Genomic DNA, 56407 nt, shown 5'->3' on the forward strand with positions numbered 1-56407 from the left:
GTCAGCTTCGCCGACTTCCTGGAGAAGCTGCTGACCGCCGAGATGGATGCACGAGGCGAACGAACTCGCCAGACGCTGTTGAAGATGGCCACGCTACCGGCGGTCAAAACGCTGGAACAATACGACTTCGGCTTTGCCTCCGGCGCGCCCCGCGCGCAGCTTCAGGAGCTGGCAACTCTTGCCTTCATCGAACGTGCTGAGAATGTAGTTCTGCTCGGCCCGAGCGGCGTCGGCAAGAGCCACCTGGCAACAGGCCTGGCCTATCGAGCGGCCATGGCCAGCATCAAGACGCGCTTTATCACGGCGGCCGACCTGATGCTTCAACTGAGCGCTGCGCACCGCCAAGGGCGGCTCAAGGAGTATTTCAATCGAGCGGTGCTGGGGCCGCGTTTGCTGGTGATCGACGAAATAGGCTACTTACCGTTCGGACGTGAGGAAGCCAATCTGTTCTTCAACGTGGTCGCCAAGCGCTACGAACGAGGCAGCATGATCCTGACCAGCAATCTGCCGTTCACCCAGTGGGCGTCTACCTTCGCTGACGATCAGACGCTGACCGCGGCCATGCTCGACCGGCTGTTGCACCACGCCCACATCGTGCAGATCTCAGGCGAAAGCTATCGACTGAAAGACAAACGAAAGGCTGGGAATACACCCAGCTAATCAGCCACTCCAGGGGGTCAATTTTACTTCGGCGATTCAGAGGCAAAGGGGGTCACTTTTCAGTCGGCGTTGACACATAACAAGCGGTTCAAGTCGTTCGCTTCGCTCACTGGGACGGGCTAAGCCCGCCCCTTAACCAAACGTTATACATCACTCACAACATGGAGGTTTTCATGAAAATCAGACTGGCCAGCACAATAGCACTTACCCTCGCCATCAGCGCCTGCAGTGATAACAACGAAAGCACAATTGGAATTTATAAGCACAATGTAGCGTTAACAGGAACCGAAATAATCTCCGAAGTAAAGAAGGATGGCGATACATACATATTCGTTGGTGACGCAATCAAAAATAAGAATGTAATAGCATTATCAAAAACCCCGGACGGGCTTTCATATAACAATATCCCACTAAAAGTCTCCGAGGATGGAAATACACTTTATTTCGGAAAAATAACCGGTACGCGAGTTGATGCAAACTATCTTTCCGAACGCATAACCACTATCGAAAACAACAAAAAAATCTGCGCTGAATTACAGGCCGAGGTCGACAAAAATGAGAAAACAATGCCAAAAGAACAGTGGAATGATTACAACAAATTATTGAAAACCAAAACGCCTGATGGTTGTCATATCATTGGCGCAGGCATGCGCTGGTAACGTATAACAATTGGTTCAAATCGCTCGCTTCGCTCACTGGGACGGGCTAAAGCCCGCCCCTTAACCAAACGTTATGTGCCCAAGGCTTCGTTTAGAACATAGGCTTCAAAAATATGAAAGCAATAAACCGGGGTCAAATAAACCGGGGTCAGATGAAAATTAAATTCAACGGTGATCAGCAATCAGCACTATGGAATTTCATCCCTCACAGCTAATGTCTGATCACCTGTAGATCCCTAGACCTTGCCAGTGTTCAGCCTTGTCAGGATATCAGACGGTGCTATATATAAAATGGTCTTGCCATCTTTTGTGCTGAAAAACAGTTTCATTTCAGTCAGCTTTTCCAGGTGTGTTCTTGCTGTGTTAACCGAGACTGAATAAGCGCTTGAAACCGCTTTTGAACTAAACACACGTCCTGGCTCCTTAACTGCCTTTTTGATCAAATCTTTCTGGATAAAATTCAGCTTGTTTCCCCAAGCAGTTTTTTCCAGGGTTTCTGATATTTTCTTGAATTCATCTGCTTTTTTATCGAGATAACGCTTTAGTTCATCAAAAGCCCTGGTGATAATCTCAAGTTGATAGTAGATAAAGTAGGTTAGATCGTTATCATCCTTCTCCGTGTACATAAACGAAAGGCCATAGTCTTTTGGTTTTTCTTTAAGCAATTTGCTTATTGATACATACTTAAACAAATGGTATTCACTCCTTAGCATGAACCAATAGAAAACAGCCCTCGCTGTTCTTCCATTCCCATCACGAAAAGGGTGTTCATAGCCCAGCATAAAGTGAAGAATTATCGCCTTGATCACAGGGTGAATAAAGTCGCTTCCATTAAGACCTGTGTGCTCCGTATTCGCGAAAGTACAGAGTGCCTGTATCCGATCAACTATCAGGCTGAAATCAGGGGGCTGGTGGGCAATATTACCATCTCCATCCTCAATATAAATATCATTATCTATTCTGAACTGGCCTGGGATCACGTTGTTCTCCGTGGTCCCTGATGTGGCAATGCGATGAAACTCTAGAATAACGTCAGTTGTCAATGTGCTACTTTTGTGTTGTTCGGCATACTTTAGCAGAAGATAGTTATTAAGGATCATCCTTTCATCTTCATTAACAGGCTCGCGCTCCTCTTCGAGCATTTTCTTCGCAACTTCTCTGGTTGTTGATGCGCCTTCGAGTTGGGCGCTGGTAATGGCTTCTTCCATGATTAGCGAAGAAACCAGAAACTTGTTCTGCAAGTTATCGCTCGCGACCGAATCAGCAATTGCGCCAACATTACCGCCGGCAATTTTGACCAGTTGGTAAAGCATGGCTTCCATAGAGTGTGGAGTGCAATATTGAAAGGGCTGACCAGCCTCATCGGTCAGAGTTAGGCGTTTGTATTGCGACATTCTCTTGAATTTGATGGCCTTCCAGATTGACGCGGCCTGGTCCTTGGGCAATCTCCACTTCAGTTGACTCCAATGCAGGTACCGGCCTTGACTGTCAGTCACATCGCAGATTTTCAACAGGGGGGCGATGACCTGGAAATCATCAGGAAGGTCCAGCAAGGGTGCTTTTTCTACTCTTGACTTAGCCATCTATCATATCTTCCAGCTTCTATTTGATTGGCTAAAATATGCCTCAGTGAAAAATAAAACGCAAATTCTAGGTTTTGCGTTTTGCGGCGCATGTGCGGTGCCCTTGGTCATCACCACTGCCGCCTCTTTTAGTTGGCAAGCGAGTGGTCTGGGAGGGCTGGACTTGCTGGCAGCATGGGAGGCGTGGCAAGTAGGGCTGGGGTTGGCAAATTACCGACTGCAGCTTTCCGCAACAGCTTCCCGCAACAACCTCCTGCTTGACGCAGCAGTACTTTGGCGCAAGGCTTGCCGGGCGTAATCTACAACAATTCATTCTGCAAGGAATTCACCATGTTCAGTCATGTCATGCTCGGTGCCAACGATATCCAGGCGTCCAAGGCGTTTTACGATGCGGCGCTGGGCGCTATCGGTATCAAGCCGGGGGTTATCGATCCCAAGGGGCGTCTTTTCTACTTCACCAAGACCGGCACCTTTGCCCTGACCAAACCGCTGAATGGCGAGCCGGCCTCCTGTGGCAATGGCAGCACCATCGGTTTTGCAGTGGACAGCCCGGAGCAGGCGGATGCCTGGCATGCGGCCGGGCTGGCGAATGGCGGCACGGCCTGCGAGGACCCGCCGGGTGTGCGTGAGGGTGGCGGCATGAAGCTGTATCTGGCCTATCTGCGTGATCCGGCCGGCAACAAGATCTGCGCGATGATGCGCATGCCCTGAGTGGTGATAAGCCGCAGGCTGCCTGGTTCGCTACGGCCTGCGGTCTTGCGATGACGGGGTGGGGGGCTTCCAATGGGCAGGTTGTTCTGGCATGGCGATCAGCGGTTTCCACTAACAGGCTGCTGCGAACTGACGAATCCTGAACCAGACTCCCTTCAGGCAATTGCCAGCCAGTTCAGCTGATCAGTCACGGTGACAGGTATGTTTTTCCGTTGTCCGGCATGTCATGCCAAAAGCATTTTTTTTCGACCCTGTTTCTGCATGTCTGGGGCGCCAAGGAGCATGCCCGCTCCAATCGTTTCGAGTGCACCCGCTGCCATCGCCTGCTGGGCAGTTTTTATTCGCCGGTGCCGTTCTTTCTGCTTGGTGCGCTGGCGCAATTGTTCGTTTTGCAGAGTGGCGGCGTGCGCGATCTGTGGATCGGCGGGCTGCTGTTTGCGTTGCTGGCGCTGTTCTGGTTTCCCATCCGTGAGCGGCCCGAGCGCGAGCAGGATTCGGTGTTTGCGGCGGTGCGGCGTTTCCGTGATCCGATCGATCAAGGGGTTTTCTATATCGAGAGCCGTCTGCTGTCGGTTGCTGCCGGTTTGCTGGTTGCCCGGCTTGCGCTGCTGCTGGTCAACCAGTGGCTGCCCGGTGCCCAGGCGCATGCCGGCGGGTTGATTTTTTTGTTGCCGGTGGGCGTTGCCGGGCTGCTGGCGGCCTTCGCCTTTTCCGCGCTGATCTACCGGGTCGGGCGCAGCAATGGCCGGTTGCGTGTGGCGCTGGATGTTGCGCTGCTGGCGTCGGTGCTACTGCAGGTTGGTGCATTGTGATCCCCGCAGGCCGGCGGACTCGCCAGCACTGATACCCCGCCAATCACCCCGCCGATGATTGCCCCGCGCTGTTGGCAACTGCCCGGCGCCTGCCTATGCTGGATCATCACCGAGACACAAGACCCGCAGAGGGCTTTGCATGCCTGTATCCCTGCCCGATGGCCTGATTGTGGTGGCCAAGGCCGATTGTCCGACCTGCCGGCTGGTCGAGCCGCTGCTGGCTGAACTGGCCGGGGCCGGCCCGTTGACCGTATATGTGCAGGATTCCGCCGACTACGCGGCGAGCCTGCCCGGCACCCTGTATGACCGGACCCTGGAACACTCCTATCGCCTCGGCATCGAGTTTGTGCCGACGCTGATCCGCGTGCGCGATGGTCAGGAGGTCGAACGTACCTATGGCTGGCACCGTGATGACTGGCGGGCGCTGAGTGGCGTGGCGGCGCTGGGTGAGGGACTGCCGCTGATGCGTCCCGGCTGTGGTTCCAAGACCCTGGAGCCGGGTATTGCCGAGCGGCTGGAGCTGGCCTTTGGTGACCTGCGCCTGCAGTCGCGGGAGATTGATGTGGGTGACGCCGAGGATGCCATCGAGGCCTGCTATGAGCGCGGCTGGAGTGATGGCCTGCCGGTGGTGCCGCCGACCCCAGTGCGGGTGCTGCGCATGCTCAAGGGCACCAGCCGTGCGCCGGATGAGGTGATCGGCCTGATGCCGCCGGATCTGGTGCCCTGCACGGTGGAGAAGGTCGCGGTGAACGCGGTGATGGCCGGCTGCAAGCCGGAATACATGCCGGTGCTGCTGGCGGCGCTGGAGGCTTCGCTGACCGATGCCTTCGGCCTGCACGGGCTGATCTGCACCACCATGTTCGGCAGCCCGCTGATTATCGTCAACGGCCCGGTGGCCAAGGCCATCGGCATGAATTCCGGGGTCAATGCGCTGGGCCAGGGCAACCGTGCCAACGCCACCATCGGCCGCGCCCTGCAACTGATCATCCGCAATGTCGGCGGCGGTCGCCCCGGCGAGATCGACCGCGCCACCCTGGGCAATCCCGGCAAGTACAGTTTCTGCTTTGCCGAGGCCGAGGACTCCGACTGGCTGCCGCTGGCCCAGGAACGCGGCATCGAGGCCGGGCGCTCGGCGGTGACGCTGTTCCCCGGCGAGGGCGTGCAGGGCATTGTCGACCAGAAGTCGCGTGATCCCGAGTCGCTGGCGCGTTCCTTTGCCCTGTCGCTGCGCACGGTTGACCATGCCAAGCTGGCGCTGGCCGGCGATGCCGTGCTGGTGGTGTCGCCGGAGCATGCGCGGGTGTTTATCGAGGCCGGCTGGTCCAAGCAGCGCCTGCGCGAGGAGCTGGAACGCCTGCTGCTGGCGCCGGGGGCCGAGCTGGTGGCCGGCGCCGGTGGCATTGCCGAGGGCATTCCGGCACAGTTTCGCGATATGCAGATTCCCAAGTTTCGTCCCGGCGGATTGCTGATTGTGCGGGCCGGCGGCAGCGCCGGTCTGTTTTCCGCCATCATTGCCGGCTGGGCCGCTTCCGGTGCAGTCGGTTCTTCTCCGGTAACACGCGAGGTACTCACATGAACGGGCATATCCTGCTCGATCCCACCGCCGAGCTGGCCCCGGCACAGCGCCCGAGACTGGCGCGCCCGGTCAGCCTGCAGGGCAAGGTGGTCGGGCTGCTGGACATCTCCAAGCCGCGCGGCAATGTCTTCCTCGATCAGATCGAGGTGCAGCTGGCGGCGATGGGCATCGAGGTCAGGCGTTACAGCAAGCCGACCTTCACGCGCATTGCGCCAACCCCGCTGAAGCAGCAGATTGCCGCCGAGGTGGATCTGCTGGTGGAAGGTCTGGCCGACTGAGGATCGTGCACGTCGTGCTGTATGCATGACATAGCCGATCTGGAGTCGCGCCGGATTCCGGGCGTGGGGGTTGCTTCCAGTGAATTTGTCGATGCCGCTGCCTTGCAGGCCAGGGCGCTGGGCTTTGATCCGGCGATGGTGTTTGTGCCGCATCCGATCCAGGACCGCACCGATGACGAGATGCGTGCCCTGGCCGATGCCGCGCTGTCCGAGATCCTGCGCCTGTTGCGCGCCGGGGAGGGCGACGGCAATTGAGTCGCCGTGCGGCGGGGGGTGGGCATGATCCCCGCCGCGCCAACTGCGGACAATCGGCCACCCTCGGTGGACCGCGCGCTCGGCTGGCCGGCCATGCAGGCGCTGGTCGCCAGCCATGGCCGGGCGCTGGTGCTGGACTGCCTGCGCGAAGCGCTGGATGACTGGCGCGCCGGCCAGCTGGCGGACGCCCCGGCACTGCTGCTGGCGGTGCAGCAGCGCATCGAACGGCGGCTGGCGCCGTCACTCACCCCGGTTTTCAACATGACCGGCACCGTGCTGCACACCAACCTGGGGCGTGCGCCGCTGCCGCCCGAGGCGATTGCCGCCATTGCGGCGGTGGCCGCCGGGGCCAGCAATCTGGAATACGACCTGCAGGACGCCGCCCGTGGCGACCGCGACAGCCACGTTGAGGCGTGGATCTGCCGGCTGACCGGGGCCGAGGCGGCCACCGTGGTCAACAACAATGCCGCGGCGGTGCTGCTGGTGCTGAATGCGCTGGCGGCGCGCCGCGAGGTGCTGGTGTCGCGCGGCGAGCTGATCGAGATCGGCGGCTCGTTCCGCCTGCCGGACATCATGGCCCGCGCCGGCTGCAAGCTGCGCGAGGTCGGCACCACCAACCGTACCCATCCGCGCGACTACGCCGAGGCCATCGGGCCGCGCACCGCGCTGCTGCTCAAGGCGCACACCAGCAACTATCAGGTGCAGGGCTTTACCAGCAGCCTTGATGAGGCGCAGCTGGTAGAGATTGCCCGTGCCCATCATCTGCCGGTGGTGGTTGATCTGGGCAGTGGTTCGCTGATTGACATGCAGGCCCTCGGGCTGCCGGCCGAGCCGGTGGTGCGCGAGGTGCTGGCCGCCGGGGTGGATGTGGTGACCTTCAGCGGCGACAAGCTGCTCGGCGGGCCGCAGGCCGGGATCATTGCCGGGTCTGCCGAGCTGATCGGCAAAATCCGCAGGAGTCCGCTGAAGCGCGCGCTGCGTTGCGACAAGCTGACCCTGGCCGCGCTGGAGGCGGTGCTGCGGCTGTATGCCGACCCGCAGACACTGGTGCAGCGGGTGCCGACCCTGCGCCTGCTGACCCGCCGCCAGGAACAGATTCGCCAGGGCGCCGAAGCCCTGCTGCCGGCACTGCAAGCCTGGGCCGGCGAGGACTTTGTGGTGGATCTGTGCGAGGTGCACAGCCAGATCGGCTCCGGCTCGCTGCCGCTGGAGACCCTGCCCAGCGCCGCCCTGCGCCTGCGCAGTCGCAACGGCAACCGGCGCAGCCGTAGCCGCGAGCTGCGGCAACTGGCCGAGCGCCTGCGCGGCCTGCCGTATCCGGTGATCGGGCGGATTGCCGAGGACAGCCTGCTGCTCGATTGTCGCTGCGTGGAGGACACCCGCCTGCTCGCCGAACAATGGCAGGTGCCGCAGTGATTATTGCCAGCGCCGGGCATGTCGACCACGGCAAGACCAGCCTGATCCGCGCGCTGACCGGTGTCGATACCGACCGGCTGGCCGAGGAAAAGCGCCGGGGCATGAGTATCGAGCTGGGCTTTGCCTGGCTGGACAATGGCGAGCACGAGCCGCTGGGCTTTGTCGACGTGCCGGGGCATGAGCGCTTTATCGGCACCATGCTGGCCGGGGTCGCGGCAGTCGATATGGCGCTGCTGGTGGTGGCCGCCGACGCCGGCCCCATGCCGCAAACCCTGGAGCACCTGAGTATCCTTCGGCTGCTTGGCGTGCAGCGCCTGTTGCTGGTGCTGAGTCGCTGTGATCTGGTCGAACCGGCGCGCCAGCAGCAGCTCGGTGAGGAACTGGCCGAGTGGCTGGAACAGCAGGGCTGGCCGGCTGTGCCGCAGTTTGCCGTATCCAGTGTCAGCGGTGCCGGGATTGATGCGCTGCGCCAGTACCTGCTCGACTGTGCCAGTAACCACCAGCGCCCGCCGAGCCAGGGGCCGGCCCGGCTGCTGGTCGATCGGCGCTTCAGCATTGCCGGTGCCGGCTGCGTGGTCACCGGCAGCTTGCACAGCGGGCGTCTGCAGGTTGGGCAAAACCTGCTGTGCGGCCAGCGCAGCCTGCGCGTGCGTGGCTTGCAGATGGCCGGGCGCGAGGCGGCGGTGGTCGAGGCCGGGCAGCGCTGTGCGGTCAATCTGGCCGGCGACTTGCGTGATGATCAGCCGCGCCGTGGCGACTGGCTGGGCAGCCTGCCGCAAGCGTTCAGCAACCGGCTGGATGTGGCGCTGCACAGCCTGCCGGACAGTCGCTGGCACCGGGGTGTGCTGCAGCTGCATCTTGGCGCTGCGGTGCATCCGGCACGGCTGGTGCTGCTGGAGGAGGGCCAGCCGGTGCTGGCGCAGTTGCTGCTGGAGCAGCCGCTGCATGCGCTGCATGGCGACCGCTTCATCATCCGTGACCCGGCGGCCAACCGCACCCTTGGCGGTGGCCGGGTGCTTGATCCGCAGGGTCAGCAGCGCGGGCGCAGCAAGGCGCCGCGCCTGCAGCTGCTGCGTGCCTGGGCGCAGGCCGACAGCCCGCAGCAGGCACTGCTGGCAGCGCTGCAACAGGGCCCGCTGGAGCTGCACGGCTTTGCCGAACGCTTCAACCTGACGCTGGCCGAGCTGCAGCAGTGGCTGGCCAGCGACGCGGCACTGGACGGGCAGGACGCGCCGGTGTTGCTGCAGGCCGGCAAGCACAGCTGGGCGCTGCACTGCCATCAGGCAGAGGCGATCTGGCAGGTATTGCAGCAGCATCTTCAGGCCTGGCACGCGGCGCACCCGGAGCGTCTGGGGCCGGGTGAGGGCGAGCTGGGTCTGGCCGGCACCCTGCACCTGCCGTTGTCACTCTGGCGCGCCCTGCTGCGCCACTGGCTGGACCAGGGCCGGCTGGGCCGGCAGGCCTGGGCCTGGCATCTGCCGCAGCACCAGCCGCAATTGCAGGCAGCCGACCAGCAGCTGCTGGAGCGCCTGCGGCCTTTGCTGCTGGAAGGGGGATTACGGCCGCCGATTGTTGGGGAGCTGAGTCAGCTGCTGGGTATCGAGCTGGCTGAACTGAAACTGTTCCTGCAGCGCATGCAGCGTGCCGGCCAGCTGATCGCCGTGGCGCCAAACCGCTATTACCTGCCGCAGCAGGTCGATGGGCTGGTGGCGCTGGCCCGGCAACTGGTGGCAGACTCCGCCAGCGGTAGCTTCAACGCCGCCGAGTTCCGCGACGCCTCCGGTATCGGCCGCAACCTGACCATTCAGGTACTTGAATACCTGGATCGTGCCGGGGTTACCCGGTTTCTGCGCGAACAGCGTTTTCTGGCGGGCGGCTAGCCGACTGCCAACCCGTTATGGAAGGACATCGTCCCCGGTGGGGCGCCCGGACTTCAACTCCGGTGAGATGCGCAGAGCGCGTCTGGTGGGTTCGACTCCCATGTCCTTCCGCCACTTCAGCCAACCAGCCCCCACAACAGCCCCAGCGCCAGGCTGAGCAGCATCAGCGCGATGCCGGCGTCGAACAGTTGCCAGGAGCGCGGGGTGCGCAGCAGGCGGGCCAGGGTCGGCGCGGCGCCGGTCAGGCTGCCGAACCAGACCGCCGAGGCTAGGCAGGCGCCCAGTGCATACAGCAGAGGGCTGCTTTGTCGGGCGCCGACGCTGCCGAGCAATACCACGGTATCCAGATACACATGCGGGTTGAGCAGGGTGATTGCCAGGGTGGCAGCAGCCAGTGCGGCGGCGCTGCCATAGACCGCCGATTCACCGGCCTGCAGCCGCGAGTTGCCGCGCCAGGCGCGCCAGGCCGACTGGCTGCCAAGCCACAGCAGCATAGCGACACCGCCCAGCGTCAGTACCGGCACCAGTTGCGGCAGGCGGCCTTGCAGGGCATCCAGGGCGAAAATGCCGAGCAGGATCAGCAGGCAGTCGCAGCCAATGCAGATGCCGGCCAGCAGCAGACGGTGCTGGCCGCGCATGCTGTGGCTGAGTACCCAGGCATTCTGCGCGCCGATCGCGGCGATCAGGCTGATGCCCAGACCAAAGCCACTGAAAAACGAAACCATGCAACTCTCTCCCCTGGTGATGCTGGTCATTCTGCCGGGGGCTGGCTACATTAATCCAACAAATGATTCTTGCTATGGATTAGTAAATCTTATGTTGGATTATCCCCTGTTGCAGGCCATGGCGGCGGTGGTCGAGACCGGCAGTTTCGAGCGCGCGGCGCAGCGGCTGTGCATTACCCAGTCGGCGGTCAGCCAGCGCATCAAGCAGCTGGAGAGCCGCCTGGGGCAGCCGGTGCTGTTGCGCAGCAGTCCGCCGCAGCCGACCGCGCTGGGCCGGCGCCTGCACAATCACCTGCGCCAGGTGCAGCAGATGGAGCAAAGCATTGGCCTGGGCGAGCCGCAGGAGCAGTTGACCCTGCGCATCACGGTGAATGCCGACTCGCTGGCGACCTGGCTGCCGGCGGCGCTGGCCATGCCGGACTGGCCGCAGGTGCGCTACGACATCAGCGTCGAGGATCAGGCGGTGGGCCTGCGGCGCATGAAGCACGGTGAGGTGATGGCCTGCCTGTGTGCCAGTGCCGAGCCGGTGAATGGCGGACGCGCGCAGTATCTGGGGCTGCTGCGTTACCGGGCGCTGGCCAGTCCGGATTTCCTGCAGCGTTATCGCCAGCCGCAGCGCCCGGACTGGCTGGCGCAGGCACCCTGTCTGGTGTTCAACCGGGACGACCGCCTGCAGCACGATTACCTGCGCCAGCATCAGGCCGCCGAGCCACGGCATACCCACGGCTGTCCCGGCTCGGAGGGTTTCTTGCGCTGTGCCATCGAGGGCATTGGCTGGGGCCTGCTGCCGGAGTTGCAGGCCCGCGAGGCGCTGGCCGCCGGTCTGCTCTGCGAGGTGTTGCCGGACACCCCGGTGGATGTGCCGCTTTACTGGCATTACTGGCGCGCGGAAAGCCCGATCCTCGCCGCCCTGCGCAATTCGGTGGTGCAGGTGGCCGCGCGCTGGCTGGTGTGAGCGGTTGGAAATCAGTCAGTGTTCCCCATCCGCAATACAGTTTTACCGCCCGCCGGATGACTCATGGTGGTCGAGTGACTACACTGGGGGCCGTTGTTCACCCCGATGGAGAATCTCATGATCAAGTCCCGTGCCGCCGTGGCCTTTGGCCCCAATCAACCGCTGCAGGTCGTCGAGGTGGATGTGGCGCCACCCAAGGCCGGTGAGGTGCTGGTGCGTATTGTTGCCAGCGGCGTCTGCCATACCGATGCCTACACCCTGTCCGGGCAGGACAGCGAGGGGGTGTTTCCGTGCATTCTCGGGCATGAGGGTGGCGGGATTGTCGAGGCGGTGGGTGAGGGCGTGACCTCGGTGAAGGTCGGCGACCATGTGATTCCGCTGTATACCGCCGAGTGCCGCGAGTGCAAGTTCTGCAAGTCCGGCAAGACCAACCTGTGCAGTTCGGTGCGCGCCACCCAGGGCAAGGGCCTGATGCCCGATGGCACCAGCCGGTTCAGCTATCAGGGTCAGCCGGTGTATCACTACATGGGCTGCTCGACCTTCTCCGAATACACGGTGCTGCCGGAGGTCTCGGTGGCGGTGATTCCCAGGGAAGCGCCGCTGGAAAAGGTTTGCCTGCTGGGTTGCGGTGTGACCACCGGGATCGGTGCGGTGCTGAATACCGCCAAGGTCGAGGCCGGTGCCACGGTGGCAATCTTTGGCCTGGGCGGTATCGGCCTGGCGGCGGTGATCGGCGCGAAAATGGCCGGTGCCAGCCGGATCATTGCAGTGGATATCAATCCGTCCAAGTTCGCCATTGCCGGCGAGCTGGGGGCGACCGATTTTGTCAATCCGAAGGAGCACGACAAGCCGATTCAGGAGGTGATTGTCGAGATGACCGATGGCGGGGTGGATTACAGCTTCGAGTGCGTCGGCAACGTGCAGTTGATGCGCGCGGCACTGGAGTGCTGTCACAAGGGCTGGGGCGAGTCGACCATCATCGGTGTGGCGCCGGCCGGGGCGGAGATCAGTACCCGGCCATTCCAGCTGGTGACCGGGCGGGTCTGGCGCGGCAGTGCCTTCGGTGGCGTCAAGGGCCGTACCGAGCTGCCGACCTATGTCGAGAAGTCGCAGCGCGGCGAGATTCCGCTGGATACCTTTATCACCCACACCATGGGGCTGGAGCGGATCAATGAGGCCTTCGAGCTGATGGAGCAGGGCAAGAGCATCCGCACGGTGATTCATTTCCAGGAGTGAGCCATGGCTGCCATCGAACAGATCGCCGCCAACCGCAGCTTTGGCGGTTGGCACCGGCGCTACCGGCACACCTCGGCGGTGCTCGGCTGCGACATGCAGTTTGCCGTGTATCTGCCGCCGCAGGTCGAGCAGGGCGAGCGGCTGCCGGTGCTCTACTGGCTGTCCGGGCTGACCTGCACCGACGAGAACTTTATGCAGAAGGCCGGCGCACAGCGCCTGGCCGCCGAGCTGGGACTGGTGATTGTGGCGCCGGATACCAGCCCGCGCGGTGCCGGGGTGCCGGATGACCCGGACGGCGCCTGGGACTTCGGGCTCGGCGCCGGTTTCTATGTGAATGCCACACAGCAGCCCTGGGCTGCGCATTACCGCATGTACGACTATGTCGTCAGCGAGCTGCCGGCGCTGGTCGAGGCGAATTTCCCGGTGACGGCCCAGCGCAGCATCAGTGGTCACTCGATGGGCGGCCATGGGGCGCTGGTCTGCGCCCTGAAGAACCCGGGCCGCTACCAGTCAGTGTCGGCCTTTGCGCCGATCAGCAACCCGAGCAATTGCCCCTGGGGGCAGAAGGCGCTGGGCAATTACCTGGGGCCGGAGCGCGACAGCTGGAAAGCCTGGGATACCTGCGAGCTGCTGGCGCAGGCCAGCGAACGTCTGCCGCTGCTGGTCGATCAGGGCGAGGATGACAGCTTCCTTGCCGAGCAGCTGCAACCCGAGGCGCTGCAGGCGGCCGCCGAACGGGTCGGGCATCCGCTGACCCTGCGCCGGCAGCCGGGCTACGACCACAGCTATTATTTTATCGCCAGCTTTATCGACGACCATCTGCGTCACCATGCACGGGCACTCGGGCGGCCGGGCTGAGGCCAGCCTGCCAGGCTTCCTATCGCCGCACTATCTGCGGTGAATAACTTGCCCGTGCGGAGATTGCGGCCCATAATCGCCGCATGAATAGCGGCGATTACAACTACATCTGGCAGGCCAGTGAGTGGCCGAACTGGCGCTTCGACCTGGCGGAACTGGCCGGGCCGCTGGCCGAGGTCAGTCGTGCCCAGGGGCTGTTGATGGGGCGTCTGGCTGACGTTGGCGTGGCCCTGCGTGATCAGGCGAGCCTGGCGGCGCTGACCGAGGATGTGGTCAAGACCAGCGAAATCGAGGGCGAGCAGCTCAATGTTGAATCCGTTCGCTCGTCCATTGCACGCCGGCTGGGCGTGGATATAGGTGCGCTGGCGCCGGTCGACCGGCATGTCGAGGGTGTGGTTGAAATGGTGCTGGACGCCACCGCCAACTGCCGCGCAGAGCTAACCCGGGAGCGTCTGTTCGGCTGGCATGCTGCGCTGTTCCCCACTGGCTACTCCGGGCTCTCAAGGATCAGGGTCGGCGGCTGGCGCGACGATGCCCGTGGACCGATGCAGGTGGTGTCCGGTCCCATCGGTCGTCAGCGGGTGCATTTCGAGGCGCCGCCGGCCGAGCGACTGGAGTCGGAAATCGGCCGTTTCCTTGACTGGCTGAATGGGGCAGCCAACCAGCCGCCACTGATCAAGGCCGGCCTCGGCCACCTGTGGTTGGTTACCCTGCACCCGTTCGACGATGGCAATGGCCGTATCGCGCGGGCCATCGGTGATTTGCTGCTGGCCCGCGCGGATGACAGCCCGCAGCGCTTCTACAGTTTATCGGCACAGATCCAGCGTGAGCGCAGGGCCTATTACGACATCCTGGAGCGCACCCAGCAGCAGTCGATGGACGTCACCGAGTGGCTGGTCTGGTTCCTCGACACCTTGCATCGCGCAGTTGATCAGGCGCAGCTTACCCTTGACAGGGTGCTGGCCAGATCGCGGTTCTGGCAGCGCTGGGCGAGCATGCCGCTCAACGAGCGTCAGCTGAAGTTGCTGAACCGGCTGCTCGATGGCTTTGAAGGCAAACTGACCAGCAGCAAATGGGCCGCTATCGCCAAGTGCTCGCCGGATACGGCGCTGCGCGATATCAACGATCTGCTGGCGCGGGGTGTACTGCGCAAATCGGATGCAGGCGGGCGCAGCACCAGCTATGTACTGGTTGAGTAAACGACTGCTGCCACTCAACACATCGCGGTCGTTTCCCGCAGTGTGCGACGCAGCGCCTCGTAGCTCCCAACATAGTCCAGGGTTCCGTTTCGTTTGATGAAGGTTTGCGGCAGGCTGCGTACTGGCTGGCCGACCTTTGCCTGCAGCTCCTCAACGCTGATGTCCTGCCCTACGCTGAGGTACTGGAATTCGATGGATTGCATTTGGCACAGCAGCTTGCTCTTGTTGCAATCGGTGCAGTTGTCTTTGCCGTAGATGATGACTTCCATGGGGTCTCCTGGTGCTGGATGGATGTAGGGAATAAAGAGGGTCAGAAGTCGACGTCAAATACCTGGTTTTCGTCGGTGCGGCGCATCACGCCGACCTTGTAGGCGGCGATGTCCTGCTCCTGCGGCGAGGCTTGGGTCTTGGAGATGTTGAGCCACTTCTCCATGAACTTGAGCGGGTTGTGCGCCGGTAGCGAGTATTTTTCCGTGCTCAGCCCAAACAGCTGGTAGACATCCTTGGCGCAGTACAGCGTCCAGGCCGAGAGGCGGTCGGCATTCATGCCGACCAGCTCGCGGCCTTCGGAAAACAGGTAATCGATCCAGCGCAGTTCGCTGTCCACCACTTCTTCAAGCATGGCTTCAATCTGGCTGCGGCATTGGGCGAACGCCGTCTGGCCACGCTCGCTGGCCAACTCATTCTTCAGCACGGCCCGGTCGAGCTCTACGTGGATTTCCAGCTCGTCCTGGGCAATCTTCTGGATGGCCTTGCCGATGGGCTGGAACAGGCCGGTGTCGCAGATGGCGAAGGTAACGGCGAAGCTTGCCATGAACTGGATGCGCTCCATGCACAGCAGGGCGACGATGGTCATGAATACCGCGTTGTAGGTGGTCTGGTCGTTGGGTAGCTGGCCGATGGCGTATTTGTGCGATGCCTCGTAACCGGCAGCAAAGGCCTTGGCCACTTCGGAAAGGCGATCATGTGCTTCCTGTACGCGCAGGATTTCATCGAGGATGACACCGGGGTCATCGAAGGAGTTACGCACGATTTCGGAATAGGTGGCGGCGTGCACCACTTCGTTGTCCGAGATGCGCTGCCAGGCAGCCCACAATTCGCTGGAGGTGATGAAGGGAGCCAGTACCGGTGCGATGGCGCGCGAGGCGACCGAGTCGGCCTCCCACTGCCAGGCCAGCGTCTTGATCATCATGTCGTAGGTGGCGCGTGGGCAGGTCTTGAAATCTGCATTACAGCTGGAATAGTCAAACTCGTTCTCGTCCCAGTCGAGTGATTTTTGTGCCTTGTAGAGCGACCAGATCTCGGGGTAATGGCGATTCACGGTATCGAACAAACCAGGGCGCTGGCCCAGCAGCAGCAAGGGTTTCTGGTAGTCGGTCTTGGCGTAATTGAAAACGCTATCGGTCATGATTTGGTTCCTTGAAGTCAAAGTGTGCAGGCGGCGCAGTCGCTGTCCTGGGTGTCGGTGTCAGCCATCAGCGATGTGCTGGTTTCAGCTGCCGCTGCAGCCTGGCGGATATCGGCCACGGCCTGCATGCCGTTGGACGTTTTCTGGTTCATGTAGTACTTGGACTTCAGTCCCAGCTTGACGCGGTAGAGGTAATCCTCGATCAGCTCGCTGGAAGCAATCGACGCATCGCCGATGACGCGGCGGTAGAAGTCGGCGGAAATGCCCTGGTCGGTCCATTTCTGCATGATCGCGTAGAGTTCCGTCATGTCCCTGGTCGGAATGTCCCAGGCACTTTGGTAGTGCCCGGCCAGCGTGTCGCCCTCCGGGGCTGCCCAGTAGTTCACGCGCTGGTTGTCGGTCTTGATCAGCGTGAGTTCGCGCACCGGATAGAGGCCGTTGGTGGTACCCGACGCATTCGCCGAGGTCTCGGTGGGCATGTGTGCGACCAGCACTGAATTGCGGATGCCGCCGTTGGCCTTGATCTCGGCACGCAGCGCCTCCCAGTCATAGCGCAAGCTGAAGGGGGCGATCCGGTCGACGTGCGAATTGCAGGTATCAAGTGGCAGCCAGCCTTCGGGCCAGCGTGTCTTGTGCATCCAGGGCGCGTTACCCAGCTCCTTGCCAAGTGTCAGGCTGGCGCGCAGCAGGTGGTAGTAGTGGCGTTCGGCGACCTCATGGATGAACTGCTTGCCGGCTTCATCGGTATAGCGCTTGCCGTTCTTCGCCATCAGATGCGCCAGACCGAGGATGCCCACGCCAGCGTTCAAGCGCTTGCGCGAAGTCACGCCGACCTGCGGCAACTCGTAGTGTGCCAGGTGGATACACTTGTCGATCATCAACAAGGCGTAGTAAGCCACTTCGGCGTACTGTTCCTCGCTCTCGATATTGGAGACGACGATGCCGGCCAGATTGCACGTCGCCACCTCGGGCGCGCTGCGGCGCAGGATGGCTTCGATCGGCAAGCCCTGCACGCTGTCACCCGGCTGCAAGTCATCCGGCCAGACCGGGCCTCGCTGGGTTTCCACCGGCGTCTTGCCGGGGATTTCGCGCCGCGTGCCGTCGATGAATTGCACCTCGACGAAGGAAATGTCGTCTTCTGCGTACAACTCGCTTATGTGGTTGTAGGGACCTGTCGGCAGAGCGATTTCGGCGCAGAGATTGGATGAAAAAATCGTATCCTTGAACGGCGTATGGCGGTTCATCTCGCTGATGTTGTGCTCATACACGCGGCCGGTTTCGTTCCATTCGTTGCTGGCGGTGATAAGCAGTTCGCGCGCGCGCACCCAGGTCTTGGGGAAGCTCTCATCAGCGGCATAGCGCTGGTAGATTTCCTCGAATTTTTCCTCGTCGCCGCTATACAGCGCAGCATACAGATCGGGCGCGGTATGGCAGTTGAACAGGAAAATGTCTTCGTTCCTCGCTACCTTGCGAGCGAAGAACCGGTTGCCGCCCCAGGAGTAATCCATGCCGCGAATTTTTCTGTCTTCGGTGGACATGGGGTTCTTCAATCGCAGCAGCGTGTCCACTTCAGGATCGAAGATGGGAAAGTAGGTGGTGCAGGCGCCGCCGCGACCGTTCTGCAGGTTGGATTTCACCTCCGCCACTAGCGCGCGGTAGTAGGGCAGCTTGCCCTGGTGGCGGATTACGCCGCCGCGCACCGGATCATTTACCGAGCGTGTTGCCAGATGCGCGCCGATGCCGGCACTCATGTAGGTCATGGTATTGGCGATGTGGTTGCCTACGGCGATCGAGCGCGCATTGTCGGCCACGGTGTACAGGCAGCAACTGGCGTAGCCGCGCAGCGGCGTGCCGAGATTGACATGGTTGGGTGTCGGCGCATTGATGCGATTCTTCGACAGGTGCTCGTAAAATCGCTGCACGTCGCGCATGCGGCGTTCGCGCGGCTGATCCACGGACAGCGCCATGGCCATGCGCATGTAAATGAATTGTGGTGACTCGTAGTACTGGCCTTGCACCCGGTCGGCAATGGCGTACTTGGTCAGATGCGTATGCAACTGGTAGTGCGCATACTCGAAGTCGCGTTCATGATTGATCCACTCCTGGATTACCGCGTATTCGGACTCGGAGTAGTCCAGCACCTCCATCAGGCCCAGCGCCTGCAGCTTGCGGTGCAAGGCCAGCACTGTGGGGCGTTGATTGCGGTAGAGGTCTTTGCGAATCAGCGTGGCGTAGAGCCGCCCTGCCATGCGGTTGTACGACCAGGTATCAAAGTTCAGGCAGGTACGTATGAGTTGCTGCTGCAGTTCTCGCGAGGTGGCCGTGGAGGACATGCTCGAGACGGTTTCCAGCACCGCCGAAGGCCAGTCCACCGCATCGCCAAGAGACTCGGCGGCCCATTGACCCCACTGGTTGAGTTTGAACGGCGTGAAGGGTTCGCAGTGTCCATCGCGTTTGATTATGGTTTCCAGCATGAATGTGAGTTCCGGAACAAAGCTGCCAGGACCGGACGTGCCTGCAGCTATTGCCAATACACCTGCTCCCTCGCGCAGGGCCTTGCAGTGGACTCACACGACAAACGCACGCAACCGGACGCGGCGCCCGGTTTACGGCGTGCTTTTCCCGCGAAAGCACTCACCTGCATCCGGGCGATCAGTTGACGCTGATCAGCCACCAGATGTGTCGGCAGGTCTTCGGACTTTGCGGACATGGGCCTGAAGTTCAGACCCTCCTACACTGCTCCACTTCCCAGGCCATGGCGGCCCAGTGTGATTCGAGCATTTCGTTTCCGCTTACCGCTGCGGGGCAGTTCCGGACTTTCACCGGATTCCCTCTTACGACTTACCGACTAGGGGTAAGTACCGACGGGCACACTATACAGTGTTTTTTGGCTACCAGAAGTACTACCTGTAGTATTTGTGAGCCCGGCAGTCCAATTGAGCGCCGCACGGGCACTTCATGCCCTCAATCGGCTCATTACGCAGGCCTTCGCCCGACATAGACAGTTTTTCGACACTGAAAAGAAAAACCCTTGAAAACATCAATGTTTTCAAGGGTTTGTTTGGTGGAGCCGGGGGGATTTGAACCCCCGTCCGCCAGTCCGCCGCTATCGGTTCTACATGCTTAGCCATCTCTACTTAGTTAACTCCGCGCCGCCCGAGTGGCAGGGTGCTTGGAGCGAGCTGCATGAGTTTTAGCCGTTACGTCTGCAGCGAACTTGGCGGCGATCCTGTTCTATATGACAGCCAGATCTTCGGGTTTACAGGCATCCCCTAGAGGCTGCTAGCCGGCTTAAGCGGCTAGGGCGTAGTTGTCGTCGTTGGCAACTATAAAGATGTGGCAGCGGATTTACGAGAACTGTCACCTACTCGGCATGCCCCTCAAGTTTTGTAACCGTCGTCGAATCCAAATCGGCCCCAAATCTTGCTGGTTCAATCGTGAGACCGCATTCTACGTCAGAGGTTCCCGGCTGGCCAGTTGCTTTGACGTTTAACGACTCACGCTACCTTTATGTGGGATGTTTACTGGCATTTCAAGGCCGATTTACTGCTGATGCTGAATAAAAACGCAGCACGCCGTCGTCGATCGGGCTGTTGCGCATGATGCGCCGGTCCTGCAGGTAGTTCTGGTAGACCTGCCAGGGAATCCGGTCGCCCTGTTTTGGCAGCAGCCCGCTGGCCCGCTGCACATAGCCAGAGGTAAAGCTGAGGAAGGGTTGCTCGCTGACCTCGGAGTCGCGTTCGGCGACCGCTATGGCCATGCCGGTCTGGTCCATGTGTTTCAGCAGCCGGCAGACATAGTCGGCGGTCAGGTCGGCCTTCAGGGTCCAGGACGAGTTGACGTAGCCGAAGGCCATGGCGCAGTTGGGAATGTCGCTGAGCATCATGCCCTTGTAGGCCATGGTCTGCGCCGGTTCGACAGCCTTGCCGTCGACCCCTAGCCGGATATCGCCGAAGGCGTTCAGTTGCAGACCGGTGGCGACCACGATGATGTCGGCTGGCAGTGAAGCGCCACTGGCCAGCCGGATGCCGTCGCTGGTGATCCGGTCGATCTGGTCGGTGACCACGCTGGCGCGGCCTTCGCGGATATCCTTGAACAGGTCGCCATCCGGCGCCACGCAGATGCGCTGGTCCCAGGGCTGGTATGCCGGGCTGAAGTGGGCCGGGTTGATGTCGGGGCCGAGTTCGCTGGCGGCCATTTCGATCAGGCGTTTTCTGAACAGGCCGGGGCGTCGGCGGGCCAGCCGGTAATAGAAGATGCCGGTCAGGATGTTTTTCCAGCGCACCAGGCTGAAGGCGGTGGCGCCACTGCCGATCACCACTACGCGCTTGTCGCGGTAATCCAGTGCTTCGGGCCAGAACTGCGGGTGCACTATCGGGCCGTTGAAGCCTTCCTCGCCGGGGAAGTGCGGGCGGTAGGCCTGGTCGTAGCTGTAGTAGCCGCTGCACAGGTAAAGAAAGCGGCTGCGCAGCTGGTAGCGTGCGGGTTGGCCCTGACTGTCGCGGTGACTGATTTCAAGGGTCCAGCAGGCCTCGCTGCTTGACCAGTCGGCGCGTTCGACCCGTTGGCCAAAGCGGATCTGTTCGCGCAGCTGGTGCTCGTCGGCGGCTTCATTGATATAGGTGCGAATGTCCGGGCCGTCGGCTATCGACTTGTCGTTGGCCCAGGGTTTGAAGTCGTAGCTGAGGGTGTACATGTCCGAGTCGGAGCGGATGCCGGGGTAGCGGAACAGGTCCCAGGTGCCGCCAATCGCATCGCGCGCCTCGATGATCAGAAACTGCTTGTCCGGGCACTGCTGGCGCAGGCGGCAGGCGGCACCAATGCCGGACAGGCCGGCGCCGACGATCAGGACATCCAGGGGCTGTTCGGCATGCGGTTGGGCTGCGCTCATCGGCTGTTCTCGTTGTTGTTGGCCTGTTGCTTCAGCACGCTAGGACGTTGTCGCCGGCTTGGCAAGTGTCATCAGCCGGGTTGATGGGGCGGGTATGCGACAAAAAAATACCCCGCAGAGCGGGGTACAGGTTCATTGCTTGCATTGACCAAACCAGAAAGGGGACTGGTGGAGCTGACCAGTCTGTAAGTTCTGACTGGCGGTCCTATCGATTAGTTCAGCGGCACAGCAAAAAAAGGTGAATCAGCGGTTGCGCTCGCGCACCACGCGCTGTTTTTCACGCTCCCAGTCACGTTCCTTGAGGGTTTCGCGCTTGTCGAAGTCCTTTTTGCCCTTGACCAGGGCAATCTCGCATTTGACCAGGTGTTTTTTCCAGTAGAGCGCCAGCGGTACGCAGCTGTAGCCTTTCTGCTGCACGGCGCTGATCAGCTTGTCCAGTTCGCGGGCCTTGAGCAACAGCTTGCGGGTGCGGATCGGGTCGGCCACCACATGGGTGCTGGCGCTCAGCAGCGGGCTGATTTGTGCGCCGAACAGAAAGGCTTCGCCGTCCTTGAAGACGATATAGCTGTCGACCAGCTGGGCCTTGCCGGCACGCAGGCTTTTCACTTCCCAGCCGGTCAGCGACACGCCGGCCTCGAAGCGTTCCTCGATGAAATAGTCGTGTTTGGCCTTCTTGTTCAGCGCTATGGTGCCGCCGCTGGCCTGTGCGTTCTTTTGCTTGCTCATAGGCGGCGCATTATAGGCGCTTGTGCGGCGTCCGGCTATCGGTCCGACCTTGTCCTGCCGGTATGGAATCCGCACAATGCCCTCCTTTTTTCTTCTGGACGGTGAAACAGCATGGCCAATGACAGTGTTTCCATTCACGGTATCTGGGCCAGTCGCTGGATTTTTATACTGGCGGCGACTGGCTCGGCGGTCGGGCTGGGTAATATCTGGAAATTCCCCTATATGGCCGGTGTTTATGGGGGCGGCGCCTTTGTGCTGGTCTACCTGATATGCATTGCGATGATAGGCGTGCCGATCATGCTGGCAGAGACCGTGATAGGTCGTAGAGGACGGCAGAGCCCGGTAAATGCCATGCGCAGCCTGGCGCTGCAATCGGGTGCTTCTCCGCGCTGGTCGCTGGCGGCACTGATGGGTATGGTCACCGGCCTGCTGATTCTGTCGTTTTACAGTGTGGTGGCCGGCTGGTCGCTGGATTACATCATCGGCATGGGGCGAGGCGAATTTGCCGGAATTGATGGTGCCGGGGCTGGCGCACGTTTTGGCGCGCTGACCGCCGACCCATGGCGTCTTACCTTGTGGCATTCACTGTTTCTGCTGGTGACGGCCTTTATCATTGCCCGCGGTGTGGTTGCCGGGCTGGAGCGCAGCCTGCGCATCATGATGCCGATGCTGTTTGTGTTGCTGTTGGTGCTGCTGGGGTATTCGCTGACTACCGGGCATTTTGGTGACGGACTGAAGTTCCTGTTCCATTTTGATCTGGCCGAAGTGCCGGACGGTATTCTGGCTGCAATGGGGCATGCATTTTTTACCCTGAGCGTCGGTGTGGGTTCGATCATGGTGTTTGGTGCCTACATGCCGAAGAAGTCCTCGATCGGGGCTACGGTAATGACCGTGGGACTTCTCGATACCGTGGTGGCGCTGACCGCTGGCATGGCGCTGTTTCCTATTGTCTTTGCCGCAGGACTTGAGCCTGGCGGTGGGCCGGGATTGATGTTCGTCACCCTGCCGATTGCCTTTGGCAATATCGCTCTGGGTCAGCTATTCGGTTTGTTGTTCTTTATTCTGGTGGCGGTTGCCGCCTGGAGTTCGGCCATTTCCATGCTCGAGCCCGCAGTGGCCTACTGGGTTGAGCGCAGTGGTCGCAGCCGGGCTCTGGTTACCGGCGTTATTGCGGCACTGTGTTGGGTGGTCGGTATGGGTACGGTGCTGTCATTCAATGTGTTGGCCGACGCGCGGTTCTTTGTCAGCGACGCAGATGGCTGGCATCTTTTCCGCTGGACCACCGAGGGCGGCAAGACCCTGTTCGACAGCATCGATTATCTGACCAGCCGCATCATGCTGCCGCTGGGCGGGTTGTTGTTTGCGGTCTTTGCCGGCTGGGTGATGGGGCGTGACGTGGTGCGCGCCGAATTGTCCCTGCGGCATCCCTGGATGTTTCCGGTAATATATTGGCTGTTACGTGTGGTGGCGCCGGTGGGCGTGACCATTGTGTTTGTTGCCGAGCTGCTCAAGTGATTGCCGTATGACCCATATCCAGCGTTCCGCCTTGTTGCCCTATACAGCCCAGCGCTTGTTCGATCTGGTCAACCGTGTCGAGCATTATCCGCAGTTTCTTCCCTGGTGCTCTTCAGCGCAGGTGCTTGACGAAACCGAGCAGGAAATGCGAGCGCAGTTGACTGTGGCCAAGGCGGGGGTAAGCCAGTCATTTGTCACTCGCAATCAGCTGATACCCGGTCAGCGCATCGAAATGCGTCTGGAGCAGGGCCCCTTTACCGAGTTGCATGGTATCTGGGAGTTTCGTGCACTTGGCGAACATGCCTGCAAGATCAGTCTGGATCTGCACTTCAATTACGCTGGGCCGGTGGTCAAGGCTACGCTGGGGCCATTGTTCAATCAGGCTGCCAACAGCATGGTCGAGGCGTTCTGCCAACGCGCCAAGGAGATATATGGTGGCTGAGCACAGCATTGTGGTGGAGGTGGCCTACGCGCTGCCTGATAAGCAACGCATCATCGCCGTCGCGGTGCCGCAGGGCACCAGCATGCTTGAGGCGGCCAGGTTGTCGGGGATAGTCAACGAGTTTCCGGGGCTGGATCTGGATGCCAGTTCGATGGGGATTTTTGGCAAGTCGGTGGCGAAGCCGGCGGAGCGGGTTCTTCAGGCGGGTGAGCGGGTGGAAATTTACCGGCCTCTGCTGGCCGATCCGAAGGAAGTGCGCAAGCAGCGTGCCGCCAGAGCAAAGGCAGAGGAACAGGCCGGCTGAATGGTCAGTCGGCCCTTGATCTGGTCAGTTGTCGCCAGTTTGCAGCGGCGCACCAAGGTCTACCGGAAAGCTCTCGCTGGATGAAGAGGCGGGGAGCTGGCCACCCATGATGGCTTCATCGCGACTGGTACCGGGCACGAAGTCACCACTCAGGCCGGCAAGACGGTCATTCTCGAAGAACAACGAAATGCGCTCCTGGGTGCGTGTACTGTGTCCGGCCTGCAGGCTGTACAGGTAGTCCCAGCGATTCGGGTGCAGTGTGTCCTGAATAAGCGGGCTACCCATGATAAAGCGTACCTGGCGGGTGGTCATGCCGGGCCGCAACTGGTCAACCATGTCCTGGGTAATCACGTTGCCCTGTTGTACGTCGATCTTGTAGACGCCGGGAAAGCCGCAGCCGCCCAGCGACAGGGCCGCAGTGCAAAGGATAGCGAGAATGATTCGGTTCGGGCTTTTTACTGTCACGTGGTATCATCCACAGTCGTGTTAGGGCTGAATGGCCCTGAATCATACCCGACAGATCCCGCCCTGCGAAGCGCTGAACGAGAAACTGCCCATGCTTGAAAATCAGGAACTCCGCAAAGTTGGCCTCAAGGTCACCCTGCCACGGGTGAAGATACTGCAGATGCTCGACAACTCCGAAGAGCGTCACATGAGTGCCGAGGATGTCTACAAGGCATTGATGGAGGCCGGTGACGATGTTGGTCTGGCTACCGTGTATCGGGTGCTGACCCAGTTCGAGCAGGCCGGTCTGGTTGTAAGGCACAACTTTGATGGCGGTCATGCGGTTTTCGAGCTGGCGGATGGTGATCATCACGACCATATGGTCTGCGTCGATTCCGGTGAGGTTATCGAGTTCTTTGATCCGGAGATCGAGCGCCGCCAGCGGGAAATCGTCAAGGAGCATGGCTTCGAGCTGGTTGACCACAACCTGGTGCTTTACGTGAAGAAAAAGGGCTCCTGAGCCCGGTTGGCCGAACCGTCATTCCCGCTTTCGCGGGGATGACATGGATCAGGGACGAGTACTGGCTCTGCGCTCAGGCGCTGACAGCCAGCAGCTTGCGGGCGTGCGCCAGTGATTCCTCGGTCAGGTCGATGCCGCCAAGCATGCGTGCCACTTCCTTGATCCGGCCATCGGTGTCGAGTTTGTCTATACAGGTACGCGTGCTGTTCTTATCTTGCTCCTTGCGCACGAACAGGTGCTGATGCCCCTGTGCAGCAACCTGCGGCAGGTGGGTCACGGTGATTACCTGGCCGCGATTGCCCAGGCGCCGCAGCAGTTGCCCGACAATCTCGGCGGTGGGGCCGCCGATACCTACATCCACTTCATCGAACACCAGGCTGGGTACCCGTGAGGTCTGTGCGGTAATTACCTGGATGCCCAGGCTGATACGTGACAATTCGCCACCGGACGCCACCTTGGCCAAGGGTTTGGCGGGTTGGCCGGGGTTGGCGCTGACCATGAATTCCACGGACTCCAGGCCCTGCGGCGGATGGTTATCGGCAGCCAGTTCCTGCAGGCTGATTTCGATGCGCCCGCCGGGCATGCCGAGACGCTGGATTTCCTCGGTGACCGCCGCCGCCAGGCGTGCGGCGGCCTCGCTGCGAATGCCGGACAGCTGCTGAGCTAACTGTTGGTAGTGCTGACGGTAGGCGGCCAGTTCCTCGCCAAGGCGTTCAATATCGGCATCCTGCTGTTGCAGGCTGTCGAGTTCGTCGAGCATCTGCTGTTGCAGGGCGGCTAGCTGTTGCGGTTGTATCCGGTGCTTGCGCGCCAGTTCGTAAATGCTGCCGAGACGTTCCTCGACCTGCTGCTGGCGTTGTGGGTCGGCCTCGAAGTGGTCGAGGTAACGACTCAGCTCGCCAACTGCTTCCTCTACCTGGATTTGCGCACTGGCCAGCAGGGCATGGGCCTCACCAAGGTGGCGGCTGTGTTCCGCCAGTGCGGTGAGTCGGCCGAGGCTGGCGTTGAGCGCCTGCAGTACGCTGCCGCTGTCGCTTTCGCGGCACAGGTCGATGACCTGCTGGCAGTTGTGCACTATCTGTTCGGCATTTGCCAGTTGTCGCTGTTCGGACTCCAGACTGTCCAGCTCACCGTCCTGCAGGGCCAGGTTGTCCAGCTCTTCCAGCTGGTAGCTGAGCAGTTGCTGGCGCGCCTGTTGCTCGTCACCCAGGGTGCTGGCGCGTTGCAGGGCCTGTTCGGTCTGCCGGCAGCGTTGCGCGGCCAGTTGCACCTGGCGGGCCAATTCCACCGCACCGGCGTATTCATCCAGCAGGCGGCGGTGGGTATCGGTTTTCAGCAGCGACTGGTGTTCATGCTGGCTGTGGATGTCGATCAGTAGTTCGCCCAAGGCCTTGAGGTCCTGCTGCGGGCAAGGGCTGCCATTGATGTAGCCGCGCGAGCGTCCCTCTGCGGTGATTACCCGGCGCAGGATCACCTGCTGCTGGTCAGTATCAAGATCGCGCTCGGCAAGCCATTGCTGCGCTTCCGGGATCTGCCGTACATCGAAGGTGGCAAGAATGTCCGCCTTGTCTGCGCCGGGGCGTACGGCGCCGCTGTCGGCACGGTCACCCAGGGTCAGCGCCAGGGCATCCAGCATGATTGATTTGCCGGCGCCGGTTTCACCGCTGATGACTGTCATGCCGCTGCTCAACTCGATATCCAGATGGTCGACGATGGCGTAATTGTTGACCGCAAGGTGTATCAGCATGGCCAGCTCCCGGTAGGCTTTGTCTGGCTTTTTATACAGTAGTTGCAGGTTGTCGACAAGTCCGCTCGACAAACCCTTGAAGCTGTCCGCATCGTCCCCATATACAGCCGCATTGCTGCGGGTTATGTCCGCAGATCGGTGGATTGACAGGTTTTTACAGGAGCACAGCATGACCGACGAGATGAACAGCGATCAGCAGCCTGAAGGGCTGGACGCTGCCACACACACGCCCGAGCTGGACCGCATTGCCGAGCTGGAGGCGCAGTTGGACGAGGCGCGTAATCAAGCGCTGCGTGCCGCCGCCGAGATGCAGAATGTGCGTCGGCGTGCCGAGCAGGATGTGGAGAAGGCGCACAAGTTTGCCCTGGAGCGTTTTGCCGGTGACCTGTTGCCGGTCCTCGACAGTCTGGAGCGCGGTATCGAGTTGTCGAATCCGAACGATCCAGCCCTGCGTTCGATGCACGAAGGCATGGAGCTGACCCTGAAAATGTTCCTCGATACCCTGTCGCGCTTTAGTGTGGCTGAAGTGAGTCCGCACGGTGAGCCCTTCAACCCGGAGCTGCATCAGGCAATGGCCATGGAGGAGAACCCGGCTTGTGAGCCGAACACCGTGCTTAAGGTGTTCCAGAAAGGTTACACGCTCAGTGGTCGGCTGTTACGCCCGGCCATGGTGGTGGTCAGCAAGGCGCCCAGCGCGCCGGCACCCCACATTGACGAGCAGGCTTGAAATTGTTTTGAACGCCCCCATTCAGTGGGCATGACAGATTGAACCCGGCCGCCGGGCGCGGCACTCAGCTTCGGAGAGAACACAGATGGGCAAGATTATCGGTATCGACCTGGGAACCACCAACTCCTGCGTCGCCATCATGGAAAACGGCACTGCCAAGGTGATCGAGAACGCCGAAGGCGGTCGCACCACGCCGTCAATCGTGGCTTTCACCAACGACGGTGAAACCCTGGTTGGCCAGTCGGCCAAGCGCCAGTCGGTGACCAACCCGCACAACACCCTGTTTGCGGTGAAGCGTCTGATCGGTCGTCGTTTCGACGAGGATGTGGTGCAGAAGGACATCAAGCTGGTGCCCTACAAGATTCTCAAGGCCGACAATGGCGATGCCTGGGTCGAAGCCCGTGGCGAGAAGATGGCGCCGCCGCAGATCAGCGCCGAAGTGCTGAAGAAGATGAAGAAAACTGCCGAAGACTACCTCGGCGAGCCGGTTACCGAAGCCGTAATCACTGTGCCGGCCTACTTCAACGACAGTCAGCGCCAGGCGACCAAGGATGCCGGCCGGATTGCCGGTCTGGAAGTCAAGCGCATCATCAACGAGCCGACCGCTGCGGCACTGGCCTACGGCATGGACAAGGCGCGTGGCGACTCGACCATCGTGGTCTATGACCTGGGTGGCGGTACCTTCGACGTGTCGGTGATCGAGATTGCCGAAGTGGATGGCGAGCACCAGTTCGAGGTGTTGGCGACCAACGGTGACACCTTCCTCGGCGGTGAAGATTTCGACATGCGCCTGATCGACTATCTGGCCGATGAGTTCAAGAAGGAAAACGGCGTTGATCTGCACAATGATCCGCTGGCCCTGCAGCGCCTGAAAGAGGCTGCCGAGAAGGCCAAGATCGAGCTGTCTTCGAGCACCCAGACCGATGTCAACCTGCCGTACATCACTGCAGACGCCTCGGGTCCCAAGCACCTGAACGTCAAGGTGACCCGTGCCAAGCTGGAGTCGCTGGTCGAGGATCTGGTCAAGCGCAGTCTGGAGCCGTGCCGCGTAGCCATGAAGGATGCCGGTCTGGACGTGTCGGCGATCAATGAAGTGATTCTGGTCGGTGGCCAGACCCGCATGCCGATGGTGCAGAAGGCGGTTACCGAGTTCTTCGGCAAGGAGCCGCGCAAGGACGTCAACCCGGACGAGGCAGTTGCCGTGGGCGCCGCCATCCAGGGTGCGGTACTGGCCGGTGACGTGAAGGACGTGCTGCTGCTCGACGTGACCCCGCTGTCGCTGGGTATCGAGACCATGGGCGGTGTGATGACTGCACTGATCGAGAAGAACACCACCATTCCGACCAAAAAGTCGCAGGTGTTCTCCACTGCCGATGACAACCAGACAGCCGTTACCATTCACGTGCTGCAGGGTGAGCGCAAGCAGGCCGGGCAGAACAAGTCGCTGGGTCGCTTCGATCTGGCCGATATTCCGCCGGCGCCGCGCGGTGTGCCGCAGATCGAGGTTAGCTTCGATATCGACGCCAACGGTATCCTTAATGTGTCCGCCAAGGACAAGGCTACCGGCAAGCAGCAGTCGATCGTGATCAAGGCCTCTTCCGGTCTGAGCGACGAGGAAATCGAAAAGATGGTGCGTGATGCCGAGGCGAATGCCGAGGAAGATCGCAAGTTCGAGGAGCTGGCGACTGCGCGTAATCAGGGTGACCAGCTGGTGCATGCCACCCGCAAGACCCTGAAGGAAGCAGGTGACAAGGCGACTGATGCCGAGAAGTCTGCCATCGAGGCCGCCTTGAGCGACCTTGAAGTGGCCATCAAGGGTGACAGCAAGGACGATATCGAGGCGAAAATCAACGCCCTGTCCGAGGCGTCGGCACCGCTGGTGCAGAAGATGTACGCCGAGCAGGCGCAGGCTGCCCAGCCGGGTGAGGCGCAAGCGGATGCTGGTAGCGACGGCGCGGATGATGTTGTCGATGCCGAGTTTGAAGAGGTCAAGGACAACAAGTAAGGTCCCGGCCGCCTGGCGGCCCTGAAGCATGCAGCACGGCAACGCGGGACTGGCTCCCGCGTTGCCGTTTGTGCTGCCCGAGCGTGGCAGAGGAATGATGAACGATGGCCAAGCGTGACTATTACGAGGTTCTGGGTGTCGAGCGCGGTGCCAGCGAAGCCGAGCTGAAGAAGGCCTATCGGCGGCTGGCAATGAAGTTCCACCCGGACCGCAATCCCGACGACAAGGAAGCCGAGGAAAAATTCAAGGAGGCCAACGAGGCCTACGAAGTGCTCACCGACGCGCAGAAGCGTGCGGCCTATGACCAGTATGGGCATGCCGGTGTCGACCCGAACATGGGCGGCGGTGCCGGTGGTTTTGGTGGCGGCGCCAACTTCTCGGATATTTTCGGTGATGTGTTCGGCGATATCTTTGGCGGCGCAGCCGGTGGCCGTGGGCGTTCCAGTGCCCAGCGCGGCAGCGACCTGCGCTACACCCTGGAATTGGATCTGGAGGAGGCGGTACGCGGCTCCAGCCAGACCATCCGGGTGCCGACACTGGTCGAGTGCAAGACCTGCAGTGGCAGTGGTGCCAAAAAGGGCACCAGCCCGGTCACCTGTACTACCTGTGGCGGACACGGTCAGGTGCGCATGCAGCAGGGTTTCTTCTCGGTGCAGCAGACCTGTCCGCGCTGCCATGGCAGCGGCAAGATGATCACCGACCCCTGTGGCGACTGCCGTGGCCATGGGCGCGTCGAGGAGCAGAAAACCCTGTCGGTTAAAATCCCGGCCGGGGTCGATACCGGTGACCGCATCCGCCTGGCGGGTGAGGGCGAGGCGGGTGTCAATGGTGGTCCGGCCGGCGATCTGTACGTGGTGGTCTCGGTACGCGAGCACAAGATCTTCCAGCGCGATGGCAAGAACCTGTACTGTGAGGTGCCGATCAGCTTTACCGATGCGGCACTCGGCGGCGAGCTGGAAGTGCCGACCCTGGATGGCCGGGTCAAGCTGAAGATCCCCGAGGGGGCGCAGACCGGCAAGCTGTTCCGCCTGCGTGGCAAGGGTGTGACGCCGGTACGCGGTGGTGCGCCGGGTGATTTGCTGTGCCGCGTGGTGGTGGAGACGCCAGTCAACCTGACCAAGCGTCAGCGCGAACTGCTCGAGGAGTTGCGTGGCACCCTGGAGGCCGAGGGCAGCAATCAGTCGCCACGGGCCAAGAGCTGGTTCGAGGGTGTAAAGAACTTCTTTGAAGACATGAAATTCTGAGCGGAGCGAAGATGAGACGGATAGCGGTTATTGGCGCAGCCGGTCGCATGGGCAAGGCGCTGATCGAGGCCATTGGCCAGACCGAAGGGGCGCAGTTGAGCGCCGCCATCGAGCGTCCGCAAAGCAGTCTGGTGGGTGCCGATGCCGGCGAGCTGGCTGGGGTCGGTCGCCTTGGTGTGGTGATTGCCGGCAGTCTGGAGCAGGTGCTGGGCGATTTCGATGTGCTGATCGATTTCACCCACCCCAGCAGCACGCTGGTCAACCTGCAGTTGTGCCGCGTCCATGGCAAGGCCATGGTGATTGGTACTACCGGTTTCAGTGAGGCGGAAAAGGCACAGATCGCCGACGCCGCGCGGGATATTCCGGTTGTGCTGGCGGCCAACTTCAGTGTTGGCGTCAACCTGTGCCTGAAGCTGCTGGATATGGCGGCGCGGGTCATGGGTGAGGATGCCGATATCGAGATTATCGAGGCGCATCACCGGCACAAGGTGGACGCCCCATCCGGTACTGCGCTGCGCATGGGGGAGGTGGTGGCCGAAGCGCTGGGGCGTGATCTGCGCAAGGTGGCGGTATATGGTCGTGAGGGCCAGACTGGCGCTCGCGAGCGCGACACCATCGGCTTCGCTACCGTGCGTGCCGGCGATGTGGTGGGGGATCACACCGTGCTGTTTGCCACCGAGGGCGAGCGGGTGGAGATTACTCACAAGGCTTCCAGTCGTCTGACCTTTGCTCGCGGCGCAGTGCGTTCGGCGCTGTGGTTGCAGGGCCATGACAGCGGCCTGTTCGATATGCAGGACGTGCTGGGTTTGCGTTGACCGGTGCGATCTGGACCCACAAAAAAACCGGCCAGGCCGGTTTTTTTGTGGGTCAGGTTTGTCAGCCTTGGGCCAGACTCGACACTCTGACTTGTTCGCGTGACAGTTCGTCAAGGATGCGGGTGTTGCGCTGCAGGTAGAAGGCCGCCATTGAGGGTACCCAGTCTTCGTAGTACTTCAGCAGACGCGGACGAATAAAGTCGTATTGCTTGTCCAGGCGCTCGAGCCGGGCCTGAAGATCCGGGAACAGCTTGCGCAGTTCGCCGGCTCGTTCTGTGATGCGGTTGTCGAGCATGGTGAACATTCCATCCTCGTTGTCCATAAAGTAGACGCCAACCGAGCTGAACATGTTGTTCTGGTACAGCAGCAGAATCTGGCTGATTTCCAGGCTCTGGGCATGCAGGGTCAGTAGTTCGGCAGGAGCTCCTTCGGTCATTCCTGCATACTCGCTCTCAGCCATGCGATCCAGTTGGCCATGGATCTGCATGATGCGGTTGACGGTAGACAGATTGAAGTGGGCTTCTTCTTCAGGCTGGCCTTCCAGTTCGCGGATGGTCAGCTGCAAATTGGCCTTGAGCGCGGACAGTTCGGCGGGCATGCCCAGTGTGCGCAGGGCGGCATCCATATTGGACAGCGCTTCGTTGTAGCGGATCCGGTTTTCTGGCTCGCGAATCTTTTCGTAAAGGTTGTTGTCGATCAGCAGGTAGGTGGCAGCGGTATAGCCCTGGCTGCGGAATTCGTGCATGGCCTGCAGTCGCTGCAGGTCAACGGCCTGCGCAACCAGTGGGGCGAAGCAGAAAAGTGCCAGCAGTATCAGGCGTGAAAGCTGTAGAGCCATGTTCGTTTCCCCAATCCTTAGCGTTTCTTGTTGTTTTGGCATCGCTGCCATGTGCGCCGGCAAGGCTGTTCTGTGCGCATGGTCGACGCCATGAGGCGTTGTACCACAGATGAAGATGTGATGAAACACGCAGGTCGGGGGGTACGTCTGACCGCAGACGCGTTGGTGCTGGAAATTTCTTGCGTTGATCGGTAGACTATCGAGCTGATCTGTCTATCCAGCGCGTAATTGACAATGCCTTGCAGCGGGATGTGGTGCCTGACACCCCATTCCCGCTTTTGTGCAGCCCGAGTTTTGTCAGCAGCGCCAGCACAATCGGAGGTTTTCTTGTCCAAGCCAGCTCTTCTAGTCCTCGCCGACGGCAGCGTGTTTCGCGGTGAGGCCATCGGTGCCGACGGCCATAGCGTCGGCGAGGTCGTGTTCAATACGGCCATGACCGGTTATCAGGAAATACTTACCGACCCCTCTTATTCCCGCCAGATCGTCACCCTGACCTACCCGCACATCGGCAACACCGGCGTCACCCCCGAGGATGTCGAGTCGGATCGCGTGCATGCCGCCGGTCTGGTGATTCGCGATCTGCCCTTGCTGGCCAGTAGCTGGCGTTTCAAGCAGACCCTGCCGGAGTACCTGAAGGACAATGGGGTGGTGGCGATTGCCGGTATCGATACCCGTCGGCTGACCCGCATCCTGCGTGAAAAGGGTTCGCAGAACGGCTGCATCATGGCCGGTGATGACCTCAGCGAGGAGCGTGCGCTTGAGCTGGCGCGCAGCTTCCCCGGACTGAAGGGCATGGATCTGGCCAGGGAGGTTACAGTCAAGGCACCCTATAAATGGCGCTCCAGCGTCTGGGAGCTGGCCAGTGACAGCCATCCGGAACGCACGGCTGCCGAGCTGCCCTACCATGTGGTGGCCTATGACTACGGGGTAAAGACCAACATCCTGCGCATGCTGGTGGCGCGCGGTTGTCGCCTGACTGTGGTGCCGGCACAGACCCCGGCCAGCGAGGTGCTGGCGCTGAACCCGGACGGTGTGTTCCTGTCCAACGGCCCTGGTGATCCGGAGCCTTGTGACTACGCGATTACGGCCATCCGCGAGATCCTCGACACCGCTATCCCGGTGTTTGGTATCTGCCTGGGCCATCAGTTGCTGGCGCTGGCCTCCGGGGCGAAGACGGTGAAGATGGGCCATGGCCACCACGGCGCCAACCACCCGGTTCAGGATCTGGACAGCGGGGTGGTGATGATCACCAGTCAGAACCATGGCTTTGCCGTGGATGAGGACAGCCTGCCGGACTGCCTGCGCGCTACCCACAAGTCGCTGTTCGACGGCACCCTGCAGGGTATTGAACGCACCGACAAACAGGCTTTCAGCTTCCAGGGTCACCCCGAAGCCAGTCCCGGCCCGCACGATGTTGCGCCGCTGTTCGACCGTTTCATCGAGGCCATGGCCACGCGCCGCTGAGCATCCAAGGATTTGTAGACGACCATGCCAAAACGTACAGACATTCAAAGCATTCTGATCCTCGGCGCCGGCCCCATCGTTATCGGCCAGGCCTGCGAGTTTGACTATTCCGGTGCCCAGGCCTGCAAGGCGCTGAAGGAAGAGGGGTTCCGGGTGATTCTGGTGAACTCCAACCCGGCCACCATCATGACCGACCCGGCGATGGCCGATGCCACCTACATCGAGCCGATCAAATGGCAGACGGTGGAGAAGATTATCGAGAAGGAGCGCCCGGATGCGGTGCTGCCGACCATGGGCGGGCAGACCGCGCTGAACTGCGCGCTGGATCTGGAAAAGCACGGCGTCCTGGAAAAGTACGGCGTCGAGATGATCGGTGCCAACGCCGACACCATCGACAAGGCCGAGGATCGCTCGCGCTTTGACAAGGCGATGAAGTCCATCGGCCTTGAGTGTCCGCGCTCGGGTATCGCGCACAACATGGAAGAGGCCTACGGTGTACTGGATCAGCTCGGCTTCCCCTGCATCATCCGCCCGTCCTTCACCATGGGTGGCACTGGTGGCGGTATCGCCTACAACCGTGAAGAGTTCGAGGAAATCTGCAACCGCGGTCTGGACCTGTCGCCGACCAAGGAGCTGCTGATCGACGAGTCGCTGATCGGCTGGAAGGAATACGAGATGGAGGTGGTCCGTGACAAGAAGGACAACTGCATCATCGTCTGCTCGATCGAGAACTTCGATCCGATGGGCGTGCACACCGGTGACTCGATCACCGTGGCGCCGGCACAGACCCTGACCGACAAGGAATACCAGATCATGCGTAACGCCTCGCTGGCGGTACTGCGTGAGATCGGTGTGGAAACCGGCGGCTCCAACGTGCAGTTCGGCATCTGCCCGGATACCGGGCGCATGGTGGTGATCGAGATGAACCCGCGGGTATCGCGTTCCTCGGCGCTGGCCTCCAAGGCCACTGGCTTCCCGATTGCCAAGATCGCTGCCAAGCTGGCGGTCGGCTATACCCTCGACGAACTGCAGAACGACATCACCGGCGGCCGCACGCCGGCCTCCTTCGAGCCGGCGATCGACTACGTGGTGACCAAGATCCCGCGTTTCGCCTTCGAGAAGTTCCCCAATGCCGATGCCCGCCTGACCACCCAGATGAAGTCGGTGGGCGAGGTGATGGCCATCGGGCGTACCTTCCAGGAATCCATGCACAAGGCCCTGCGTGGTCTGGAAGTGGGTGTTTGCGGTCTGGATCCCAAGGTTGATCCGGCCAACAGCGAGGCGCGTACCGAGGTGGTGCGAGAGCTGACGGTGCCGGGTGCCGAGCGTATCTGGTTTGTCGCCGATGCCTTCCGAATCGGCATGAGCCGTGATGAAGTCTTTGCCCTGACCAAGATCGACCCCTGGTTCCTGGTGCAGATCGAGGATCTGGTGAGTGAGGAAGAGCAGGTCAAGAGCCTGGGTCTGGCCGATCTGGATCAGGCGCTGATGTTCCGCCTGAAGCGCAAGGGTTTCTCCGATGCGCGTCTGGCCGAACTGCTGGCAGTGACTGAAAAGAGCCTGCGCAGCCACCGGCAGAAACTCAAGATACACCCGGTATACAAGCGGGTAGATACCTGCGCCGCCGAGTTTGCCACCGATACGGCCTATATGTACTCGACCTATGAGGAAGAGTGCGAGGCCAATCCCAGCGGCCGCGAGAAGATCATGGTGCTGGGTGGTGGCCCGAACCGCATCGGCCAGGGTATTGAATTCGACTACTGCTGTGTACACGCGGCACTGGCGATGCGCGAAGACGGTTATGAAACCATTATGGTCAATTGCAACCCGGAAACCGTTTCCACCGACTACGACACCTCCGATCGTCTGTATTTCGAGCCGGTAACTTTGGAAGACGTGCTGGAGATTGTCCGCGTCGAACAGCCCAAGGGTGTGATCGTGCAGTATGGCGGCCAAACCCCGCTGAAGCTGGCGCGGGCGCTGGAAGAGGCCGGGGTGCCGATCATCGGTACCAGTCCCGAGGCGATTGACCGTGCCGAGGACCGTGAGCGTTTCCAGCAGATGGTTGAGCGACTGAATCTGCTGCAGCCGCCGAATGCCACCGCGCGCAGCGAGGATCAGGCCATCGCCCTGTCGAAGACCATTGGTTATCCGCTGGTGGTGCGCCCGTCCTATGTACTCGGTGGCCGGGCCATGGAGATCGTCTACCAGGAAGACGAGCTGCGCCGTTACATGCGTGAGGCGGTCAAGGTGTCCAACGACAGCCCGGTACTGCTCGATCACTTCCTCAATTGCGCCATCGAGGTGGATATCGACGCGGTGTCCGATGGCACCGACGTGGTGATCGGCGCGATCATGCAGCACATCGAGCAGGCCGGCGTGCACTCGGGTGACTCGGCCTGCTCGTTGCCACCCTATTCGCTGCCGGCGGTAATCCAGGACCAGATCCGCGAGCAGGTGCGCAAGATGGCGCTGGAGCTCGGCGTGGTCGGTCTGATGAACGTACAGATGGCGGTGCAGGGCGAAACCATCTATGTCATCGAAGTGAACCCGCGCGCCTCGCGGACTGTGCCCTTCGTATCCAAGTGCATCGGTCAGTCGCTGGCGAAGATCGCCGCCCGGGTGATGGCCGGCAAAACCCTCAAGGAGCTGGGCTTTACCGAGGAAGTGGTGCCGCCGTATTTCAGCGTCAAGGAGGCGGTGTTCCCGTTCGCCAAGTTCCCCGGCGTCGATCCGATCCTTGGCCCGGAGATGAAATCCACCGGTGAGGTGATGGGCGTTGGCGACAGCTTTGCCGAGGCCTTTGCCAAGTCGCAGGTGGGCGCCAACGAGATACTGCCGAACGGCGGCTGTGCCTTCCTCAGTGTGCGTGAGGATGACAAGCCGCATGCTGCCGAGCTGGCCCGCCAGCTGGTCGAGCTGGGCTTCGAGGTGGTCGCTACCAGCGGTACTGCAGCGGTTATCGAGGCGGCCGGCATAGCCGTGCGCCGGGTCAACAAGGTAACCGAGGGGCGTCCGCATATCGTCGACATGATCAAGAACGATCAGGTCAGCCTGGTGATCAACACCACCGAAGGCCGCCAGTCGATTGCCGACTCCTATTCGATCCGTCGCAGTGCGCTGCAGCACAAAGTCTATTCGACCACCACCCTGGCCGGTGGCCAGGCGGTGTGCATGGCACTGAAATTCGGCCCGGAGAAGACAGTACGTCGCCTCCAGGATCTGCACGCAGGTATCTGAGATGAAGTATCCAATGACCAAACAGGGCGCCGAAGCCCTGGAAGTAGAGCTGAAGCACCTGAAAAGTGTGGTACGCCCGCAGCTTAGCCAGTCAATTGCCGAGGCGCGTGAGCTGGGTGACCTGAAGGAGAACGCTGAATACCATGCGGCGCGTGAGCAGCAGGGCATGGTCGAGGCGCGGATCAGGGATATCGAAGGTCGCCTGGGTAACGCCCAGGTGATCGACGTGACCAGCATTCCGGCCACCGGCAAGGTGATTTTCGGCACCACAGTGACCATCGCCAACGTGGATACCGACGAGGAAGTGGTGTACCAGATCGTTGGTGAAGACGAGGCTGATATCAAGCAGGGCAAACTGTCGGTTACTTCACCGATTGCCCGTGCGCTGATCGGCAAGCACGAGGGCGATGTCGCTGCGGTGCAGACTCCGAGCGGTGTGGTCGAGTATGAAGTTGTCGAGGTACAACACCTGTGACCACGGCCGGCAGCAATCTGCGCGGAGGGCGAATCGCCTGGCAACTGGCGCAGACCCTGTGGGTCGGTGGTGTCTGGGTATTGCACTTCGTGTTGCTGCCGGCGCTGGAGCGTTTCGGGCTGGCGCCCTTGCTGATCGAGGAGATCGGCAGCTTCATGTATCCGCTACTGGTGGGTTTTGCGGCTGTTTGTGCGCTGTTGCAGGGGCTGGTACTGCTGAGTGCGCTAGGCCGGCGCTGGTGGCAGGATCTGCGTGGGCAGTTGCTGGTGCTGGTGCTGGTCAGTGCCGGCTCGTTCTTTCTGGCCGGGTTCTGGAAGGACGGCCTGTACTGGCAGATGTTCTGCTTTCTGGTGCTGGCTTTTGCCGGTCTGGTGCTGGTGCTGCAGCCGCGCCCGGATGAGCGCGGCAACTGAGTCGCTTCAGAGGGTTTTGAAGCGGATCAGGTTGGACAGCTGCGGATTGGGCTGCTTGCTGCGACGCAGCAGGATCGCCATCTTGCCGATCACCTGCACCAATTCGGCGCCGCTGGCCTGGCAAATCTGGGTGATCAATGCCTGCTTGGCGTCGCGGTCGGCAACGCTGAGGCGGATCTTGATCAGTTCGTGATCGTTCAGCGCACGCTCCAGTTCCGCCAGCACGCCTTCACTGGCGCCCTGTTCACTGACGATGACCACCGGCTTGAGATGATGGCCGATGCGCTTAAGGTCTTTCTTCTGTGCCGAGCTGAGCGCCATAATGTTTCTGCTGCTTTCCCATGAATGAGTGAAAGTGCCAAGTATAACCGGCGGAGCGATCCGCTGCATGAGGTATTCCGTGGCTCGATCCAAGACCAGCAAGGGCTGGCTGAAAGAACATTTCGACGACCCCTACGTCAAGAAGGCGCAAAAGGACGGTTACCGTTCGCGTGCCAGCTACAAGCTGCTGGAGATCCAGGAGAAGGATCGCCTGCTACGGCCCGGTATGACCGTGCTGGATCTGGGGGCGGCGCCGGGCGGCTGGTCGCAGGTGGCCAGTCGGGTGCTGGGCGAAAAGGGGCGGTTGATCGCTTCCGATATATTGCCAATGGACAGCATTCCGGATGTGACCTTTATTCAGGGTGATTTCACCGAGGATCAGGTGTTCGAGGAGATCCTCAAGGCTATTGGCGATCAGCCGGTAGACCTTGTGATTTCCGATATGGCCCCCAATATGAGTGGTACGCCAGCGGTTGACCAGCCGCGCGCCATGTACCTGTGCGAGCTGGCACTGGATATGGCGACACGAGTGCTGCGCCCTGGTGGTGATTTTCTGATCAAGGTGTTTCATGGCGAAGGCTTTGACGATTATTACCGGCAGATCCGTGAGCAGTTCGACAAACTGCTGACCCGCAAACCCGGTGCCTCGCGTGACCGCTCGCGGGAAACCTATCTGCTGGCGCGCGGCTTCAAGGGCGAGCGTCCGCAGGACTGAATACACAGGGCGTTACACAGGCCTTTCTGCCGGACGGTGGCGAACTGGTGTAAGGTAGGCCTGTCTCAGTATGGATAGAATCATGAACGTGCGTGCCCCGGCGGCGTGACAAGAGGGTTGTGAATTGAACGACATGGCGAAGAACCTCATTCTGTGGTTAATCATTGCTGCGGTATTGGTGGCAGTGATGAACAACTTCAGCAGCACGCCCGAAGCGCGTGCGCTGAACTACACGGAATTTCTTGAACTGGTCAAGGATCGCCAGGTCGAGCGGGTAACCGTGGATGGCTTCATCATCAACGGCAAGCGCCGCGACGGCAGCGAGTTCAAGACAGTGCGTCCGGCAATCCAGGACAGCGGCCTGATTGGTGACCTGCTCGACAATAATGTGATTGTCGAAGGCAAGCAGCCGGAGCAGCAGAGCATATGGACCCAGTTGCTGATTGCCAGTTTCCCGATCCTGATCATCATTGCCCTGTTCATGTTCTTTATGCGCCAGATGCAGGGTGGTGCGGGCGGTAAGGGCGGGCCGATGAGCTTCGGCAAGAGCAAGGCGCGCATGCTGTCGGAAGATCAGGTCAAGACAACCTTTGCCGACGTTGCTGGCTGTGATGAGGCCAAGGAAGAGGTTAGCGAACTGGTCGAGTTCCTGCGTGATCCCGGCAAGTTCCAGCGTCTTGGTGGTCATATTCCCCGTGGCGTGCTGATGGTTGGGCAGCCGGGGACCGGCAAGACCTTGCTGGCCAAGGCAGTGGCTGGCGAAGCCAAGGTGCCGTTCTTCACCATTTCCGGTTCCGATTTTGTCGAGATGTTCGTCGGTGTCGGTGCCAGTCGTGTGCGTGACATGTTTGATCAGGCCAAGAAACATGCGCCCTGTATCATCTTTATCGACGAGATTGATGCCGTCGGTCGTCATCGTGGTTCGGGCATGGGCGGCGGTCATGACGAGCGCGAACAGACCCTCAACCAGTTGTTGGTAGAGATGGACGGTTTCGAGCCGAATGACGGCATTATCGTGGTGGCAGCCACCAACCGCCCTGATGTGCTGGATCCTGCGTTGCTGCGCCCCGGTCGATTTGACCGTCAGGTGGTTGTGGGGCTGCCGGATATCCGTGGTCGCGAGCAAATTCTCAAGGTGCATATGCGCAAGGTGCCGCTGGGCGATGACGTCAAGCCCGCCAATATTGCCCGTGGCACGCCCGGTTTCTCCGGTGCCGATCTGGCCAACCTGGTCAACGAAGCCTCACTGTTTGCCGCCCGCGCCAACAAGCGTCTGGTGGAGATGAAGGAGTTCGAGCTGGCCAAGGACAAGATCATGATGGGCGCCGAGCGCAAGTCGATGGTCATGTCGGACAAGGAAAAGCTGAATACCGCCTATCATGAGTCCGGTCACGCGATTGTCGGTCGCCTGATGCCCGAGCATGACCCTGTCTACAAGGTCTCGATCATCCCCCGTGGCCGTGCTTTGGGCGTGACCATGTTCCTGCCCGAGGAAGATCGCTACAGCCTTTCCAAGCGCGCCCTGGAGAGCCAGATATGCTCGCTGTTCGGTGGTCGTATTGCCGAGGAAATGACCCTGGGCTTCGACGGCGTCACTACCGGCGCATCCAACGACATCATGCGTGCTACCCAGTTGGCCAAGAACATGGTGACCAAATGGGGGCTGTCCGAGAAGCTGGGCCCGCTGTTGTATGCCGAAGACGAGGATCAGGGTTACCTGGGCCGTATGGGCGGTAGTGGTGGTTCGAATGTCTCCGGCGAAACCGCCAAGGCGATTGACCAGGAAGTGCGCCGGATTATCGACGAGTGTTACGACACAGCGAAGAAAATTCTGCACGACAATCGGGACAAGATGGATCTGATGGCTGAAGCACTGATGAAGTACGAAACCATCGACGCCGATCAGATCGACGACATCATGGATGGGCGCGCTCCACGTGAGCCCAAGGACTGGTCAGGTGATGACAAGGCTGGTCCTGGCGCGGTGAGTAGTGAAGACTCAAGTGTGGATGATGGTGCTGCGGATAGCGATCCGGGCGGCATCGGCGGGCCAGCCGGCGAGCACTGAGTCAATGCTTCCACAATCCCGTAGCTCCCGCCTGCCCTGTGGCGGCCGGGAGCTTGATCTTTCCCGTACCCAGGTCATGGGTATCCTGAACGTCACCCCTGACTCGTTTTCCGATGGTGGACGCTGGAACAATCTGGATCAGGCGCTGCTGCGAGCTGAGCAGATGATCAGCGAGGGCGCCAGCCTGATTGATATCGGTGGCGAATCGACCCGCCCGGGTGCGGCACCGGTCAGCCTGCAGCAGGAGCTGGATCGGGTGTTGCCGGTGGTCGAGGCGATTGCCGCACGTTTTGATGTGATCATTTCCATGGATACCAGTACGCCTGAGCTGATGCGCGCGGGCGCTGCTGTGGGCGCAGGGCTGATTAATGATGTGCGGGCCCTGCGCCGCGAGGGTGCGCTGCAGGCCGCGGCTGATAGCGGCCTTGCAGTCTGCCTGATGCATATGCAGGGTGAGCCACAGGTCATGCAGCAGTCGCCGGTTTACCATGACCTGTTGCACGAAGTCGGCACGTTTCTCGAAGAGCGGGTAAGGCTTTGCCAGCAGGCCGGCATACCCCGCGAGCGTCTGTTGATCGATCCGGGCTTTGGTTTTGGCAAGACACTGGAGCACAATCTGCAGTTGTTTGCCGATATGCCGGAGCTGGCGCCGCTGGATCTGCCGTTGCTGGTCGGGGTGTCACGCAAGAGCATGATCGGACAGTTGCTAGGCCGGCCGGTAGACGAGCGTCTCGCTGGGGGGCTTGCGTTGGCGGCGCTGGCGGTGGAGGCTGGTGCGCGGATTTTGCGGGTTCATGATGTGGCGCCGACAGTCGACGCGCTGCGCATGACCGAAGCTATACTGGCGCGCCGCTGAGCGCGCCTTTCAGTACAGGGATTATACGCATGCAAAAACGTTATTTCGGCACCGACGGTATCCGTGGTCGGGTCGGTACTCACCCGATTACCCCTGAGTTTGTGCTCAAGTTGGGCTGGGCCATTGGTACTGCCTTTCGCAAGGACGATGGATGCCGCATCATGATCGGCAAGGACACGCGGATATCCGGCTATATGTTCGAGTCCGCGCTTGAGGCGGGTTTGTCCGCAGCCGGTGCCAATGTACAGCTGCTTGGACCCATGCCAACGCCAGCGATTGCCTATCTGACCCGGACCTTCCAGGCCGATGCCGGCATTGTCATCAGCGCCTCGCACAACCCCTTTTATGACAACGGCATCAAGTTCTTTTCCGCCAGCGGTCGCAAGCTGCCAGACGACCTGGAGCTGGAAATCGAACGGCTGGTGGATGAGCCTATGGAGGTGGTTTCCTCGGCGGCACTCGGCAAGGTGGTGCGGGTTGAGGATGCGGCTGGTCGCTACATTGAATTCTGCAAGAGCAGTGTGCCGACCAGTACCAGCTTCAAGGGCCTGAAGCTGGTTGTCGATTGTGCGCATGGTGCTACCTACAAGGTGGCGCCCAGCGTTTTCCGTGAGCTGGGCGCTTCGGTCAGTGTGATTGGCGTCGAGCCGGACGGGCTGAATATCAATCAGGGTTGTGGCTCCACCGATCTGGCTGCGCTGCGCAAGGCGGTACTGGATCGAGGGGCGGATATGGGTATTGCCTTCGACGGTGATGGTGACCGCGTGTTGATGGTTGATCACCTGGGCAACAGTGTCGATGGTGATCAGCTGTTGTATGTGATTGCCATGGAGTTGCACGGACGCGGTTTGCTGCGTGGTGGCGTGGCAGGCACGCAAATGAGCAATCTCGGGTTGGAGTTGGCGCTGCGTGAGCAAGGCGTCGAGCTGGTGCGTGCCAAGGTTGGCGACCGTTATGTGATGGAGGCACTGAAGCAGCGTAACTGGATTCTGGGTGGTGAATCGTCCGGGCATCTTGTCTGCTTGCACCATACCAGTACCGGGGATGGCATTATTGCCGCGTTGCAAGTGCTGCTGGCGCTTCAGCGCAGTGGCCAGAGTCTGGCCGAGGCCTGTCGCGGCATGACCCTCTGTCCTCAAACACTGATCAATGTCCGTTACGCCGCCGGAAGTGCAAGCCCTGTATCGGATGCGCGGGTAATTGATGCTGTGGCCGAAGCTGAATCGCGGCTGGGTGACAATGGTCGGGTCTTGCTGCGTCTTTCGGGTACCGAGCCTCTGGTGAGGGTCATGGTAGAAGGCCAGGATGCTGCCCAGGTCGAGCGTGAAGCTGCCTGGTTGGCTGATCAGGTGCGGGTTTGCTGCTCAGTCTGAACGTGAGTGTCTGTTGTGCCGCGAAGGCAACTTGGGTACCATTGGCCGCCGCTTGAACGGAGAGGTTTGCATGCGTCGTCCGCTGGTAGCCGGTAACTGGAAAATGCACGGCACACGACAGTCCGTAGAGGACTTGTTGCTGGGGCTGAATGGACAGGAATGGCCCGAGGCTGTCGAGTTGGCAGTAGCGCCGCCTGCCCTGTATTTGCAGCAGTGCGGCGAAGCCTTGCAGGGTTCTCCTATTCGGCTCGCTGCGCAAAACTGTGCGTGGCAGGCTGAGCCGGGCGCACTGACCGGAGAGGTTTCTCCATCGCAATTACGCGATGCTGGCTGCGAGTTCGTCCTGGTCGGGCATTCAGAGCGGCGTACCTTGTTCGGTGAAACCGACGCAGTGATATGCCGCAAGTTTGCTGCGGCGCTTGCGTGCGGCTTGCGTCCGATACTCTGTGTCGGTGAAACCCGAGAGCAGATGGAAGCCGGGCAGACTGCTGATGTGGTTGGCAGGCAATTGCAGGCGGTGCTGGAGGTTTTTGGTGTGGGCGGTCTGGCTCAAGGTGTTGTGGCCTATGAGCCGGTGTGGGCTATAGGTACTGGCCTGACAGCTACGCCAGAACAGGCTCAGGATGTCCACTCGATGATTCGTGGGCGACTGGCTCTGCTCGACAGCGATCAGGCAGGTTGTGTGCAGATTATTTATGGCGGCAGTGTCAAGGCTGACAATGCTGTGGATTTATTCGGTATGCCGGATATCGACGGGGGGCTGGTAGGTGGAGCCTCCCTCAATGCAGAAGAATTTGGTGCGATAGCACGTGCCGCAGGATAAATGTGATGATTGAAACGCTGATAGTTGTGCTGCATCTGATGGTTGCCATTGCCCTTGTTGGCTTGATTCTTATCCAGCAGGGTAAGGGTGCCGAAGCGGGTGCTTCCTTTGGTGCGGGTGCTTCCGGTACTGTATTCGGCAGTCAGGGGTCAACCACGTTTTTGAGCCGAATTACTGCAATTCTTGCGACAGTTTTCTTTGTCACTTCGTTGGGTTTGGCGTATTATGCCAGCGCCAAGGCAGGGGGTGAGCGTGATGCCGGTCTTCCGGTTCCGCAGGTACAGGTTCAGCAGCCAACCCTGAGTGATGATATTCCTGTTCTTGAGCAACAGGCTCCGGCGGGTGGTGAAGTGCCAGAGGTTGAGTAAGCAAGGTTTCGCGGAAGTGGTGGAATTGGTAGACACGCTATCTTGAGGGGGTAGTGCCTTAGGGTGTATGGGTTCGAGTCCCATCTTCCGCACCAAATACAGGGTCTGCTTTGCAGGCCCTGTTTCATTTCAGGCATGTTCGGTTGCCTTGTGCGGCGTATCAGCAGTATAATGTGCGCCCAAGATTTGACGCGGGGTGGAGCAGTCTGGTAGCTCGTCGGGCTCATAACCCGAAGGTCGCAGGTTCAAATCCTGTCCCCGCAACCAGAACAAGGCCCCTCATGAGGGGCTTTTTGTTAGCTGTCCGGAAACCGTGCTGGCCGCGGCGAGCCGGAGTTCGATGGGCCAAGGGCCCATTTTTTATTGATGCGTGAAACAGAGGCTGCAACATTGTCCGGCAAACTTGCACAATTGCATGACATGCTGGCCCCGGCAGTCGAGGCTCTGGGCTTCGAGTGCTGGGGCATCGAATACCTTTCGCAGGGGCGGCATTCGCTGCTGCGTGTCTATATCGAACACCCCGAGGGTGTCACGGTTGATGGTTGCGCCCTGGTGAGTAGCCAGTTGAGTGCGATTCTTGATGTCGAGGACCCGATTTCGGGCGACTACACTCTTGAGGTTTCTTCACCGGGTATGGACCGGCCACTGTTCACATTGGCGCAATACGCGCAATACAGTGGTGAGCAGGCACGTATCCGGTTGCGTACGCCCTATGAAGGCAGGCGCAATTTTCAGGGAATCATTCGCGGCGTCGAAGGTGACGAGGTGGTGGTGTTGGTTGACGAGCATGAATATCTGCTGCCGATCGACAGTATTGATAAAGGCAACATCATCCCGCGGTTCTGAATTATTACGGGCACTAGCGGCCCCTATGGATGCGTTAGGCGAGGCATACGATGAGCAAAGAAGTGCTGCTGGTTGTGGAATCCGTTTCCAATGAGAAGGGCGTTCCGCCCGGTGTGATTTTCGAGGCACTGGAGTTGGCGCTGGCTACAGCCACCAAGAAGCGTTACGAGGACGAAGTTGATGTGCGTGTCGAGATTAATCGGCACACGGGCAACTATGATTCGTTTCGCCGCTGGATAGTGGTTGCCGATGAGAATTTTGATGATCCTGATCTGCAGTTGACCCTGGACCAGGCTCAGGAGCGTGACCCTGCACTGCAGATCGGCGATCTTGTTGAAGAAAAGATCGAGTCGGTCGAATTCGGTCGGATTGCTGCGCAGATTGCCAAGCAGGTGATTGTACAGAAGGTTCGCGAGGCCGAGCGTGCCCAGGTGGTTGATGCCTACCGCGAGCGTCTTGGTGAAATCATCAGTGGCACCGTCAAGAAGGTAGGGCGTGACAGCATTATTGTCGATCTTGGCAACAATGCCGAAGCTGTATTGCCGCGCGAGGAAATGATTCCCCGTGAAACCTTCCGCAGCGGTGTGCGTATTCGTGCCTTGCTCAAGGAAATCCGCACCGAGAATCGCGGCCCGCAACTGGTATTGTCCCGTGCCTGTCCGGAAATGATTATCGAGTTGTTCCGTATTGAAGTGCCGGAAATTTCCGAGGGGCTGATCGAGGTCATGGGTGCTGCACGTGACCCTGGGTCGCGCGCAAAGATTGCTGTGCGCTCCAAGGACAAGCGTATCGATCCGCAGGGTGCCTGCATCGGCATGCGCGGCTCGCGGGTTCAGGCCGTATCGGGCGAGTTGGCTGGTGAGCGCGTGGATATCGTGCTGTGGGATGACAACCTGGCTCAATTCGTTATCAACGCCATGGCTCCGGCCGAGGTTGCCTCGATCATCGTGGATGAAGATACCCACGCCATTGATCTGGCGGTTGCAGAAGACAACCTGGCCCAAGCGATTGGCCGCAGCGGCCAGAACGTCAGGCTGGCCAGTCAGTTGACCGGCTGGACGCTGAACGTGATGAGCGAGGCGGACATTCGCGCCAAGCAGGAAGCCGAGACAGGCGATGTGCTGCGGCATTTTGTGGAAGAGCTGGATGTTGAGGAAGAGTTGGCACAGGTTCTGGTAGACGAAGGCTTTACCTCGCTGGAGGAAATTGCCTACGTACCCATGGAAGAAATGCTCGATATTGATAGCTTTGACGAAGATATCGTCACTGAGCTGCGGGCACGTGCCAAGGATCGCCTGTTGACGCGTGCGATCGCCAATGAAGAAAAGCTGGAAGAGGCACAGCCGGCAGACGATCTGCTGGAAATGGAAGGCATGGAACGTGCGTTGGCATTCCAGTTGGCTGCTCGCGGCATTGTCACCATGGAAGATCTGGCGGAGCAGTCGATTGACGATCTGCTGGACATTGAAGGTATTGATGAAGAGCGTGCCGGCGCCCTGATCATGGCAGCCCGTGCGCCCTGGTTCGAGTAACGGTCGGTTGCACAAGACAACCATGCGTGAGCGCAAGGGCCCGACTGAGGAGAGATATGAATGGCGGAAGTAACGGTCAAAGAGTTGGCTAAGGTGGTGGACACTCCGGTTGAGCGTCTGCTACAGCAGATGCAGGAAGCCGGTTTGCCGCAAACCAGCCCCGATCAGCAGGTTTCTGATGATGAGAAGCAGCGCTTGCTGGCTCATTTGAAGCAATCCCATGGCGAGTCGGTGGTGGAGCCGCGCAAGATTACCCTTAAGCGCAAAACCGTCAGCACCCTCAAGGTCGCCGGCAGCAAGACCGTGAACGTTGAGGTGCGCAAGAAGCGTACCTACGTCAAGCGTGATCCTGCCGAGCTGGAAGCCGAACGCCAGCGCGAGCTGGAAGAGCTGCGTGCTGCTGAAGAATCACGCCAGCAGGCCGAGGAGGCGCGGCGCAAGGCTGAAGAAGAAGCACGCCAGGCGCTCGAAGCCAGCAAGCAGGCAGGTCAGTCAGAGCCTGAGCCTGTCGCCAAGGTGGAGCAGCCCGCGGCCGCTGAGTCCGCCCCCGCTTCCGCGCCAGCACCTGCGGTGCCAGTGCCGGAAGTTACCCCGGCAGACGCACAGGCTGCTGCCGAAGCCAACCGCAAGAAGGAAGAGGCCCGTCGCAAAGCGTTGCGCTCAGATGAAGAAGAGCGCAACCGCAAGCGTGCTGGCGGACATGCGGGCAAGGAAAAGTCGCGTAACAGCGGCCGTATCATGGATGACGAAGATGGCATGAATCGCCGCCGCGGTGGTGGTGGCAAGCTCAAGGCCAAGAAACGCAATCAGCATGGGTTCGAGAAGCCCACGGGACCCATTGTGCGCGAAGTAGTTATCGGCGAGACCATCACTGTGGCTGAACTGGCCCAGCGGATGTCGATCAAGGCCGCAGAAGTTATCAAGTACATGTTCAAGAATGGCACCATGGTGACTATTAACCAGGTGCTGGATCAGGATACAGCGGCGATTGTTGCCGAGGATATGGGTCACAAGGTCAAGCTGGTGCGCGAGAGCGATATTGAAGACCAGCTGACCGAGTCGATGAGCCATGAAGGCGAGCTGACGGGGCGTGCGCCGGTGGTTACCGTCATGGGTCACGTCGACCACGGCAAGACCTCGTTGCTCGACTATATTCGTCGGGCCAAGGTTGCTTCCGGTGAGGCTGGCGGCATTACCCAGCACATCGGTGCCTATCACGTCGAAACCGATCGTGGCATGGTCACTTTCCTCGATACCCCCGGCCACGCCGCCTTTACGGCCATGCGTGCGCGTGGTGCCAAGGCCACCGATATCGTGATTCTGGTGGTGGCGGCGGACGATGGCGTGATGCCGCAGACCGAAGAAGCCATCCAGCATGCCAAGGCAGCCGGTGTGCCTATCGTGGTGGCGGTTAACAAGATCGACAAGCCCGAGGCTGACGCTGACCGCATCAAGCATGACCTCGCAGCCCGTCAGGTTATCCCCGAGGAGTGGGGTGGCGACACCATGTTCGTGCATGTATCGGCCAAAGTCGGTACCGGTATCGATGAGCTGCTGGAAGCCATTCTGCTGCAGGCCGAAGTGCTTGAGTTGAAGGCCCAGCCTTCGGCGCCGGCACGGGGTGTGGTAATCGAGTCGCGTCTGGACAAGGGGCGCGGCCCGGTAGCTACCTTGCTGGTACAGAACGGCACCCTGCGTCAGGGCGACGTGGTGCTGGCTGGCTTCAACTACGGTCGTGTACGCGCCATGCTTGACGAGAACGGCAAGCCGATCAAGGAAGCTGGTCCGTCGATTCCGGTAGAGATTCTCGGTCTGGATGGCACACCGGATGCCGGCGACGAGATGACCGTGGTAGGCGATGAGCGCAAGGCCCGCGAAGTGGCTTTGTTCCGTCAGGGCAAGTTCCGCGAGATCAAGCTGGCTCGCCAGCAATCAGCCAAGCTGGAGAACATGTTCGAAAGCATGGGGCAGGGCGAGAAGAAGGCGCTCAATATTGTCATCAAGGCCGACGTACGTGGTTCGCTGGAGGCGTTGCAGGGCTCGCTGTCCGATCTGGGCAACGACGAAGTGCAGGTCAAGGTGGTATCCGGCGGTGTTGGTGGTATCACCGAGACCGACGCCAACCTGGCGCTGGCCTCCAATGCGGTGATTTTCGGTTTCAACGTGCGAGCTGATGCTTCGGCACGTAAAGTGGTTGAAAATGAAGGTCTGGATCTGCGCTACTACAGCGTCATTTACGAGATCATCGATGACGTCAAAAAGGCCCTTACCGGCATGCTCGGCAGCGATGTACGCGAGCAGATCCTCGGTGTGGCTGAAGTACGTGACGTGTTCCGTTCGCCGAAATTCGGCGCGGTGGCCGGCTGTATGGTTATCGAAGGTATCGTTTATCGCAATCGTCCTATCCGCGTGCTGCGTGAGGACGTGGTGATCTACGAGGGCGAACTGGAATCCTTGCGTCGTTACAAGGATGACGTTGCCGAAGTGCGTAACGGCATGGAGTGCGGTATCGGCGTGAAGAACTACAACGATGTACGCGTCGGCGATCGCATCGAAGTGTTCGAGCGCATTCAGGTCGCACGGACTCTGTAAGACGGTACCAGGCGGCAAGCGGCCGACGGCAGATACAGGCTGTCGTGTGCGCTTGCCGTTTGCCGTTTCCGGGGGCACGCACAGGTTGCGAGGCTGCCCCATACTGATGCAGCTTGCAGCTTGCAGCTTGCAGCTTGCAGCTTTAGAGGTTGTTATGGCCAAAGAATACAGCCGTACCCAGCGGGTCGGCGATCAGATGCAGCGCGAACTGGCGCAACTTATCCAGCGCGAGGTGCGCGATCCGCGTCTGGGCATGGTGACCCTGACGGCGGTCGATGTCAGTCGCGATCTGGCACATGCCAAGGTGTTCTTTACCCTGCTGGGCAAGGACAGTGCCGAGGATATCGAACTGAATCTTGAGATTCTCAAGGATTCTGCTGGCTTTTTGCGCATGCTGCTCGGCAAATCAATGAAAATGCGCAGTATTCCGCAGTTGCATTTCCACTACGACGAGAGTGTACGCCGGGGCGTACACCTGTCCAGTCTGATCGAGCAGGCAGTGGCTGAGGATAAGCGCCACGACAAGGGCGAGCAGGAGTAACGGGTGACCGGCAAACGCAACAAGCGCCGTGACATTGACGGCATTCTGATTCTCGACAAGCCGCTTGGCATGACCTCCAACGCGGCCCTGCAAAAGGTCCGCTGGCTGTTCAATGCGAACAAGGGCGGACATACCGGTAGCCTTGATCCACTGGCCACCGGGGTGCTGCCACTGTGCCTGGGCGAGGCGACCAAGTTTTCCCAGTTTCTGCTGGATGCCGACAAGGCCTATGTCACCGAGGCGCGTCTGGGCATCACTACCACCACCGCCGATGCCGAGGGTGACGTGCTGCAAGTACGCCCGGTGAATATTGATCTGGCCCAGGTGGAAGCACTGTTGCCGCGTTTTAGCGGGGATATCCAGCAGGTGCCGCCGATGTATTCGGCGCTGAAAAAGGATGGTCAGCCGCTCTACAAGCTGGCGCGTGCCGGCGAAACGGTGGAGCGTCAGCCGCGATCTGTTAGAATCAGCCAATTGCGTGTGCTTGGCCTGGAGGGTGATCGACTTCGGCTGGAGGTGCATTGCAGCAAGGGTACCTATATCCGCAGTCTGGTCGAGGACCTTGGCGAGGCGCTGGGCTGCGGCGCACATGTATCCGAATTGCGGCGCATTCAGGCTGGGCCGTTTGATCAGGCGCAACAGATTACTCTGGCACAACTCGAACAGTTGCATGCCGAGGGCGGCGCCGAGGCGCTGGATCATTTGCTGCTGCCTTCGGATAGCGGTCTTGGGCAGTTTCCGGCCCTTGAGCTGACCGAACAGACTGCCTACTACCTGAACCACGGGCAGGCGGTCAGGGTGCCCGGAGCGCCAGCGTTCGGTACGGTCAGGCTGTATGCGCCTGGGAGCGGATTTATCGGCATCGGTGAGATGACCGACGATGCCCGCGTGGCGCCAAAGCGTCTGGTACGCTTTACTGAATGAGTTTGTGCATCACCGCCAGCGGTGATGTCTGATGTCGACCCGGGAGGGTCACACCGAGGGTGGCTGTCAACAGGCACGGTCATTCCTCGTTACAAAACACGGGACAGCGTCCCGGCCTGTTACCTCAGAGGAAATGCATCATGGCACTGAGCGTTGAAGAAAAGGCTGCAATCGTAACCGAGTACAAGCGTGGCGAAGGTGATACCGGTTCTCCGGAAGTCCAGGTCGCTCTGTTGACTGCAAACATCAACAAGCTGCAGGGGCACTTCAAGGACAACAAGAAGGATCACCATTCCCGTCGTGGTCTGATCCGCATGGTAAACCAGCGCCGCAAGCTGCTGGACTACCTGAAGTCCAAGGACACCACCCGCTATACCGATCTGATCGGCCGTCTGGGCCTGCGTCGCTGATGCATGCCCTGAAGCCGGCACAGCCGCCAGCAGGCGGTGGTGCCGGCTTCCTTTGGACATGTCCGGGTCCGATACCCGCCCATGCCCAGGATTCCGCCACAAGGCAAGTAAAGAGAAGAGAGAGAAGCAACCGTGAAACCGGTCATCAAGCAATTCCAGTTCGGTAACAGTACCGTTACCCTCGAAACCGGGCGTATTGCCCGTCAGGCCTCCGGCGCCGTGCTGGTCAGCATCGATAATGCTGTCAGCGTGCTCTGTACCGTGGTCGCCGCCAAGTCGGCCGATCCGGGCAAGGACTTCTTCCCGCTGTCGGTACACTACATCGAGAAAACCTATGCCGCCGGCCGTATCCCCGGCGGTTTTTTCAAGCGTGAGGGCCGTCCCACCGAGAAGGAAACCCTGACCTCGCGGCTGATCGACCGTCCGATCCGTCCGCTGTTCAGCGAAGGTTTCATGAATGAAGTGCAGGTTGTCTGCACCGTGGTCTCCACCGACCGCACCACTGATCCGGATGTTGCCGCCCTGCTGGGTACCTCGGCTGCCCTGGCGATAGCCAATCTGCCGTTTGCCGGCCCTGTCGGTGCTGCCCGTGTCGGCTTTGATGTGAACAATGGCTACATCCTCAACCCGACCTACGAAGAGCTGAAGACTTCCCGTCTGGACATGGTTGTGGCCGGTACCGAAGACGCCGTTCTGATGGTTGAATCGGAAGCCCAGGAGCTGACCGAAGACCAGATGCTGGGTGCCGTGCTGTTCGCCCACATGGAATTCCAGACCGCCATCCAGGCCATCAAGGAGCTCGCCGCCGAAGCCGCCAAGCCGGCCTTTGAGTGGACTGCTCCGGTTGAAAATACTGCACTGCTGGGTGCCATCCGTGCAGAGTTCGGTGCCGAAATCGCCAAGGCCTACACCATCACCATCAAGCAAGATCGCTATGCCCGCCTTGGCGAACTGCGTGATCAGGCGATTGCCGCGCTGTCCGGTGAGGAAGACGGCAAGTTTGCCGCCGGTGAGGTGAAGGATGCCTTCGGTGAAATCGAGTACCGCGTAGTGCGTGAGAACATCGTCAACGGCAATCCGCGTATTGACGGCCGTGACACCCGCACAGTGCGCCCGCTGAATATCGAAGTTGGCATGCTTGACCGTACCCACGGTTCGGCCCTGTTCACCCGTGGCGAGACCCAGGCGCTGGTAGTCACCACGCTGGGCACCACCCGTGATGCGCAGCTGCTCGATACCCTGGAAGGCGAGAAGAAAGATCCCTTCATGTTCCACTACAACTTCCCTCCCTACTCGGTTGGCGAGTGTGGTCGGATGGGCGGTACCGGGCGTCGCGAAATCGGCCATGGCCGTCTGGCTCGTCGTGGTGTTTCGGCAGTCATGCCGGACATGGACCAGTTCCCTTACAGCATCCGTGTGGTCTCGGAAATCACCGAGTCCAATGGTTCCAGCTCGATGGCTTCGGTGTGTGGTGCTTCGCTGGCACTGATGGACGCTGGTGTACCGCTGAAGGCACCGGTAGCCGGTATTGCCATGGGTCTGGTCAAGGAAGGCGAGAAGTTCGCTGTCCTCACCGACATCCTGGGTGACGAGGACCATCTTGGCGACATGGACTTCAAGGTGGCCGGTACCGAGAAGGGTGTCACTGCACTGCAGATGGACATCAAGATCAACGGCATCACTGAAGAAATCATGGAGATCGCTCTGCAGCAGGCCCATGAGGCCCGTCTGCACATCCTCAAGCAGATGAACGAAGTACTGCCGGAATCGCGTAAGGAGCTGTCAGCCAACGCCCCGACCATGCTCAGCATGAAGATCGATCCGGAGAAGATCCGCGACGTGATCGGCAAGGGTGGTGCGACCATTCGCGGTATCTGCGACGAGACAGGTGCTTCGATCGACATTACTGACGATGGCATGGTCAAGATCTTTGCTGCCAGCAAGGATGCCGCCAATGCCGCCAAGGCGCGTGTTGACGAGATTACTGCCGAGGCGGAAATCGGCAAGATCTATACCGGCAAGGTCGAGCGCATTGTCGACTTCGGTGCCTTTGTCAGCATCCTGCCCGGCAAGGACGGTCTGGTGCACATTTCTCAGATCGCCAACCAGCGCATCGAGAAAGTCACCGATGTGCTCAAGGAAGGCCAGGAAGTGAAAGTGCTGGTGCTTGACGTCGACAATCGTGGCCGCATCAAGCTGTCGATCAAGGATGTCGAGGCGGCTGAAGCTTCCGGCGTCTGAGTTTGCTGTAAGCACAAAAAACCCGGACATGTTCCGGGTTTTTTGTGGTCTGTAATTTTTGTACAAGTAATGGCTGTTTGGCATGGATTGTATAAATATGGTGACAGGCGTAGCCTGGTATTTGATGGCAATCAAGGTGTTTTTGTTTAATACGGTTTAGCGTCAATCGCCACGAACCAGATGCTTGGGGAGGTAAGTCATGCACGCTTCGCGTTCCCGTACAGCTGTTCCCGTTACTCAGGTGCCGCCAAACGGCACTGCTTCCACTCTTGCAGGCTTCCAGGTAGAAGATCTGGGTACACGCCAGCAGCGTCGCTTCAATGCATTGCGCAGGCATATTGACGAAATGCTGGCGTGTGGTTGGCAGCTTACCCGACGCTCTCCGTTGACCCTGCGTCGTGGCGCGCTGACCTGCCATGTACTGCATGGCATGATAGTCAGCGACCAGGTTATCTGAGATCTACGTCACTGCATCCAGCTCTTGACCCATACGTCGGTGTTCTGCCGTACGGGCTGTATTCCCTTTCCATTCAGGCTAAAGTGTCAGTACATCCACTACTGATACGGTAACTTCATGCCTACACAACGTAGCCGCCGCCTGAGAAAGAAAATGCGCGTCGGTGAATTCCAGGAAATGGGTTTCAATTTCTCCATTGAACCAGCTCAGCCACTTGATGATGCGGCGGCAGAGGGGTTGGTCGATGCATTTATTGGAGACGTGCTGGTCCCCCGTGGACTGGAGTTTGGCGGCTGGGCTACCGGCGGATTCATTTGCCGTGCTGGCCGTGGTTCAGTCAGCGAGGAAGATCGCCAGGCGGTGCTGGCGTGGCTTCAGCAACGTCCGGAAGTTGCTGGCGTCGAGGTCAGCGAGCTGGTTGATGCCTGGCATTGATTCTTGAGTATCCGGTCATCTTCTGCCCGCGCACGCACTGAATAGGGTGAACAGGTTTTCGGGAGGCGCTGTATGGATACGCCACAGGTAAATGACGGAATGCAGCCGGACAGCATGGTCTACAAGACCTTGCTGGAGTCGACCCGTGCGATTCCCTGGAAGATCGACTGGGCAAGCATGCAGTTTGCCTATATCGGCCCACAGATCGAAGCATTGCTTGGCTGGGAACAATCCAGTTGGGTCAGTGTTAACGATTGGGCCGAGCGGATGCATGAAGAGGATCGCGAGTGGACGGTGAACTATTGCGTCAGTCAGTCCCAGTGCGGCATTGATCATGAGGCTGATTACCGGGCACTGCACAGAGACGGCCACTTCGTGTGGATTCGTGATGTTGTGCATGTGGTGCGTAAACCCGATGGCCAGGTGGATTCGCTGGTCGGCTTTATGTTCGATATTACCGAGCGCAAACGCATTGAAGACAAGCTGATCGAGTTGCAGAAGGAGCTCGAAGAGCTGTCGTTCCGCGATGGCCTGACCGGGGTAGCCAACCGGCGCATGTTCGATTCGGTGCTTGAAGACGAGTGGAGCAAAGCCCGGCGCAACCAGCGGCCGATTTCCCTGATCATGTTCGATATAGACTGCTTCAAGCAGTACAACGATCATTATGGTCATGTGCGCGGCGATGATTGCCTGCGTCGCGTGGCTATTGCGCTTGGTTCAGCCGCTACCCGGCCACGGGATTTCTTTGCGCGCTATGGCGGCGAGGAGTTTGTACTGGTGTTGCCGGAGACGGATGCCCAGGCCGCACTGGTGATCGCCGAACGCTGTCGGGCGCTGTTGTTCAAGGAGCAGATCGAGCACGCTGCATCCAGTGCGGGGCAGATCGTCACCCTGAGCATGGGCATTACTACGGCGATGCCCAGGCATGGCGCTGATTCGCGGGGCTTTGTCGAACAGGCTGATCGTCAGCTCTATTTGGCCAAACAGCGCGGGCGCAATTGCATTGTGGCGGATGCGGGCTGAGTAGGCATGGCTTCTGAGTTGGCTCAGCCAACCAGCCGATTGTTTCTGGGGCTGGGGATTCCTCCGGCGACCACCTCTGAGCTGCTGGAACTTGAGCAAGAGATAGCCGGCGCCCGCTGGCAAACGGCGGAACAATTGCACCTGACGCTGCATTTTCTCGGCAACCAGCCTGAGAGCTTGGTCGGGCCGCTTATAGCGGCCCTGCAGGGGCTGAAATTTGCCGCTTTTGACCTTCAAGTAAACGGCGCAGGTTGTTTCGTCAACCAGCGCAGTCCGAGTATTCTGTGGGCCGGGGTGTCGGCCTGTGAGGGGCTGTGGGTGTTGCACAGGCAGACCGCCGACTGTCTTGGGCGGTTGGGCCTTCCGTCCGAGTCACGGCCGTGGCGACCGCATGTAACCCTGGCGCGCCTGCCGCGCCGGGCGAAGGCCCCGCAGGGGTTTATCGAAGCGCATGCCAGGATGCATCTGCCGGCTTTCAACGTCCGCGAGTTTTGCCTCTATCAGAGCCATGCTACCCCGGCGGGTTCGCGCTATCAGGTGCTACAGCAGTTTGCTGCCACAGCACCTGACTGATCACCTGTTCAGTTGCGCTCGATAGCCAGCGCCACGCCCTGGCCGCCCCCAATGCACAGCGTCGCCAGCCCCTTGCGAACATCGCGGCGGATCATTTCGTGCAGCAAGCTGACCAGCACCCGGCAGCCGGAGGCGCCAATCGGGTGTCCAAGGGCAATGGCGCCGCCGTTGACATTCACCCGAGCAGGATCCCATTGCAGTTCGCGGCCGACCGCCAGTGCCTGAGCCGCGAAGGCTTCGTTGGCTTCAATCAGATCCAGTTCCTGGAGCTGCCAGCCGGCCTTGTCC

At 60.3% G+C, this 56407-nt stretch carries 53 protein-coding genes, 3 tRNA genes, 1 other RNA gene and 1 riboswitch (1 of these 58 cut by a window edge); of the genes, 44 read left to right on the forward strand and 13 right to left on the reverse strand.

Annotation, left to right across the window (positions count from 1 at the left end):
- Together istB and BMZ23_RS12230 are read left to right on the forward strand one after the other, a co-directional pair.
- Positions 1–660: IS21-like element helper ATPase IstB (istB, locus tag BMZ23_RS12225; protein ID WP_143069595.1), on the forward strand; the 660-nt coding region annotated here is incomplete at its 5' end.
- Positions 661–833: 173 nt separating this feature from the next.
- Positions 834–1319, forward strand: a complete 486-nt coding sequence (locus BMZ23_RS12230) for a hypothetical protein (RefSeq protein ID WP_093477791.1) — start codon at positions 834–836, stop codon at positions 1317–1319.
- A 236-nt stretch (positions 1320–1555) separates the two neighbouring features.
- Here BMZ23_RS12230 and BMZ23_RS12235 read toward each other — a convergent pair whose 3' ends face one another.
- Entirely contained in the window at positions 1556–2902 is a 1347-nt protein-coding gene (locus BMZ23_RS12235; protein WP_093477794.1) for a Fic family protein, read from the reverse strand.
- A 330-nt stretch (positions 2903–3232) separates the two neighbouring features.
- Here BMZ23_RS12235 and BMZ23_RS12240 point away from each other — a divergent pair, with 330 nt between their 5' ends.
- The 7 genes from BMZ23_RS12240 to BMZ23_RS14995 all read left to right on the forward strand — a co-directional run bounded on the left by BMZ23_RS12240 (position 3233) and on the right by BMZ23_RS14995 (position 9944).
- On the forward strand, positions 3233–3613 hold the full coding sequence (locus tag BMZ23_RS12240; RefSeq protein ID WP_093477797.1) for a VOC family protein: 381 nt from the start codon (positions 3233–3235) through the stop codon (positions 3611–3613).
- Positions 3614–3834: 221 nt separating this feature from the next.
- Complete coding sequence (locus tag BMZ23_RS12245; protein WP_093477800.1) at positions 3835–4425, forward strand: hypothetical protein; 591 nt, start codon at positions 3835–3837, stop codon at positions 4423–4425.
- A gap of 139 nt (positions 4426–4564) precedes the next feature.
- A complete protein-coding gene (locus tag BMZ23_RS12250; protein ID WP_093477803.1) occupies positions 4565–6001 on the forward strand; it encodes a thioredoxin family protein in 1437 nt (478 codons plus the stop codon).
- On the forward strand, positions 5998–6534 hold the full coding sequence (locus tag BMZ23_RS15300; RefSeq protein WP_281242332.1) for a UGSC family (seleno)protein: 537 nt from the start codon (positions 5998–6000) through the stop codon (positions 6532–6534). The genes BMZ23_RS12250 and BMZ23_RS15300 overlap by 4 nt, the downstream gene beginning before the upstream one ends.
- Positions 6535–6558: 24 nt before the next feature.
- On the forward strand, positions 6559–7950 hold the full coding sequence (gene selA, locus BMZ23_RS12265; RefSeq protein WP_093477812.1) for an L-seryl-tRNA(Sec) selenium transferase: 1392 nt from the start codon (positions 6559–6561) through the stop codon (positions 7948–7950).
- Complete coding sequence (gene selB / locus BMZ23_RS12270) at positions 7947–9830, forward strand: selenocysteine-specific translation elongation factor (protein ID WP_177197284.1); 1884 nt, start codon at positions 7947–7949, stop codon at positions 9828–9830. The genes selA and selB overlap by 4 nt, the downstream gene beginning before the upstream one ends.
- A gap of 19 nt (positions 9831–9849) precedes the next feature.
- Positions 9850–9944 (forward strand) — tRNA-Sec (locus BMZ23_RS14995).
- A 2-nt stretch (positions 9945–9946) separates the two neighbouring features.
- Here BMZ23_RS14995 and BMZ23_RS12275 read toward each other — a convergent pair.
- A complete protein-coding gene (locus tag BMZ23_RS12275) occupies positions 9947–10555 on the reverse strand; it encodes a LysE/ArgO family amino acid transporter (protein ID WP_093477818.1) in 609 nt (202 codons plus the stop codon).
- Between the two features lie 91 nt (positions 10556–10646).
- Here BMZ23_RS12275 and BMZ23_RS12280 point away from each other — a divergent pair, with 91 nt between their 5' ends.
- The 4 genes from BMZ23_RS12280 to BMZ23_RS12295 all read left to right on the forward strand — a co-directional run bounded on the left by BMZ23_RS12280 (position 10647) and on the right by BMZ23_RS12295 (position 14803).
- Entirely contained in the window at positions 10647–11510 is an 864-nt protein-coding gene (locus BMZ23_RS12280; RefSeq protein WP_093477821.1) for a LysR family transcriptional regulator ArgP, read from the forward strand.
- Positions 11511–11627: 117 nt separating this feature from the next.
- The gene (locus BMZ23_RS12285; protein WP_093477824.1) at positions 11628–12746 is read left to right on the forward strand and encodes an S-(hydroxymethyl)glutathione dehydrogenase/class III alcohol dehydrogenase; all 1119 of its coding nucleotides are present in this window, start codon (positions 11628–11630) and stop codon (positions 12744–12746) included.
- A gap of 3 nt (positions 12747–12749) precedes the next feature.
- Positions 12750–13604: an S-formylglutathione hydrolase gene (gene fghA / locus BMZ23_RS12290; protein ID WP_093477827.1), complete on the forward strand. Its 855-nt coding sequence runs from the start codon at positions 12750–12752 to the stop codon at positions 13602–13604.
- 83 nt (positions 13605–13687) lie between these two features.
- Positions 13688–14803 (forward strand): Fic family protein, encoded by a 1116-nt coding sequence (locus tag BMZ23_RS12295; RefSeq protein WP_093477830.1) that lies wholly within the window; start codon positions 13688–13690, stop codon positions 14801–14803.
- 14 nt (positions 14804–14817) lie between these two features.
- Here BMZ23_RS12295 and BMZ23_RS12300 read toward each other — a convergent pair whose 3' ends face one another.
- The 6 genes from BMZ23_RS12300 to smpB form a co-directional block, all read right to left on the reverse strand.
- Positions 14818–15072, reverse strand: coding sequence for a glutaredoxin domain-containing protein (locus BMZ23_RS12300; RefSeq protein ID WP_093477833.1), 255 nt, complete (start codon positions 15070–15072; stop codon positions 14818–14820).
- A gap of 41 nt (positions 15073–15113) precedes the next feature.
- On the reverse strand, positions 15114–16211 hold the full coding sequence (locus tag BMZ23_RS12305) for a ribonucleotide-diphosphate reductase subunit beta (RefSeq protein WP_093477836.1): 1098 nt from the start codon (positions 16209–16211) through the stop codon (positions 15114–15116).
- A gap of 17 nt (positions 16212–16228) precedes the next feature.
- Complete coding sequence (locus BMZ23_RS12310; protein ID WP_093477839.1) at positions 16229–18685, reverse strand: ribonucleoside-diphosphate reductase subunit alpha; 2457 nt, start codon at positions 18683–18685, stop codon at positions 16229–16231.
- A gap of 193 nt (positions 18686–18878) precedes the next feature.
- A riboswitch (cobalamin riboswitch) is annotated at positions 18879–19092 on the reverse strand.
- 181 nt (positions 19093–19273) lie between these two features.
- Positions 19274–19629: a transfer-messenger RNA gene (ssrA, locus tag BMZ23_RS12315) on the reverse strand.
- Between the two features lie 114 nt (positions 19630–19743).
- The gene (locus BMZ23_RS12320; RefSeq protein WP_093477842.1) at positions 19744–21102 is read right to left on the reverse strand and encodes a flavin-containing monooxygenase; all 1359 of its coding nucleotides are present in this window, start codon (positions 21100–21102) and stop codon (positions 19744–19746) included.
- Between the two features lie 243 nt (positions 21103–21345).
- Positions 21346–21828, reverse strand: coding sequence for an SsrA-binding protein SmpB (smpB, locus tag BMZ23_RS12325; protein WP_093477845.1), 483 nt, complete (start codon positions 21826–21828; stop codon positions 21346–21348).
- Positions 21829–21939: 111 nt separating this feature from the next.
- Between smpB and BMZ23_RS12330 the strand changes: the two genes are divergently transcribed.
- Genes BMZ23_RS12330 through BMZ23_RS12340 form a run of 3 tightly spaced genes read left to right on the forward strand, consistent with a single transcriptional unit; the run spans position 21940 to position 24089 of the window.
- A complete protein-coding gene (locus BMZ23_RS12330) occupies positions 21940–23343 on the forward strand; it encodes a sodium-dependent transporter (protein WP_093477848.1) in 1404 nt (467 codons plus the stop codon).
- 7 nt (positions 23344–23350) lie between these two features.
- A complete protein-coding gene (locus BMZ23_RS12335; protein WP_093477851.1) occupies positions 23351–23785 on the forward strand; it encodes a type II toxin-antitoxin system RatA family toxin in 435 nt (144 codons plus the stop codon).
- On the forward strand, positions 23775–24089 hold the full coding sequence (locus BMZ23_RS12340; RefSeq protein WP_425431697.1) for an RnfH family protein: 315 nt from the start codon (positions 23775–23777) through the stop codon (positions 24087–24089). The genes BMZ23_RS12335 and BMZ23_RS12340 overlap by 11 nt, the downstream gene beginning before the upstream one ends.
- Positions 24090–24113: 24 nt before the next feature.
- On the opposite strand, the gene BMZ23_RS12345 is transcribed toward BMZ23_RS12340, so the two are convergent.
- Complete coding sequence (locus tag BMZ23_RS12345) at positions 24114–24554, reverse strand: outer membrane protein assembly factor BamE (RefSeq protein WP_093477854.1); 441 nt, start codon at positions 24552–24554, stop codon at positions 24114–24116.
- 91 nt (positions 24555–24645) lie between these two features.
- On the opposite strand from BMZ23_RS12345, the gene fur reads away from it, so the two are divergent.
- Positions 24646–25053, forward strand: coding sequence for a ferric iron uptake transcriptional regulator (fur, locus tag BMZ23_RS12350; protein WP_093477993.1), 408 nt, complete (start codon positions 24646–24648; stop codon positions 25051–25053).
- 73 nt (positions 25054–25126) lie between these two features.
- Here the strand turns inward: fur and recN are convergent, their stop codons facing one another.
- Entirely contained in the window at positions 25127–26800 is a 1674-nt protein-coding gene (recN, locus tag BMZ23_RS12355; RefSeq protein WP_093477996.1) for a DNA repair protein RecN, read from the reverse strand.
- Positions 26801–26969: 169 nt separating this feature from the next.
- Here recN and grpE point away from each other — a divergent pair, with 169 nt between their 5' ends.
- From grpE to dapB, 4 genes are all read left to right on the forward strand, one after another.
- Positions 26970–27527 carry a nucleotide exchange factor GrpE gene (gene grpE, locus BMZ23_RS12360; protein WP_093477857.1) on the forward strand — a complete coding sequence of 186 codons (558 nt, stop codon included), beginning with the start codon at positions 26970–26972 and terminating at the stop codon, positions 27525–27527.
- 85 nt (positions 27528–27612) lie between these two features.
- Positions 27613–29532, forward strand: coding sequence for a molecular chaperone DnaK (gene dnaK / locus BMZ23_RS12365; protein ID WP_093477860.1), 1920 nt, complete (start codon positions 27613–27615; stop codon positions 29530–29532).
- 104 nt (positions 29533–29636) lie between these two features.
- Positions 29637–30776 (forward strand): molecular chaperone DnaJ, encoded by a 1140-nt coding sequence (gene dnaJ, locus BMZ23_RS12370; RefSeq protein ID WP_093477863.1) that lies wholly within the window; start codon positions 29637–29639, stop codon positions 30774–30776.
- An 11-nt stretch (positions 30777–30787) separates the two neighbouring features.
- The gene (gene dapB, locus BMZ23_RS12375; protein WP_093477866.1) at positions 30788–31591 is read left to right on the forward strand and encodes a 4-hydroxy-tetrahydrodipicolinate reductase; all 804 of its coding nucleotides are present in this window, start codon (positions 30788–30790) and stop codon (positions 31589–31591) included.
- A 61-nt stretch (positions 31592–31652) separates the two neighbouring features.
- Here dapB and BMZ23_RS12380 read toward each other — a convergent pair whose 3' ends face one another.
- Positions 31653–32429 carry a hypothetical protein gene (locus BMZ23_RS12380; RefSeq protein ID WP_093477869.1) on the reverse strand — a complete coding sequence of 259 codons (777 nt, stop codon included), beginning with the start codon at positions 32427–32429 and terminating at the stop codon, positions 31653–31655.
- Positions 32430–32756: 327 nt separating this feature from the next.
- Here BMZ23_RS12380 and carA point away from each other — a divergent pair, with 327 nt between their 5' ends.
- The 4 genes from carA to BMZ23_RS12400 are packed head-to-tail and all read left to right on the forward strand — an operon-like array spanning position 32757 to position 38021.
- On the forward strand, positions 32757–33893 hold the full coding sequence (gene carA / locus BMZ23_RS12385; RefSeq protein ID WP_093477872.1) for a glutamine-hydrolyzing carbamoyl-phosphate synthase small subunit: 1137 nt from the start codon (positions 32757–32759) through the stop codon (positions 33891–33893).
- A gap of 24 nt (positions 33894–33917) precedes the next feature.
- Positions 33918–37133, forward strand: a complete 3216-nt coding sequence (gene carB, locus BMZ23_RS12390) for a carbamoyl-phosphate synthase large subunit (RefSeq protein ID WP_093477875.1) — start codon at positions 33918–33920, stop codon at positions 37131–37133.
- Position 37134: 1 nt separating this feature from the next.
- Complete coding sequence (gene greA, locus BMZ23_RS12395) at positions 37135–37608, forward strand: transcription elongation factor GreA (RefSeq protein WP_093477878.1); 474 nt, start codon at positions 37135–37137, stop codon at positions 37606–37608.
- Entirely contained in the window at positions 37605–38021 is a 417-nt protein-coding gene (locus BMZ23_RS12400; protein ID WP_245748222.1) for a DUF4149 domain-containing protein, read from the forward strand. The genes greA and BMZ23_RS12400 overlap by 4 nt, the downstream gene beginning before the upstream one ends.
- Before the next feature lie 6 nt (positions 38022–38027).
- Here BMZ23_RS12400 and yhbY read toward each other — a convergent pair whose 3' ends face one another.
- Complete coding sequence (gene yhbY, locus BMZ23_RS12405; RefSeq protein ID WP_093477881.1) at positions 38028–38342, reverse strand: ribosome assembly RNA-binding protein YhbY; 315 nt, start codon at positions 38340–38342, stop codon at positions 38028–38030.
- A 79-nt stretch (positions 38343–38421) separates the two neighbouring features.
- On the opposite strand from yhbY, the gene rlmE reads away from it, so the two are divergent.
- The 19 genes from rlmE (at position 38422) to thpR (ending at position 56119) form a co-directional block, all read left to right on the forward strand.
- The gene (gene rlmE / locus BMZ23_RS12410; protein ID WP_093477884.1) at positions 38422–39057 is read left to right on the forward strand and encodes a 23S rRNA (uridine(2552)-2'-O)-methyltransferase RlmE; all 636 of its coding nucleotides are present in this window, start codon (positions 38422–38424) and stop codon (positions 39055–39057) included.
- A gap of 133 nt (positions 39058–39190) precedes the next feature.
- Positions 39191–41125 (forward strand): ATP-dependent zinc metalloprotease FtsH, encoded by a 1935-nt coding sequence (gene ftsH / locus BMZ23_RS12415; RefSeq protein WP_093477887.1) that lies wholly within the window; start codon positions 39191–39193, stop codon positions 41123–41125.
- A 4-nt stretch (positions 41126–41129) separates the two neighbouring features.
- Positions 41130–41981, forward strand: coding sequence for a dihydropteroate synthase (gene folP, locus BMZ23_RS12420; RefSeq protein ID WP_093478000.1), 852 nt, complete (start codon positions 41130–41132; stop codon positions 41979–41981).
- 29 nt (positions 41982–42010) lie between these two features.
- Complete coding sequence (glmM, locus tag BMZ23_RS12425) at positions 42011–43354, forward strand: phosphoglucosamine mutase (protein WP_093477890.1); 1344 nt, start codon at positions 42011–42013, stop codon at positions 43352–43354.
- A gap of 70 nt (positions 43355–43424) precedes the next feature.
- A complete protein-coding gene (gene tpiA, locus BMZ23_RS12430; RefSeq protein WP_093477893.1) occupies positions 43425–44177 on the forward strand; it encodes a triose-phosphate isomerase in 753 nt (250 codons plus the stop codon).
- Positions 44178–44182: 5 nt separating this feature from the next.
- Positions 44183–44545: a preprotein translocase subunit SecG gene (secG, locus tag BMZ23_RS12435; protein WP_093477896.1), complete on the forward strand. Its 363-nt coding sequence runs from the start codon at positions 44183–44185 to the stop codon at positions 44543–44545.
- Positions 44546–44555: 10 nt separating this feature from the next.
- A tRNA-Leu gene (locus BMZ23_RS12440) sits at positions 44556–44640 on the forward strand.
- A 95-nt stretch (positions 44641–44735) separates the two neighbouring features.
- Positions 44736–44812, forward strand: a tRNA-Met gene (locus tag BMZ23_RS12445).
- A 123-nt stretch (positions 44813–44935) separates the two neighbouring features.
- Positions 44936–45391, forward strand: coding sequence for a ribosome maturation factor RimP (rimP, locus tag BMZ23_RS12450; protein WP_093478003.1), 456 nt, complete (start codon positions 44936–44938; stop codon positions 45389–45391).
- Between the two features lie 50 nt (positions 45392–45441).
- Complete coding sequence (nusA, locus tag BMZ23_RS12455) at positions 45442–46923, forward strand: transcription termination factor NusA (protein ID WP_093477899.1); 1482 nt, start codon at positions 45442–45444, stop codon at positions 46921–46923.
- A gap of 60 nt (positions 46924–46983) precedes the next feature.
- Positions 46984–49515, forward strand: a complete 2532-nt coding sequence (gene infB, locus BMZ23_RS12460) for a translation initiation factor IF-2 (RefSeq protein ID WP_093477902.1) — start codon at positions 46984–46986, stop codon at positions 49513–49515.
- A gap of 154 nt (positions 49516–49669) precedes the next feature.
- Positions 49670–50056 (forward strand): 30S ribosome-binding factor RbfA, encoded by a 387-nt coding sequence (rbfA, locus tag BMZ23_RS12465; protein ID WP_093478006.1) that lies wholly within the window; start codon positions 49670–49672, stop codon positions 50054–50056.
- Positions 50057–50059: 3 nt separating this feature from the next.
- A complete protein-coding gene (gene truB, locus BMZ23_RS12470) occupies positions 50060–50980 on the forward strand; it encodes a tRNA pseudouridine(55) synthase TruB (protein WP_093477905.1) in 921 nt (306 codons plus the stop codon).
- Positions 50981–51120: 140 nt separating this feature from the next.
- Complete coding sequence (gene rpsO / locus BMZ23_RS12475; protein WP_093477908.1) at positions 51121–51390, forward strand: 30S ribosomal protein S15; 270 nt, start codon at positions 51121–51123, stop codon at positions 51388–51390.
- Positions 51391–51522: 132 nt separating this feature from the next.
- Positions 51523–53631 carry a polyribonucleotide nucleotidyltransferase gene (pnp, locus tag BMZ23_RS12480; protein WP_093477911.1) on the forward strand — a complete coding sequence of 703 codons (2109 nt, stop codon included), beginning with the start codon at positions 51523–51525 and terminating at the stop codon, positions 53629–53631.
- A gap of 199 nt (positions 53632–53830) precedes the next feature.
- Positions 53831–54088: a hypothetical protein gene (locus BMZ23_RS12485; protein WP_143069596.1), complete on the forward strand. Its 258-nt coding sequence runs from the start codon at positions 53831–53833 to the stop codon at positions 54086–54088.
- A 117-nt stretch (positions 54089–54205) separates the two neighbouring features.
- Positions 54206–54523: a YggL 50S ribosome-binding family protein gene (locus BMZ23_RS12490; protein ID WP_093477916.1), complete on the forward strand. Its 318-nt coding sequence runs from the start codon at positions 54206–54208 to the stop codon at positions 54521–54523.
- Between the two features lie 72 nt (positions 54524–54595).
- The gene (locus BMZ23_RS12495; protein WP_218143605.1) at positions 54596–55546 is read left to right on the forward strand and encodes a GGDEF domain-containing protein; all 951 of its coding nucleotides are present in this window, start codon (positions 54596–54598) and stop codon (positions 55544–55546) included.
- 6 nt (positions 55547–55552) lie between these two features.
- Positions 55553–56119, forward strand: coding sequence for an RNA 2',3'-cyclic phosphodiesterase (gene thpR, locus BMZ23_RS12500; RefSeq protein WP_093477919.1), 567 nt, complete (start codon positions 55553–55555; stop codon positions 56117–56119).
- Between the two features lie 8 nt (positions 56120–56127).
- Here the strand turns inward: thpR and BMZ23_RS12505 are convergent, their stop codons facing one another.
- On the reverse strand, positions 56128–56407 hold the end of the coding sequence (locus BMZ23_RS12505) for an acetyl-CoA C-acetyltransferase (protein ID WP_093477922.1). Its footprint extends 902 nt past the window's final position; only the last 280 of its 1182 coding nucleotides appear in the window; its start codon lies beyond the right edge, outside the window; the stop codon is at positions 56128–56130.

Origin of the sequence: Halopseudomonas yangmingensis (assembly GCF_900114825.1) — a bacterium.
In the GTDB taxonomy this organism is placed as follows: Bacteria; Pseudomonadota; Gammaproteobacteria; order Pseudomonadales; family Pseudomonadaceae; genus Halopseudomonas; species Halopseudomonas yangmingensis.

Excerpts from the sequence above, each read along its gene's own strand:
- BMZ23_RS12230 (WP_093477791.1), top strand. The coding sequence starts at position 834 with ATGAAAATCAGACTGGCCAGCACAATAGCACTTACCCTCGCCATCAGC.
- BMZ23_RS12235 (WP_093477794.1), bottom strand. The coding sequence starts at position 2,902 with ATGGCTAAGTCAAGAGTAGAAAAAGCACCCTTGCTGGACCTTCCTGAT.
- BMZ23_RS12240 (WP_093477797.1), top strand. The coding sequence starts at position 3,233 with ATGTTCAGTCATGTCATGCTCGGTGCCAACGATATCCAGGCGTCCAAG.
- BMZ23_RS12245 (WP_093477800.1), top strand. The coding sequence starts at position 3,835 with ATGTCATGCCAAAAGCATTTTTTTTCGACCCTGTTTCTGCATGTCTGG.
- BMZ23_RS12250 (WP_093477803.1), top strand. The coding sequence starts at position 4,565 with ATGCCTGTATCCCTGCCCGATGGCCTGATTGTGGTGGCCAAGGCCGAT.
- selA (WP_093477812.1), top strand. The coding sequence starts at position 6,559 with ATGATCCCCGCCGCGCCAACTGCGGACAATCGGCCACCCTCGGTGGAC.
- BMZ23_RS12275 (WP_093477818.1), bottom strand. The coding sequence starts at position 10,555 with ATGGTTTCGTTTTTCAGTGGCTTTGGTCTGGGCATCAGCCTGATCGCC.
- BMZ23_RS12280 (WP_093477821.1), top strand. The coding sequence starts at position 10,647 with ATGTTGGATTATCCCCTGTTGCAGGCCATGGCGGCGGTGGTCGAGACC.
- BMZ23_RS12285 (WP_093477824.1), top strand. The coding sequence starts at position 11,628 with ATGATCAAGTCCCGTGCCGCCGTGGCCTTTGGCCCCAATCAACCGCTG.
- fghA (WP_093477827.1), top strand. The coding sequence starts at position 12,750 with ATGGCTGCCATCGAACAGATCGCCGCCAACCGCAGCTTTGGCGGTTGG.
- BMZ23_RS12295 (WP_093477830.1), top strand. The coding sequence starts at position 13,688 with ATGAATAGCGGCGATTACAACTACATCTGGCAGGCCAGTGAGTGGCCG.
- BMZ23_RS12300 (WP_093477833.1), bottom strand. The coding sequence starts at position 15,072 with ATGGAAGTCATCATCTACGGCAAAGACAACTGCACCGATTGCAACAAG.
- BMZ23_RS12305 (WP_093477836.1), bottom strand. The coding sequence starts at position 16,211 with ATGACCGATAGCGTTTTCAATTACGCCAAGACCGACTACCAGAAACCC.
- BMZ23_RS12310 (WP_093477839.1), bottom strand. The coding sequence starts at position 18,685 with ATGCTGGAAACCATAATCAAACGCGATGGACACTGCGAACCCTTCACG.
- BMZ23_RS12320 (WP_093477842.1), bottom strand. The coding sequence starts at position 21,102 with ATGAGCGCAGCCCAACCGCATGCCGAACAGCCCCTGGATGTCCTGATC.
- smpB (WP_093477845.1), bottom strand. The coding sequence starts at position 21,828 with ATGAGCAAGCAAAAGAACGCACAGGCCAGCGGCGGCACCATAGCGCTG.
- BMZ23_RS12330 (WP_093477848.1), top strand. The coding sequence starts at position 21,940 with ATGGCCAATGACAGTGTTTCCATTCACGGTATCTGGGCCAGTCGCTGG.
- BMZ23_RS12335 (WP_093477851.1), top strand. The coding sequence starts at position 23,351 with ATGACCCATATCCAGCGTTCCGCCTTGTTGCCCTATACAGCCCAGCGC.
- BMZ23_RS12340 (WP_425431697.1), top strand. The coding sequence starts at position 23,775 with ATGGTGGCTGAGCACAGCATTGTGGTGGAGGTGGCCTACGCGCTGCCT.
- fur (WP_093477993.1), top strand. The coding sequence starts at position 24,646 with ATGCTTGAAAATCAGGAACTCCGCAAAGTTGGCCTCAAGGTCACCCTG.
- recN (WP_093477996.1), bottom strand. The coding sequence starts at position 26,800 with ATGCTGATACACCTTGCGGTCAACAATTACGCCATCGTCGACCATCTG.
- grpE (WP_093477857.1), top strand. The coding sequence starts at position 26,970 with ATGACCGACGAGATGAACAGCGATCAGCAGCCTGAAGGGCTGGACGCT.
- dnaK (WP_093477860.1), top strand. The coding sequence starts at position 27,613 with ATGGGCAAGATTATCGGTATCGACCTGGGAACCACCAACTCCTGCGTC.
- dnaJ (WP_093477863.1), top strand. The coding sequence starts at position 29,637 with ATGGCCAAGCGTGACTATTACGAGGTTCTGGGTGTCGAGCGCGGTGCC.
- dapB (WP_093477866.1), top strand. The coding sequence starts at position 30,788 with ATGAGACGGATAGCGGTTATTGGCGCAGCCGGTCGCATGGGCAAGGCG.
- BMZ23_RS12380 (WP_093477869.1), bottom strand. The coding sequence starts at position 32,429 with ATGGCTCTACAGCTTTCACGCCTGATACTGCTGGCACTTTTCTGCTTC.
- carB (WP_093477875.1), top strand. The coding sequence starts at position 33,918 with ATGCCAAAACGTACAGACATTCAAAGCATTCTGATCCTCGGCGCCGGC.
- greA (WP_093477878.1), top strand. The coding sequence starts at position 37,135 with ATGAAGTATCCAATGACCAAACAGGGCGCCGAAGCCCTGGAAGTAGAG.
- yhbY (WP_093477881.1), bottom strand. The coding sequence starts at position 38,342 with ATGGCGCTCAGCTCGGCACAGAAGAAAGACCTTAAGCGCATCGGCCAT.
- ftsH (WP_093477887.1), top strand. The coding sequence starts at position 39,191 with ATGGCGAAGAACCTCATTCTGTGGTTAATCATTGCTGCGGTATTGGTG.
- folP (WP_093478000.1), top strand. The coding sequence starts at position 41,130 with ATGCTTCCACAATCCCGTAGCTCCCGCCTGCCCTGTGGCGGCCGGGAG.
- glmM (WP_093477890.1), top strand. The coding sequence starts at position 42,011 with ATGCAAAAACGTTATTTCGGCACCGACGGTATCCGTGGTCGGGTCGGT.
- tpiA (WP_093477893.1), top strand. The coding sequence starts at position 43,425 with ATGCGTCGTCCGCTGGTAGCCGGTAACTGGAAAATGCACGGCACACGA.
- secG (WP_093477896.1), top strand. The coding sequence starts at position 44,183 with ATGATTGAAACGCTGATAGTTGTGCTGCATCTGATGGTTGCCATTGCC.
- nusA (WP_093477899.1), top strand. The coding sequence starts at position 45,442 with ATGAGCAAAGAAGTGCTGCTGGTTGTGGAATCCGTTTCCAATGAGAAG.
- infB (WP_093477902.1), top strand. The coding sequence starts at position 46,984 with ATGGCGGAAGTAACGGTCAAAGAGTTGGCTAAGGTGGTGGACACTCCG.
- rbfA (WP_093478006.1), top strand. The coding sequence starts at position 49,670 with ATGGCCAAAGAATACAGCCGTACCCAGCGGGTCGGCGATCAGATGCAG.
- rpsO (WP_093477908.1), top strand. The coding sequence starts at position 51,121 with ATGGCACTGAGCGTTGAAGAAAAGGCTGCAATCGTAACCGAGTACAAG.
- BMZ23_RS12485 (WP_143069596.1), top strand. The coding sequence starts at position 53,831 with ATGCACGCTTCGCGTTCCCGTACAGCTGTTCCCGTTACTCAGGTGCCG.
- BMZ23_RS12490 (WP_093477916.1), top strand. The coding sequence starts at position 54,206 with ATGCCTACACAACGTAGCCGCCGCCTGAGAAAGAAAATGCGCGTCGGT.
- BMZ23_RS12495 (WP_218143605.1), top strand. The coding sequence starts at position 54,596 with ATGGATACGCCACAGGTAAATGACGGAATGCAGCCGGACAGCATGGTC.
- thpR (WP_093477919.1), top strand. The coding sequence starts at position 55,553 with ATGGCTTCTGAGTTGGCTCAGCCAACCAGCCGATTGTTTCTGGGGCTG.